Genomic DNA, 57,671 nt, shown 5'->3' with positions numbered 1-57,671 from the left:
CAGGTTCACATACTTTTAATATTTATGATGATTACCTGCTTGCTGACAAAGTAGACAAGAATGCTGTCATTAATACCGCTGTAATACATCTAAATGAGACACCAGGTGAATTAGAACAGTCCATTGTCAACCATCCAAAAATAGAGATTCCAGCAGAAAAACAATTTTCATTATTAACATTTGCCAAGGAACAGAACATAAACGACCCTAAAACGTTAAATATTTTGGCAACTGGCATCTACCAAGCCATTTTACCTTCTAATTTCACCGTCATAGAAAGAAACATAGGAAATCAACTTCCTAACTATGCGGGATTGGGATATGAAGCGAAGGTGGACCAATCTAAGCCGGCTGATCTATTGATTGCAAATCCAAATAAATTACCATATTTTTTGGAGTTAACAATTGAGGGCCAGAACCTTAAAGTTACTTTGAAAGGTCAGAAGTTCTTATACGAATATAAAATTATTACAAAAGACGAGCAGAAGCTGGAACCAAAGACAATTATTCAATATAGTCCACAACTAAGCTCAGGAAAAACAATGGTACAAAATAATGGGGCTGAAGGGAAGAGTGTAAAAGTCTACAGGGAGGTCTACCAAGGTGGACAATTAGTAAAGAGTGACTTCCTATCAGAGGATTATTATCCACCTGTTTACAAGGTCGTAGTTAAAGCATTAACGGCACCGAGTACAACAAATCCACCTGGATCAGCGGATAATTCGACTGGAACAACAGATAGCACTCAAACAATTGAATCATCTACTCAAACGCCGACTACATCTGATTACGGACAACAAGAGAGCGACATTTGGGGAAAACCAAATGAACAACCAAAATAAAAGCAGGTGTAATAAATGAGGCAAACACGTAAACGGCTTGGTGATTTGTTAATAAAAGAAGGCCTAATTACAACGGAGCAGCTTCAGAGTGTCTTAAATGATAAGGATTCAAATCAAAAACTTGGAGAAGCCCTCCTTCAAAGGGGATTCATAACAGAACAGCAATTAATAGAAGTGTTAGAATACCAGCTTGGTGTTCCACATATCAATCTGTTCCAGTATCCCTTTGATACCAATCTTTTTTCCCTGATTTCTAAAGAAACTGCCAAACGAAACTTAATTATTCCGTTAAAGCGAGAAGGAAACAAGCTTTGGGTCGCAATGGCGAATCCAATGGATTTTATTGTTATCGATGATTTGAGGTTATCCACAGGATTTCAAATCGAGCCAACTATTGCTACCAAAGAAGATATCCTTCGCACGATTAATAAATATTATGAGGTCGATGACGGTCTTGACGAACTTTTGGATGAACTTCCGCAAAATGAACGGGGACAGGCTGAGAGTATTACAGATGTGGATTCACCGATTGTTCGGCTAGTCAATCAGATTTTAACGAATGCTGTCATCCAAAAAGCCAGCGATATTCATATTGATCCACAGGAGACAAAGGTAATTGTCCGTTATCGAATAGATGGTGTCTTAAAGGTTGAGCGGGTCCTGCCGAAAAACATGCAAAGTGTGTTAACGGCGAGAATTAAAATTATGTCCAGTCTCGACATTACAGAGCACAGAGTTCCGCAAGATGGCCGTATTAAATTAAATCTTGATTTCCATCCGGTCGATCTCCGTGTTTCGACACTGCCGACTGTCTTCGGTGAAAAAATTGTTATGCGTTTATTGGACATGGGTTCGACTTTAAATGATATTAATAAACTGGGTTTTAATGCACTAAATCTTAAACGGTTTTATGAAATGATTGAAAAACCAACGGGGATTGTTTTAATTACAGGTCCCACTGGATCAGGTAAATCCTCCACCCTCTATGCCGCACTGAACAAATTAAATAGCGATGCGGTAAATATTATAACGGTCGAAGATCCGGTTGAATACCAGCTTGAAGGAATCAACCAGGTTCAGGTGAATCAGAATGTGGGGATGACTTTTGCTGCGGGTTTAAGATCCATTCTTCGCCAAGACCCAAACATCATCATGGTGGGAGAAATCCGTGATACAGAAACAGTAGAAGTCGCCATCAGGGCTTCCTTAACGGGGCATTTGGTTTTAAGCACCTTGCATACAAATGACTCGTTAGGAACGGTTACGAGACTTTTGGATATGGGTGTTGAACCATTTTTACTTGCGGCTTCATTAAGCGGAGTTGTCGCGCAGCGATTAGTCCGAAAAGTGTGCCGCGATTGTGCTGAAGTGCAAGAACCTTCTAAACGGGAAGTGGAAATATTTGCAAAACGCGGTCTGAAACTTGATAAAGTTACTCGTGGAAAAGGCTGCGCCTCCTGCAATATGACTGGCTACAAAGGCCGGATAGCCTTGCATGAAGTACTTGTTATCAACGATGAAATGCGAAGAATTATGATGAATGGTGAAACCTTTCAAAAGATAAAGGACACTGCGATTAAAAATAAAACCATTTTTTTAATAGACGATGGCCTTTTAAAAGTAAAACAAGGTTTAACCACAACCGAAGAAGTTTTACGAGTAGCTATTCCAGATTAGGAGAACGATGATATGAAGGAAAAAATCGACTCAATCTTAAGAGCCGCTGTTGAATACAAAGCCTCAGATGTTCATTTATCTGTGGGAGTTCCTCCTGTTATGAGGATTAATGGTGATTTAAGAAGATATGGAACAGATAAATTATTGCCTGCGGATACGGAAGCAATGGCAAAGGCGATTATTCCCGAGGATATGTGGGATTTATTTAAGGAAAAAGGTGAGCTTGACTTTTCCTATGGTGTACCAGGAAGCTCTCGTTTTCGTGTGAATGCCTATCATCAAAGAAAGAGTGTTTCAATTGCACTTAGGACCGTTGCTTCTAAAACTCCAACATTGGAAGAATTAGATTTACCAGAAGTAATAGCAAAATTAGTCCAGAAGCCTCAGGGGCTTATCTTAGTAACAGGACCTACAGGGAGCGGGAAATCAACAACATTGGCATCAATGATTGATTACATGAATCGCCATATGAGGAAACATATCATTACTCTTGAAGATCCAATCGAGTACCTACACCGTCATGGAAATTCGATTATTGACCAGCGGGAAGTTGGTTTTGACACGAAGAGCTATGCTAGTGGATTAAAAGGAGCACTCAGACAGGACCCTGATGTCATTCTTGTAGGAGAGATGCGTGACTTGGAAACGATTGGGATTGCGATTACTGCTGCTGAAACGGGGCACTTAGTTTTAGGCACACTTCATACATCAAGTGCACCAACTACCATAAACCGGATTATCGACGTATTTCCGCCTGCCCAGCAACCGCAAATTCGAGTTCAACTTGCTTCAGTCTTAGTAGGTGTCATTTCACAACGCCTGTTTCCAACGGCAGATAAGAAGGGACGGAAAGCAGCAACTGAAATCCTGGTAAATAATCCAGCTATAGCAAACTTGATTCGAAGTGAAAAAATCCATCAAATTCAAAGTACAATGCAAACATCCCGTGCCCAGGGAATGCACACTCTAGAGATGAGCATACGCGATTTGATTGACCGCGGCCAAATCCAGCAAGAAGCAGCAGCCCAATACTTGCAGGAAAAGATGATGCAAAATGCCTAAGTTTAAATATGCCGGCCGAGACAAGAAGGGGAAACGACAGGGCACCGTTATTGCCCCTTCCAGACGGGAAGCAATGGAAAAGCTGAAGGAACAAGGCATTCGTGTCATTGAAATGAATGAAGTTCCGGAAACATTGTTTACAAAAGATATTACAATTGGTAATCCGGTAAAATTAGAGCATTTTGTCATTTATATTCGGCAGTTTTCTACACTAATTAAAGCAGGGGTGACTGTTGTTGAGGCCACATCCATTCTTGCGCATCAAACAGAAAGTAAAGCATTAAAAAAGGCTCTTTTTGCTGTTGAACAGGAATTGAGAGAGGGAAATCCTTTATCAGATGCTATTGCTAAGCATAAGAAAATATTTAATTCTATGTTTATCAATATGGTAAAAGCGGGGGAAGTCAGCGGTAATTTAGATGGAACGTTGGATCGATTAGGCGAACACTTCGAAAAACAACACTATACGAGGCAAAAAATTAAATCTGCTTTATCATACCCAATAGTTGTTGGAATTATTGCCATTGCTGTTACGGTCTTTTTACTGGTTTCAATTGTACCAACATTTGTTTCAATGTTTGATCAAATGGGGGGAGAGCTTCCTACAATTACAAAGATTACTCTTGCAGCAAGTGGTTTTATGCAATCTTTTTGGTGGTTAATCGCAATAGTCATGGTAATTCTAGTAATTTCACTAACATTTTTAAAACAAAACAAAAAAACAAAATATTTTATGGATTATTTTTTATTGAAAATGCCAGTCTTCGGTAATTTACTGCAAAAAGCGGCACTTGCTCGAATGATGAGGACACTTAGTTCTTTATTTTCTAGTTCGGTACCAATTCTCCAGGCAATGTCTATTGTCGAAAAAGTGGTTGAGAATGATGTTCTGTCTAAGGTTATTCGGGAGTCTCGAGATGCCCTTGAAAAAGGTCGTTCTATGACCGGACCAATGGAAAGGCATTGGGCTTTTCCACCGCTAGTTACTCAAATGATTGTAATAGGTGAAGAAACAGGTGCCTTAGATGCCATGCTTTCAAAAATTGCAGAGTTCTATGAAAAAGAAGTTGAAACAGGAACAGATCAATTAAAATCCCTGATAGAGCCATTAATGATTGTTGCATTAGCTGGTCTCGTTGGGACTATTGTGACATCGATTATGGTACCAATGTTTGGTATGTTTGACCAATTCCAACAAATGAATCAATAAGTGACAAAGTTGTAAAAGAATTGCGAAAAAGCGACAAAATACAAAAAAATACTCTTTTCTTCCTATTGATTAATAATGTATAATACAAATGACAATATTACTAGGTTAATAGAACTATTAGGGAGAGTGGAAAGATGCTACAAAAATTAAAGAAAAAAATGAAAGACCAGCGAGGGATGACATTAATTGAATTATTAGCTGTTATAGTTATCTTAGCTATTATTTCTGCAATTGCTATTCCAAGTATATTAGGATTAATTGACAACAGCAAAAAGGATTCTGTTGTAGCCAATGCTCATCAAATGATTAATTCAGCAAAACTTGCTGTTGCTGGGGATGAAGATGTTCGACCAACTGACACGAATAAACCTAAGTATGTAAACTTGGCATATTTAGAGGCTGAGGGCTATTTAGAGCCAATTAAAGATGTTGATAATCCTAGCGACTTATATTCAAAAGATCAAACATCTAATAAAGGTTCAAATGCCGATGCATTATTAGTTGAACCAGATGGTTCGTATGTGAAAATCTCCTTGAATTCTGATAAAAAGACATATTCTTATTCTGTTGTATTAATTGGCTCTGAAAAATCAATTGGTACAGCATTTACTAAAGGTTCAGGTGGTACAGCAGATAAAGCTGGTACTCCAGTTCCTGAAAATGAACTAAAGAGAAGTGTAGTTAAAACAAAATAACATTATGAAAATTTCTTTACTAATCCTCTGTTTTATTTATGGTATTACGCTTGGATCGTTTTATAATGTTGTCGGTTTAAGGGTTCCCTTGAAGAAGTCTATAATTGCCCCTAGATCTACATGTCCAACCTGCGGACACCAATTAAAAGCATACGAACTAATACCAGTAATATCTTATTTAATCCAAAAAGGGAAATGCCGCGGCTGTCAGTCGCGGATTTCTCCTATATACCCGATAATGGAAATGTTAACGGGTATACTGTTTGCAGCAGCACCATATGTAGTAGGATGGTCAGGAGAGTTACTAGTTGCGTTAACACTCATTTCACTGTTTATGATTATCATAGTTTCAGATATTCATTATATGATCATCCCTGATAAAATTTTAATTTGGTTTGCAGGGATTTTTTTATTGGAACGAATTGTTTGGCCGTTGAATCCTTGGTGGGACAGCCTGCTCGGAGCAGTTACAGGATTCACGCTCCTCTTAATCATAGCCCTGGTCAGTAAAGGCGGAATGGGTTTTGGGGATGTAAAACTATATGCCTTACTTGGCTTTGTTTTAGGCTTTAAGCTAGTCCTTTTATCATTTTTTCTTTCGACGTTATACGGAGCTGTTCTGGGTGGATTGGCGATGGTTTTCAGAATCGTCAAAAGACGACAGCCTATTCCATTTGGACCGTTTATTGCAGCAGGTACATTGACTGCTTATTTTTGGGGATCGGATATAATTCAACTTTATATAAATTTTTTAAATCATGGATTCTAACCTAAGGGGTTTTCAACATGGCTTTTTCCCTTTTTACTCCTAAAAACCGAATAATTAATCTAGTACTAAATGATCATTCAATCCGTTATGTGGAATTAAAGCAATCAGATCCTCCGGTGGCCCAAAAATGGGGAGAGCGTTTTTTGACTCCGGGAATCATAACTGATGGGAAAATTGTTGATATTGATTCCTTAACGAATATTTTGGAAGAGTGTGTCGACGATTGGAAACTTCAAAGACGTCCCATTAGGTTTATTGTCCCAGACCAGCTCGTAATCATTAGGAAAGTGAATGTGCCTGCTGACATACAAGACGATGAATTAAAAGGATATTTGTATCTAGAACTTGGATCAACCATACATTTACCATTTGAGGAACCTGTCTTTGATATATACCCTCTTGGAAATAATGGAAAGACACAGGAATTACTATTGTTTGCTGCACCAGAGCAGAATGTCATGGAATACTCTCATTTATTCTCAAGTGTAAAGGTAAAACCGATTGCTGCTGATATTTCTCCATTATCCTTGTATCGGCTTTACCATCAGCTTGAATTACCAGATGAAGATGAAACGTTATTTACGATTCAATTTGATTTAACGTCTGTTAATTTGAGTATATTTGAAGGAACGGTTCCTGTTGTAATGCGACCATTCGCTTTACCTTTTGATCTAGAAAAGTGGGATATCAAAAGGGATCAGTTTGGGTTGGCTGCATGTAAATACACGGGGGATACAGATGAGTTAGCTGGACAGTTTGAGGACATTCTTAGAGAAATTAGTAAATTGATAGATTATTATCGTTATACGCTTAATCATGAAAATCATGACATTTCTAAATTTCTTTTAACAGGAGATCATCCGATGCTTCAGGCAATTGAAGATGAAATGAAAGAAAGGTTTGAACTGCCTGTTACCCGATTATCAACCGGAATGAATTCAACGGCAAAAATGGGAAACATACCGGATCAATTATTGCTTCCTTTAGGTCTTGCGTTAAAAGAGGTGAAATAATGTTAGTAGAAATCAACCTGCTCCCGCAGAAAGAACGGAAAAAATTTGCCTTTTTTATGGTATTAGCTGGTTTCCTGGCATTATTTCTTTTAACCGGTGCCTATTATTTTTATCAGATTAATTCTATGAAAAAAAATATCGAGGGTGTTGACAGGGAAATCACAATGACGCAAAAAATACGGGAGAAGGAAGAGGTGAACAGCCAGACAAGTGAATCTTCCAGTTCTGTAAGTCAGCTTAAGAGTGCAATCGACTGGGCTAATTCTTATCCCATTCAAACCATACCGGTTATGCGGCATCTTACTTCGCTATTGCCAGAACGTGGTTTTATTCAGTCATTTGGCTACACAGAAGCCGGTACTGTTACGCTAACCGTGCAATTCGACAGTCCTAGGGAAGCTGCATCATTCCTAAATAATCTCCATGAATCAAAATGGATTTCCGATGCCAAGCTTAGCGCATTAAACCCTGTTGCACAAGCTGAAGCAAGTACGACAGGTTCAACAACTGGCCAAACTGCTGCAGGCAATCAAAGCACAGGAACAGTTAATACAGGAACTGCTCCAAATGGACAGAAACAGGATGGCACAGCTGCAGACACGGGAGTTCAGCAAGATACAACTAATACTGCAGCTAGGACTAATGCTAGCTCTACGACAACAGCAGCTGCATCTACGAGTAACAATACAGCAACAGCCCAAACCGGAACCGCGTCAAGTACATTAACGAATCTATATTTACCAAGGTATACGGGACAATTTGAAATTACGTTTAATAAAGACGCGATAAAACAAGAAAGCAATGTGAGCAAGACAGATGAGAAAGGAGTGAGCGGATCATGAAGCTTCATTTCTCAAAAAGGGATAGTTTGATTTTAGCCATTTTGGCTCTACTATTGGTACTGCTCATCGTCTATGCTCAATTTTTAAAGCTTTCGCCTTTAAAGACAGATTTAGCAACCAAGCAGCAAACTTTAAAAACGGAACAGAAGCTTTTAGATACTGTTGTAAAACAAAATGCTGAAAGCAACAATAAAGTAGCTGAAAATACAAGGGAACTACAGAAGAAAGTTCCGGTTAAACCCCTGCAGGAGCAGTTGATTCTTGATCTTGAAAAAGCTGAAACTGTTTCTGGCAGCCAAATTAAGTCAATGGGATTCTCAATGGATGGAGCAGTATCCGTAGAGCCGCCGCAGCCTGCTGCTGAAAACGGGTCAAACGGTCAGACTAATACTGCACAAACTGATTCCAATCAAGCAACTGCAAACCAGGGTACTGATGCTCAAGCTGCCGCTCAGCCAGCAGCTGCTGCACCAACTCTAAAAAAGCTGACTGTTCAATTATCAGTAGAATCGCCAAACTACCAGCAATTTGAAAAATTTGTAGAAACATTGGAATCATTGAAACGGATTGTAGTGGTGGAAGCGATTAGTTATTCTGGCGGACAGGAAGTAACTGCTGTGCAAACGGAAGAGCAAAAATTAGCGTTTACATTGACCGTTTCTGCTTTTTATATGCCTGATTTAGCAGACTTACAAGCGGATGTACCTAAAATTGATGCGGAACCTCCTGCAGGAAAAACCAATCCCTTAAGTGAACTTCCTGCAACTGCCCAGACGCAACCTTAAGGAAAATCACCGAATAATTTGACGAAACTCTAAGATAACAAGACGACAAAAGTCTTGTTATTTTTTTTTGCCGGTATGTTAGGATGGAACATATTACTGTCGAAACAGAAAGGAGAACGTAAAGTGGACAAGCCTAAAAAGGGCCATACCATCACGATTAAATTAAATGGAGAACCCAAATCCTTTCGTGAAGAACCCCTAAAAATTTTACCGGAACCTACACCAGAACCTATTCCAAAAGAAATACAAATAGATTCAGAATTACAAGAACATGAACAAGAACAGTCAGGAATCAGTGAAGCGGCAGCGGCTCAGGAATCAATCGAAGAAAGCTTTGATTGGATCATTCCAGAATCTGATGAAAATGAAGTTGAGGAAATAACAATCGCCAATTCCCCCAACACTAAAAAAAGCAAATCAATAAAATCTTCCATTTCATTTGCCAGCTTTTCGAACAAAAACAATCGCCGGCCCATTGGATCTATTGTCATTACCGCCGTTTGCGCGATTCTCATTGGCTTAACGATTGGGTTTTTTATGCTTAAGCTAGTCATAACGGACTCGGGTGAAAGAGCTGTCACCGAACCAAATGTAGTTGGAGAAACTGGAAATGGAAATGAGCAGACGGAAACGACAGATAAAACGGCGGCAACTTCCATCGAACAGCTTTCTACCTATGTCGTCCAAGGCGGTGTTTTTACCTCGAAGGCAGGTGCCGAGGATACTGCTAAACAATTAAAGTCTAAAGGTATTCCTTCCGAACAGGTAGAAATCGGGGGAAAGTATTATTTATTTTTGAGTGTGGCGGATTCGCTTGAAACGGCCAAATCAATAAGTACCAAATACAAAGATAAAGGTGCCGAAGGGGCTTTCGCCAAACCGTTGATATTAGATGAAAAGAAGCTTTCAAGCCTTACAGATAAGGATAAGAATTTTATTCAATCCCTCCCGAATATTTATCAAACTCTTTCAACTACCGTTTCTGGGGCACTGGTGTCAAGCAGCGTCTCTGCAGATGCCAGTATCAGCGAAAAACTAAAGATAAACAACATTAAAAACGATAGCATTAATAAAATGAAAACAGAGTTAACCGGGGCTAATGAAAAGGTAAAGGCCTATCAAAAGTCAAAGGATACAAAAAGCCTGCTTGAAGCGGAGCAACATTTACTGAACTTCCTGTCCATTTATAATTCATTGTAGCATCTTTTGACAAACTAAACTTTCGTTCGATATTTTCCGGGAAATTATTGCAAAATAAAGCCTGCCGAATCGACGGCGGGCTTTTTATAGTCCACTAATCGGCAAATATTGATAAAGGTTGTATAATCTGACATATTTCTTCGAAATTTAATGATATAAAAATTGTTTGCACCGCTCTTTTTTGATACGATTAACTTGTATCTTCCTAATGCGTTGCAAAAAAGGTAAGGTGATGAAATGCAGAACCTCATTTTAGCCTCTTCTTCTCCACGGCGAAAAGAACTTCTAGAAAATCTCCATTTAACATTCGCAGTTTCAAGCAGTGATGTGGATGAAAGCTTTGACCCCATGCTTTCACCGGAAGAAGTCGTAATGGAATTGGCCGAACGAAAGGCCCAAGCTGTTTTTAAAGAAAACAGGGATGCCTTTGTGATTGGTTCCGACACGATTGTGGTTGCGAATAATCAAATCTTGGGAAAGCCAGCTGATGAGGCAGAAGCCGTACAGATGTTAAAGACCCTTTCAGGCAGTCAGCATGATGTATTTACAGGCGTTTCAATACTATCACCATCTAGCTCGACTAAGTTTTATGAAAAAACAGAAGTTTGGTTTTGGGAGTTAACGGATGATGAAATACGGTCATATGTGAATAGCGGTGAACCGCTTGATAAAGCAGGGGCATATGGCATTCAGCAGCTTGGAAGCATGCTTGTCAAAAAAATTCATGGGGACTATTTTGCGGTTGTCGGTCTGCCGGTCGCAAGAACCATAAGGGAATTGAAACGGTTAGGCTATCATTTGCCGTATTAGTTTTTTTCTGACATTAACTCCCGACACTAAGGGAGGGAAAAGTTATGTCAACCAACACATTAATGATACGTGATTTCCCGCAAGATGAACGGCCGCGTGAACGGTTTATCCAACATGGCCCGCAAAGTTTATCCAATCACGAGTTAATTGCAATTTTGCTGCGGACCGGAACGAAGGATGAATCAGTGCTGCAATTATCGAATCGACTCTTAACTCATTTTGAGGGTTTGAGGCTGTTAAAAGCAGCCACTCTAGAAGAAATTACCGAAATAAAAGGGATTGGATCGGCAAAAGCAATTCAACTTTTAGCGGCTGTCGAAATTGGCAGGAGAATCGCCAATTTGGAATATAATGACCGCTATGTGATCCGCTCTCCGGAAGACGGAGCCAAGTATGTAATGAACGATATGCGCTTTTTGTCGCAGGAGCATTTTGTCTGCTTGTATTTAAACACCAAGAATCAGGTCATGCATAAACAAACGGTATTTATTGGCAGCCTAAACGCTTCCATTGTACACCCGCGCGAAGTTTATCGAGAGGCACTAAAACGGTCTGCTGCATCCATCATTGCTCTTCACAATCACCCATCAGGAGACCCCGCGCCAAGCCGGGAGGACATTGAAGTGACAAAGAGACTGGTAGAATGCGGAAAGATCATAGGCATTGATCTCCTTGATCACATCATCATCGGGGAAAATAAGTTTGTCAGCTTGAAAGAAAAAGGATATTTGTAATGCTATGATTTTATTTGACGTTAGGATATAATATTGTTTATGATTTTTTAGGACTGCCTAATTATTTACGTTACAATTATTGGAAATATTTACGATAAACACCTGCCTTAGGACAGAGCATTTAGTATCAGAAAGGGAGATACAACGTTATGTTTGGAATTGGAACAAAGGATCTTGGGATAGATTTAGGAACAGCAAACACTCTTGTTTATGTAAAGGGGAAAGGAATTGTCACAAGGGAGCCATCGGTTGTGGCGATGCAAACAGATTCAAAACACATAGTTGCGGTCGGAAATGACGCGAAAAACATGATTGGCCGGACACCCGGGAATGTGGTGGCCGTTCGTCCAATGAAGGACGGCGTCATCGCTGATTTTGAAACAACAGCTGTTATGATGAAGCATTTATTCCGCGAGGCCCAAAAGACTAAAGGCTTTTTCGCCGGTAAGCCGTATGTGATGGTCTGTGTACCATCAGGGATTACAGCCGTTGAAGAAAGAGCGGTTATTGATGCAACAAGGCAAGCAGGAGCAAAGGATGCCTACACGATTGAAGAGCCATTTGCTGCCGCTATTGGTGCCAACCTCCCGGTCTGGGAACCGACAGGAAGCATGGTTGTAGACATTGGCGGCGGTACAACTGAAGTAGCCATTATTTCCTTAGGGGGAATTGTTACTTGCCAGTCAATCCGTGTTGCCGGTGATGAGATGGATGAGGCGATTATTTCCTATATTAGAAAAACATATAATTTGATGATTGGTGACCGAACTGCGGAAACAATCAAAATGGAGATTGGTTCTGCAGGTACGCCTGAAGGTATCGATAACATGGAGATTCGCGGCCGTGATCTTTTGACTGGTCTGCCAAAAACTATTGAAATTTCCGCCAAGGAAATTGCCTCCGCGTTAAGTGATACTGTTTATGCCATTGTTGAAGCGGTGAAGAATACGCTTGAAAAAACACCACCGGAATTGGCTGCCGATATTATGGACCGGGGCATCGTCCTCACAGGCGGTGGGGCCTTGCTGCGCAATATTGACCGTGTCATTAGCGAGGAAACAAAAATGCCTGTCCTGATTGCTGAAAACCCGCTTGATTGTGTGGCTATCGGCACAGGAAAAGCTTTAGATCATATCCATTTATTTAAAAATAAAGCTAAGGATTCTAGATAAAGAGAAAAGCGGAAGCGCCTTGATTAGGGGCGGCAGGCATAAGTTGAGCCGGCGAAAAGGCAGTTTTTAGCCTTCTTGAAGGATTGGCTGTAGACCTGCGAGCCCCCTAGGCGCTGGAGCCGGACAATGAAAAAATAGAGGTGTAATATCACATGCCACAGTTTTTTTTGAATAAGCGTTTGATCATTTTGCTCGTCAGCATCATTGTTCTCGTGGCATTGATTGGGTTTTCTTTAAGGGAGAGGAGTAAACTAACCTGGCCGGAACAGTTTGTCAAGGACTCGACCGGCTGGGTTCAATCCCTGGTTTCTAGGCCTGCCCAATATGTAGCAGGCTTTTTTGAAAATCTTCAGGATTTGCAAAATACATATGATGAGAATATGGAATTAAAATCACGCGTTGAGAAAATTGCCAGCCTTGAAGCAGAAGTTCAAGAACTGAAAAAAGACAACAAAGAATTACGTGACGTTCTCGATGAAAAAACGACCCTGAGAGATTTAGAACCAATGCCGGCAACTGTTATTGGCAGAAACCCTGATCGTTGGCATGAAATGATTATTATCAATAAAGGTAAGTTAGATGGAATTAAAAAAAATATGGCTGTTGTAACAGCAACAGGATTGATTGGAAAGGTGAAAAACGTCACCCAATTTAGCTCAACCGTGCAGCTATTGAGTGCGATGGATCCTAAAAACCGGATTTCCGCGGTCATTCAAGGAGAAACAGAAGTTTTCGGATTTGTCCAGGGCTTTGATGACAAACAAAAAATGCTCCTTGTCAAAGCGATTCCATCAGGAGCTAAGGTAGAAAAAGGGCAGACGGTCATTACTTCAGGAATGGGTGGTGTCTTTCCAAAGGGGCTGATGATCGGTAAGGTAGAAGAGGTAAAACCGGACCAATATGGCTTGAATCAAACCGCATTAGTAAAGCCGGGAGCGGACTTTTACAATATTGAAAATGTCTTGGTCATCAAACGGCTAATGACTAGCCCCGAGGAAAGTGCTAGAAAATCCGGGAAGGAGGAAGACTTGTGAGGAAATTCTTTCTCCCTCTCTTGTTTTTGCTCCTTTTTATTGCTGAAAGTCTGTTTGTTCAATTTATGCCCGCTGATACCTTTGGCAGCCATATTCTAGTACCAAGGTTCCTGTTTGCCACTCTGCTTTTTTTGACTATATATGTTGGGAAAAATCAAGGGATTATCTATGCGGCAATCTTTGGACTTTTATTTGATATAGTATATGTAGAAATTATTGGTATTTATTTTTTCTTGTTTCCATTTATCTGCTACCTAACAGCAAAGGTTATGCAGGTAATCCAGTCCAATATCGTTGTCACCTTCTTCGTTTCCCTTTTGGGAATTGCGCTGTTAGAAGCTGGCGTGTATGAAATTAATTATTTAATCCATGTGACAAATCTTGATTTTATGAGCTTTGTCAATTTGCGTTTTTATCCCACTCTTATATTAAATGGAGTTTTTCTTGTGTTAGCAGCCTATCCTTTAAAACGCCGCTTTGAAAAACATGCCGAGGCACTGCAGGAGGATTTATGATTCGGGGAATGGGCAGATATGTCCGTCCTCATTCACCGTTTTTTTTTGAATAACGAAGATGGGAATGTTTTTTTAAAAAAAGGAGAATGGACAGCCCGTGTCGAATTCTTTAAAGATGGATATTTTTGATTTGGATTTGGTAAATAATAGCTTAAATCCGAAATTGTTTTTGTATTTTGAGGTGAAAATTCTCCATGAAAAATCGGCAAAATGTTACAATAAAAGGAACAAAGGACGGACTTGTCCTTCATCTTGATGATACCTGTTCTTATGAGGAATTAAAGCAAGAGCTGGACCAAAAGCTCTCCGCCAATTCCAAAACGGAGGAGGAACGCCACTTAATCTCTGTAAAAGTGGATATTGGCAATCGCTATTTAACGGATGAACAAAAGGAAGAACTAAAAGAGTTAATCCGCCAAAAGAAAAACTTGATGGTGGATGATATTGAATCAAATGTGATTACGAAGGAAGAAGCCAATCGACAAAAGGAAGAAAACGAGGTCGTAACGGTTTCAAGAATCGTCCGTTCCGGACAGGTATTAAGGGTACCAGGGGATTTACTGTTAATTGGCGATGTGAATCCAGGCGGAACCGTGATTGCAGGCGGGAATATTTTTATAATGGGTGTCCTCAAAGGAGTTGCTCATGCAGGGTGTTTTGGCAATGAACAGGCAGTCATTGCTGCTTCAAGCATGAAGCCATCGCAGCTAAGAATCGGCGAATATATAAATAGATCCCCAGATTCGAATCCTGCCAATGAGCACAGAGAAATGGAATGTGCTTACATAAATGAGAACCATTATATTATTATCGATAGATTACAAGCTTTAAATCATTTAAGGCCTAATTTAACGAGATTAGAAGGGGGACATTAAAGTGGGAGAAGCAATCGTAATTACATCGGGTAAGGGCGGCGTCGGCAAAACAACAACCTCTGCCAACATCGGTACTGCGCTGGCTCTTCAGGGAAAGAAAGTATGCTTAATAGATACAGACATTGGCCTTCGAAACTTGGATGTCGTAATGGGGTTAGAAAATAGAATTATTTATGATTTAGTCGATGTGGTTGAGAAAAGATGCAAAACCCATCAGGCACTCGTTAAGGATAAGCGTTTTGACGGCCTTTTGTACTTGCTTCCGGCAGCGCAGACTGTCGATAAGTCTGCTGTTACGCCCGAGCAGATGCAAGAGTTAATTACTGAATTAAAGCAGGACTATGACTACATAATCATTGATTGCCCGGCCGGAATTGAGCAGGGCTATAAGAATGCCGTGGCCGGTGCGGATAAAGCCATTGTGGTTACTACGCCGGAGGTTTCTGCTGTCCGTGATGCTGACAGGATCATTGGACTTTTAGAAAAAGAAAAAGACATGGAGCCGCCAAGGTTAATCGTTAACCGGATTCGCAATCATATGATGAAGACCGGCGATATGCTTGATATCGATGAAGTTACCCAACATTTATCAATTGAACTGATTGGCATTGTCGCTGACGATGAAGAGGTCATTAAAGCCTCCAATCATGGTGAACCGATTGCACTAAACCCAAACAGCAAGGCATCGATTGCCTACCGAAACATCGCTAGAAGAATCCTCGGGGAATCCATCCCGCTTCAATCACTCGAAGATCAAAATAAAGGTGTGTTTTCAAAACTGAAGAAATTCTTTGGAGTCCGATAAAATAAAGGCCTGTTCACAGAGTAATAGTGAACAGGCTTTTTTAGCTAATAAGAAAGCATAAATTCAACTACGCCTCAGTCTTCGGCCTATCGGACTCGCCAATTGGGGGTTTTCATTTCATATGCTTGTCATACTCTATTAGAACTCTACATAAACTTGTACAAACTGTGTGAAAAGGGTTGATGGGTATGGCGCGGTCTACTCCGGATGAAATACGGCGGCGAATCGCAAAGAGAAAAAAAGAGATGGGCAGCAGCAAGGCAAATGCGCCAGAACGGAATTTGTTATGGCCAGGGGATGATGAAAAATATGAATTTAATTATATTCCCCCGTCTACAAGTGGCGATGGTGATGATGGACACCCCTTATTTAAAAAAGAAGTCTTCTTTTTCAAAATTCTTGCATCGATCCTCTTGTTCTTAGTGGTGGCAATTATGTTTCGTAATCAATCGGCTGCTTTTCAGCCTGCGAGGGACGTGGTCTTAAATACGATGGATCAAGATTTCAAGTTTGCCGTTGTCTCTAAATGGTATGAAGATAAGTTTGGTAAGCCGCTTGCTTTACTGCCTTTTTCTGAAAAAGACAAACAGGATACTAATGAGCAGGTTCAAAAAGGGGCTGTTCCTGTAACAGGAAAGATGCTTGAGAACTTTGAGAAGAACGGTCAGGGAATCACGATTGAGACTGGCAAGGGAGCAGCGGTCCAAGCAATCAGTGATGGGTTTGTCATGGATGCTGGAGAAAAAGAAGGCTTAGGGAAAACCGTCGTTATCCAGCATTCCGATGGGACAGAAACATGGTATGGGAATTTAAAAGATATCAAGGTTAAACTCTACGAATATATCGATAAAAGAGCAGTGGTGGGGACAGTTTCTGATTCAGCGGGGGATGACAAAACAAAAGGCCAGTATTACTTTGCTGTTAAAAAAGGCGATGAATTCATCGACCCGATACAGGTGATTCGTCTTGAATAAAGTGATTGAGTTACTCCGGCATGTTCACATCCACCCGCTGCTATGGTTAATCATTGCACTCTCAATCGCCACTGCCCATTTTGTGGAAGTCAGTTTACTCCTTGGCATCATTTTTGTTCATGAAATGGGGCATGCGGCGGCAGCTTCTTTTTTTTCCTGGAGAATCAAGAAAATTACCCTCCTGCCATTTGGCGGGGTCGCGGAGATGGATGAGCACGGGAATCGTCCGTTAAAGGAAGAGGCGATTGTCGTCCTGGCAGGTCCGCTCCAGCATGTCTGGATGGTGGCTGCGGCATTTGTTCTTCTTCATTTCAACCTGTTTCCCGAGGATTTATTTCCATTATTTATTGAATATAATTTAATGATATTAATTTTTAACCTTTTTCCAGTTTGGCCGCTCGATGGTGGAAAACTGGTATTTTTACTGTTATCATTGAAAAATTCCTTTGCAAGCGCCCATCGCCTTGCACTAATGATTTCCTTCGTTAGTTTATGCATTTTTTCATTCGTTACCTTAATTGCGGCACCTGCCCATATCAATGTTTGGGTAGTTATCGGATTCTTATTCTTCTCGCTTTATTACGAATGGAAGCAGCGGCGATTTATTTTCATGCGCTTTTTACTTGAACGTTATTACGGAAAAAAATCATCAAGCCCTGACTCCTTGAAACCCATTCAGGCAGACGAGGAGGATCTTTTGATTAACGTATTGGAAAAATTCCAGCGTGGCTGCAAACACCCTATTATTGTCGAGGCAGTCGGGAGGGAAAAGTGGACTCTTGACGAAAACGAATTGCTCCACGCCTATTTCACAGAAAAACGTTTAAATGACAAAATCAGCGACCTTCTCTTTTTGTATTAGTAATGTATAATAGAATAGAAAGCAGAGAGCGCTCGTAGTGTACGAGCGCTTTTTCCTGTAACTTTGGGTAAAATGATGGATGCGGGACATTCTGCATATTGGATCCGACAGTCTTGTCCTTTATCAGGTTGATGAAAGACATTTTCGGTGTTGGAATCGATGGGGGATGTCCAATAGGAGTCGTCTAAAGGACATTTTGAGTGTAAATCGAACCGATTTTGTCCAATAGAAGGTGTCTAAAAGACATTTCAAAAGAACGCGCCCCTGTTTTGGTCAATTATACGTGTATAGTATTCCTAATAAGTTATTTTAAAAAGGTGAGGAAATCTGATTTGGAAACATTAATTATAAATTACATAGGGCGGGAGAAGCGATTTGCTTATCTCCGTGAAAATCGTATAGAAAAGATTATTTTTGACCGGCCAGAACACCGCTCGCTGGTTGGTAATATTTATTATGGGACCGTGACAAAGGTTCTGCCCGGGATGAATGCAGTTTTTATCGATATTGGCGAAGAGAAAAATGCCTATTTACACCGTGATCAGCTTTCCGCATATGTGTTAGCGTCAGAAAAACAAGGAAATGTCTCGACTTACGTTCATCAAGGAGAAAAGTTGCTTGTTCAGGTTACCAAGGATGCAACAGGCACCAAGGGTCCGAAAGTAACGGGTATTATTGAAATACAAGGCACAAACATGATTTACATGCCAAAAGGGCGCTATGTAGCGGTATCGAAAAAAATCGCCGATGAAAAGCATAAAACAAAGCTCCGCCGGATTGGCAATCACATAAAAACCGAAGAAGAAGGAATGATTTTTCGTACTTCAAGCATTACCGCAACCGAAGATGAGCTCCGCGAAGAATTAAGCAGCCTAAGTGAACAATATCAGGAATTTACCAAAAAAGCAGCGACATTAAAAAAGCCGGGACTTATTTTTCAAAATGATACCTTTCTGGAAATGGTTCAAAATCTAGCCGAAAAAATGTCGGCGGGGGAAATCATCGTAGATGACCTGGAACTAAAAAAACTACTTGGAGAAAGGTATTCCTGCACCTATTATAATGGAAAGGAAAATATCTTTTCCGCCCACCAAATTGAGCATGAAATCGATAAAGCCCTAAAGCGGGTTGTCTGGCTTGACCGTGGTGCCTATCTCATCTTTGATGAAACAGAGGCACTCACCATTATTGATGTTAATACCGGGAAATTTTCTGGTAAGGCGGACTACCAGGAAACCGTGCTAAAAACCAACCAGCTGGCAGCGAAAGAAATCGTCAGACAGCTGCGCCTTCGTGATATTGGCGGAATTGTGCTTATTGATTTTATTGACATGAATCGTGATTCAGACAAGCAATCAATACTTGATCTTTTTGAAAAAGAACTATTCAAGGATGAAAAAAGAACGAAAGTGATTGGTTTTACGCCGCTAGGGATTCTGCAGCTGACTAGAAAAAAAACGAAGGTAACCTTGTCGGAAGCGTTGCAGGAAAAGTGTCCGGTATGTGAGGGGACCGGGAAAATCTTAAGTGCGGAAACGATTGCGTTCCGATTGGAAAGAGAGCTTTTGGAGCATCGCTATTCTGAATTTGAAGCAGTATTGGTAGAAACTACAAAAGAGGTTAAAGAGCATCTCCTTCCCCATTTGGAAATTCTGGAGGAAATGCTTCATTTTAAGGTGTTTTTTACAGCCATTGCAGCATCTGCGCATCATTATTTATTAAAGCAATTCGGGTCGGTGGATGAGATATCCCAAAAAGCTGTTGACACTTCTGTCTAAATTATGTATGATTTTAATGTTATGTTTGTAGCGCACCTGTGCTACAACCGCACATGACAGGTAGTAAGTCTTACGCCCTAGCATAAGCGCCTGTTTTTGGCGAGTCTGAGTTTATAAGGAGGTGCAGTTCATGTACGCAATTATCGAAACTGGCGGAAAGCAAGTGAAAGTTGAAGAAGGTCAAGCTATCTACATTGAAAAGTTAAATGCAGAAGCTGGCGAAACAGTTACTTTTGACAAGGTTCTTTTTGTTGGCGGTGAAAATGTAAAAGTAGGAAGCCCTGTTGTTGCAGGCGCTACTGTTACAGCTAAAGTTGAAAAACAAGGCCGTCAAAAGAAAATCATTGTTTTCAAGTACAAGGCGAAGAAAAACAACCGTAAGAAGCAAGGTCATCGTCAACCTTATACTAAAGTAGTCATCGAAAAAATCAACGCGTAAGGTGTTGAGCAGTAGATGATTAACATTACGATTAATCGTACTGAATCCGGACTCATTCATTCCTTTACGATGAGTGGACATGCTGACTTTGCAAAACATGGCCAAGACATTGTTTGTGCTGGTGCATCGGCGGTTTCATTTGGAACTGTGAATGCCATTGAGGCTCTTACGGGAGTCGAAGCACAGGTTAAACAAGGGAATGGCGGCTTTCTCCAATGTATGTTTCCAGAGAATATTTCAAACGAAACACAAGAGAAAGTACAGTTGCTGCTTGAGGCGATGGTTATCTCACTTCAAGGGATTGAACAGGAGTACGGAAAGCACATAAAATTAACCTTCAAACAGTAGGAGGTGGAACAAATGTTAAGATTAGATCTTCAGTTTTTCGCTTCTAAAAAGGGAGTAGGTTCTACAAAGAACGGTCGTGACTCTATCGCAAAGCGCCTTGGTGCTAAGCGTGCAGACGGTCAATTTGTTACTGGTGGTTCAATCCTTTACCGTCAACGTGGTACTAAGATTTACCCAGGTGAAAACGTTGGCCGTGGTGGAGACGACACTCTATTCGCAAAAATCGACGGCGTTGTAAAATTTGAGCGCTTAGGTCGTGACCGCAAAAAAGTGAGCGTATATCCAGTAGCTCAAGAAGCTTAAAGTCACTAGAAACTCTAACCATAACGGTTAGAGTTTTCTTTTTATCTTAACAACCTCACCTGTTTATTCATCATCATTGCACTAATACTCCCCAAATCGTATCATTCAACATAAAAATTGCTTACTCATGGTTGTTTTTTTGATATACTAACAGAAAATAGTTTCCGATAAAGGATTGGGAGAGTATGTATGGAGAAAGAATGGGACATTATCGAAGTGCTGCGGCATTCACGGCATGATTGGTTAAATAAGCTGCAGCTCATCAAGGGAAACCTCGACTTAAATCGAATTGACCGGGTTAAAGAGGTCATTACGGAAATTGTAGTGGAAACACAGCATGAGACAAAACTGTCTAATCTGGGACTTCCGCAATTTGCCTCATTATTATTTACAGCTAATTGGGAAAGTCATGCCTTTCAGCTAGAATATGAGGTTTTTGAGGATTCTGAGTACATAAAGATTAATGACTTCAAATTGACTGAATGGACAAAATCCCTTTTTGCCCATTTAAATCAGGCGATTGAAGCATTTCAAGAAAACCATTTATCCATAACAATTGAACCGCAGTCAAATGGAATTCGTTTCTTTTTTGATTTTCGCGGAATAATAAATAATAAAGAACTGATTGAGCAATTCCTGGCTGGTTCACAAGAGGTGACCGTAAAGGAATTTACTGAAAGCGAATTCGCGTTAGAGGTGTTTTATGCCTGCTGTTAAATAGCGGTTAAACACTTGCGATCTCGTCGCATTCATCAGTTATTTCAAAGTACGACGGGAGGATCAACATGTTTGTCGATCAAGTAAAAGTTTATGTAAAAGGCGGCGATGGCGGTAACGGAATGGTTGCGTTTCGCCGTGAGAAATATGTACCTAATGGCGGTCCCGCTGGGGGTGACGGTGGTAAGGGTGCAAATGTAGTTTTTGAAGTAGAAGAAGGCTTGCGGACGCTGATGGATTTCCGCTATCAGCGCCATTTTAAGGCACCACGCGGCGAGCATGGCATGTCCAAGGGACAGCACGGAAGAGGCGCCAAGGATATGATTGTTAAAGTGCCGCCGGGAACGGTTGTCATGGATGCGGCTACAAATGAGGTTATAGCCGATTTAGTTGAGCACGGTCAGCGTGCGGTTATTGCCAAAGGCGGACGTGGCGGACGCGGTAATACAAGATTCGCGACTCCAGCAAACCCTGCACCTGAGATAGCCGAGAATGGTGAACCGGGCCAGGAGCGCGATGTAATTTTGGAATTAAAGCTGTTAGCCGATGTGGGTCTGGTTGGCTTCCCAAGTGTTGGAAAGTCGACATTGTTGTCAGTTGTATCTTCGGCCAAGCCAAAAATTGCGGAATATCATTTTACGACCATCGTTCCTAATCTTGGTATGGTTGAAACTGAGGATGGCCGCAGCTTTGTCATGGCTGACCTTCCTGGACTCATTGAAGGCGCACATGCCGGAGTAGGCCTAGGCCACCAATTCTTGCGCCACATTGAACGGACAAGGGTCATCGTCCATGTGATTGACATGGCGGCAACTGAGGGCAGGGACCCATATGAGGACTATCTAACCATTAACCGGGAATTGCAAGAATACAATCTCCGTTTAACTGAACGGCCGCAGATTATCGTGGCAAACAAAATGGATATGCCTGATGCGGAAGAGAATTTGCAAATATTTAAAGAGAAGCTGCAGGAGGATTATCCGATTTTTCCGATTTCGGCGGTATCTCGAAAAGGTCTCCGCGAGCTGTTGTTTGCGATAGCTGATAAAATTGAGGAAACACCGGAATTCCCGCTTCAACATGAAGAAGAAGAGGAAACCGGTGTTCACCGAGTTGTCTATAAACATGAAGCCGATGCTGATGCGTTTAACATTACAAGAGACCCGGATGGAGCATTTGTTCTTTCTGGTGAGAAAATTGAAAGACTGTTCAAGATGACTGATTTTTCAAGGGACGAATCTGTCCGCCGTTTCTCACGCCAGCTCCGCGGCTTTGGGGTGGACGATGCCTTAAGAAAAAGAGGGGCAAAAGATGGGGATATCGTGAGGCTGCTGGAATTTGAATTTGAGTTTTTAGAATAAGTTGAGGTCCCTAAGAGGGAGAGATGAGCATGGCGAACTTTGATAAAAAATTTTATTTGGTCCGTGAGGATGTTCTGTCAGATGCGATGAAGAAAACCATCGAAGCGAAGGATATGCTGGAAAGAGGGAAGGCAGAATCCATTGGGGATGCAGTTCAAAAGGTGGATTTAAGTAGAAGTGCTTTTTATAAATATCGAGATACCGTCTTTCCTTTTTCTTCCGTTTCAAAGGACCGAATTATTTCGTTATTTTTCCATTTGGAGGACCGTTCCGGAACCCTGTCCAAACTGTTAAGAGTTGTTGCGGGTTCAGGCTGCAATGTTCTAACCATCCACCAAACGATTCCGCTTATGGGGCGAGCTAATGTTACGCTTTCATTGAACACTGCCGGTATGGTTCATGATATAGATTCTTTGCTGGCCGAACTGAGAAAGCTTGAATTTGTAGAAAAGGTTGAAGTGCTGGGAACAGGTGCATAGTGAACAAAAGTTCACTGGCCCGGCTCTCAGCTTTCTTTTTAGAAAGGGAGTAGAGAAAAGTGAAGGTAGGATACTTAGGTCCAAAGGCAACATTCACAGAGATAGCCGTAAGAAGAGTTTTTTCGGGATTTGAACATACTCCGTTTCAGACGATTCCGGGATGCATGGATGCTGTTGTTGAACAGGAAGTGGATTTCGCTGTTGTTCCGCTTGAAAATGCGCTCGAAGGGTCTGTCAATATTACTCTTGATTATTTAACCCAGGAAGTCGAACTTCCGATTATTGGCGAAATTACGCTTCCCATTAAACAGCATTTAATGGTTCATCCTTCAAATGCTTCGGACTGGCACCAGGTCTCAAAAGTCTACAGCCATTCGCATGCGATTGCTCAGTGCCATAAATTTTTACATACTCAATTAAAAGGTGTCCCGTTTGAAAGTGTGTCATCCACCGCGGCAGCTGCAAAAATGGTGATGGAAGCACCGGAGGTTAATATTGCGGCTATTGCTAATGAACTTGCGGCGGAGGAATATGGCCTTTCAATTGTTCGGAGGAATATCCATGATTTTGATTATAACCATACTCGGTTTGTTGTTTTGGCAAAGGAACAAACTGAATTAAAGGGCTTGAGCGGGTCAGCTCACCACCATAAAACTACCTTAATGGTTACTCTTCCCTCAGACCAGGCAGGTGCGCTGCATCAGGTGCTGTCTGCATTTGCGTGGAGACGGATTAACCTCTCGAAAATAGAGTCCAGGCCAATGAAAACCGGTATCGGCAATTACTTTTTCATCATTGATTTAGAAATGAAGCTTGATGAAGTGTTAATTCCAGGGGCTATGGCTGAGCTGGAAGCATTGGGCTGCGGCGTTAAGCTGTTAGGGAGCTATCCTTCTATGATGGTGGAAATGAAATAGGTCTTTATTATACCGAACTTAGTTAATAATGATAGTTCAGGTCGTCACAAAGAGAGTTATAACGACCAACTGGTGAAGAAAAGAAAGCCTAGGTCGTTATGAGAGGTTGATAACGCCCGAACTGGTGAAGAAAGGAAAGCCCCAGTCGTTATGAATGGTTGATAACGCCCGAACTAATGAAAAAAAGGAGTCCCCGGTCGTTATAAAGAGGCTTATAACGCCCGAACCGTTATAAAAAAGAAAGCCTTGGTAGTTATGAGAGGTTGATAACGCCCGAACTGGTGAAGAAAAGAAAGCCTTGGTAGTTATGAGAGGTTGATAACACCCGAACTGGTGAAGAAAGGAAAGCCCCAGTCGTTATGAATGGTTGATAACGCCCGAACCGGTGAAGAAAAGAAAGCCTTGGTCGTTTTGAAAGATTGATAACGCCCGAACGAATGAAATAAATAGCTACCCGGTAATTATGAAAGGTTAAAATCAGGACCCGTCAACCGACGAGTCCTTTTAAAATTCCATCAAAAATCCTGCTTCTTTCATGGCTGCTTCCGTACGTGTTAATGCTTCCTCACTAGAGGCAGATATTGTATGCAGATGGATGCCATCTGTCAGCTCCGACAAAAAAGCTGCCTTATTGTTGCGAATTCTTTCGATAAACTGCTTCACTTCCTGCCGGTTCGAAACCATAATCGAAGCTGTTAAGTCCCCGTAAACAGCATGCTCAATTCTAACATCCTTTACGGTCACGCCATGATCAACAAAAATATACAGCTCTTTTTCCGTATCCTCTGGCTTATGGCGGCAGGCAATTGTTTTTTCGTAAACATGGGCGCCGGGAGCTTGGCTAAAATACAAGTACCCCTGACTTGTCGCAATTATCGGTTCATTTTTCGCTTTAAGGAGAGTGATGTCGCCTACGATGACCTGCCTGCTTACATTAGTTCTGGCAGCAAGGTCGCTTCCAGTTAGAGGCGAAGCACTTTCTTTTAGCAGTTTTAATATCAGAGTCCTCCTTTCCTCCCCTAAGATTTTCTTTTGCTCAGTCATAAAAACCCTCCAATTTGATATCTGTAACCTATTCTAACATAATATCAGCGAATTAAATAACAGACGAGACCGCAAACTCCTTAGCAATCTTCACAATCCCTTCACCCAATGCTCTAACCTCTTCCATCTTGGTGGGGTGGCCGAATGAGATACGGATAAATTCCTTCGCTTCATTCATTGTCAGCCCCAAAGCTTGTGTGACCTTAGCAGGGGTCTGCATGCCAATCTGACATGCGCTTCCGGTTGATATTGCAAAGCCCAACCGGTTGCATTCGAGCATCATCCATTGGCCCTCGATACCGGAAATCCCAATGCCGATGATATTCGGCAGTTGTGAATCGCCCAAGCCCTCATAGACTCTGACTCGTTCTTTGATAGGCTGAAGTGCATTAAGGAAAGCACTGCGAAGCTCAAAAAATCTTTTAGAATCCTCATCAATTCTGCCCGTAATTTTTTGGGCTGCTGTAGTCATCGCTGCAACTGCTGGCACGTTAACCGTTCCGGGCCTAAATCCTTTTTCATGAGAAGTCCCTGGAAAAAACGGATCCCATCTGATTTTTGGATTAACATACGCCCCTCCAATTCCTTTAGGACCGTAAATTTTATGGCCGGAAAAGGAAAAGCTGCTAACCAACGAGGTAATATTTCGTACATCAATTTTTCCAAAGGACTGGACCATATCGGTATGAAAATGGATATCGTGCTCAGAGCAGATTTTTGCAAGCTGTTCAATGGGCTGGATGGTGCCTATTTCAGAATTTACATGCTGAATGGTGAGAAGAATGGTATCCGGCTTGATGGCATTTAATAGATTTTCAGGATCAATCACCCCGGATGAATTGAACGGTAAATAGGTAATAGAATAACCATCTTTTTCAAGCCGGTTAAAGATCCCGTGGACGGATGAGTGCTCCGCCATTCCAGCAATGATATGTTTACCTGTTTTTTGGGGAGCAGATAATAATGCCTCTATAGCCAAGAAATTTCCTTCAGAACCCCCGCTAGTAAAAAACACTCCCTGTTTATCGACATTCAAAAGCTGGGCCATTTCTTCCCGGCAATGCTCAAGCAATAGGTTAGATTGTCCCCCGATATCATGGAGACTGCTGGAATTACCAAAGAACTCGGTAGATGCCTTTACAAAAATCTCCGCTGCTTCCGGATCCAACGGGGTAGTGGCAGCATAATCGAAATACTTCATTTTTGCACTCCCTTAGTTTAGTAGAAAAATATGTTTATGTTCACACGTGCCCAACTTGGTGAAAAAACCGGAGCCCCAGTCACATAGAGTTGTCTACACGCCTGACCGCGTGGAAAAACCGGAACCCCGGTCACGTAGAGAGGTTCTACGTACCCGACCTTGTTAAAAAACCAGCAATAGGTCATCTAGACTAAATGCCTGCCCGGTTCCAGAAAAAATATCTTGTGTTTAGTGTAATTCTGTGTAAATATATATGTCAAGACACCTGTTAATCCAGGAGGTTCAAACAATGACAAAATCAGATGTTGTAATTATTGGAAGCGGGATAGCGGCTTTACAGCTGGCTACCCACTTAAGTGAACATAAAAATGTGAGAGTTCTCACAAAGTCGAAATTACGAACAGCAAACTCCTACCTTGCCCAAGGCGGAATAGCCGCAGCTATCGGACAAGCAGACCATCCGGAAAAACATGTAAAGGACACTTTGGAGGCTGGGGCATTTCATAATGACCCGGCAGCTGTACGGGACATCATTTATGAAGCACCTAACCTAATACAAGAAATAGCCCGTGTATTTGACCGAGATTCAGAGGGGAAATTGCTGCTCGGCATGGAGGGTGCCCATAGTGAACACCGAATTGTCCATGCCGGGGGTGATGCGACGGGTAAGAACGTCGTGGAATACCTTATTAGCTTACTTAAAGCACGTATCAGGGTTGAAGAGGACGCCTTTGCATATGAATTGGTCACAAACTCTGAAAACAACCGCTGTATTGGAGTAAAAGTTAAAGACTCAAAAGGTAACCTTAAAGTGCATTTTGCAAGCCACATCATTCTTGCAACTGGCGGCTGCGGGCAGTTATACCGGTATACCTCCAACGCCACAACGGTAAACGGGGATGGTATTGCTTTAGCTTACCGGGCGGGTGCTGACATTATTGATATGGAATTTATTCAATTTCATCCGACACTTTTATATGTCAATGGTGAAACCAAAGGCCTTATTTCTGAGGCAGTAAGAGGGGAAGGCGCAAGGCTTTTAACAGAGGAAGGCACTCCGATCATGGAAGGTGTCCACCCCTTCAAAGACCTTGCCCCAAGACATATTGTTTCGCAAACCATATATGACTATTTGAAAAATGGCCATAAGGTATTTTTAGATATAACGAATGTAAGAGATTTTGAGAAAAGATTCCCTTCTATCACTGAGCTTTGTGAAAACAATGGAATCAACTTATCTGACGGGAAAATTCCGGTTGTGCCCGGAAGCCATTTCTTAATGGGGGGTATAAAAACGGACCTTATCGGCCGCACATCAATCCAAGGATTGTATGCCATTGGGGAATCGGCGTGTACAGGCCTGCACGGAGCCAACCGGCTGGCCAGCAATTCCCTGCTGGAAGGACTGTATCAAGGAAAAAAATTGGCTGAATGGATTAATAAAACGCCGACCGAGATCATTCCAGCAATCTCAATGACAACCAAAAGCAGGCACACTCATAAAAAACTAAAACTGCCATCCATCAATCAAATAAAGAATTCCATGATGGAGCAAGTAGGAATCGTCCGCAATGAGCTTGCCTTAACAAATCAAAAAAAGTGGCTTGAGCAATTTAAAATGGATGGATTCCAATCAATGGATTCTTTTTCAAAACAAGAATTAACAAAAATCTTTATGCTTATTACTGCTAAATTGATAACAGAATCAGCCCTGAAAAGGACAGAAAGCCGCGGCGGACACTACAGGAGCGATTACCCAGCCGAGGATAATGAAAATTGGCTTCAGAAATCTATCATTCATACAAAAAAAGAAGTGGAGAGAAATCATGAACAAATTAAAACTGCGCTCACTACTTGAAGGTTTTTTTATTGAAGATATCGGCGAACAGGATATCACAACCGATTTAATATTTGCTGACAACACAGATGGGGAGATCGTTTTTCTTGCCAAGGAAGACGGAATTTTTTGCGGCGAAGAAATTATTAAAACTGGATTTGAATTATTAAATCAGGACCTTAAAACCCGGGTTCTTGTAAAGGATGGGGAACCGTTCGAAAAGGGACAGCAGCTGGCAATCGTCACCGGAAAAATTTCCGACTTGTTAAAAGGGGAACGGGTTGTGTTGAACCTGGTGCAGCGGATGAGCGGGATTGCAACGCTTACCAACAAAGCCGTGACAACTCTTAATAGCGATTTTACAAGGATTTGCGACACAAGGAAAACGACGCCGGGGCTTCGCATGCTTGAGAAATACGCAGTCCGCACCGGTGGCGGCTATAATCACCGCTTTGGGTTGTATGATGCCGTGATGATTAAAGATAACCATATTTCCTTTGCGGGCTCCATCATTCGTGCAGTCGAGGCAGTCAGAAAACAAGCTGGTCATATGGTCAAGGTAGAAGTAGAGGTTGAAGCCGAGGAGCAGGTAAGAGAAGCAGTCCAAGCCGGAGCAGATGTTATCATGTTTGACAACCGCACACCGGATGAAATAAATGAGCTGATTAAATTGGTACCTCCTGGTATCATCACCGAAGCTTCAGGCGGAATTCAATTAAGCAATCTGGCTTCCTATCGGCACACCGGAGTACAATACATTTCCCTTGGGTTTTTAACGCATTCCTATAAGGCTTTAGATATTAGCGTAAAAGTGCTATGGAGCAAAGGAGAGGAATAAGATGAGTATTTTAGCGGCATTACAGGCAAAGAAGATGATTCCGGAAAAATACAAGCAAATGTCCCGTGAGGATCTCGCGGCCCGAGTAAAGGAAGTAAAAGAAAAATATGGCTCCCGTCTGTTTATACCTGGGCACCATTATCAAAAAGATGAAGTCATAAAATTTGCCGATGCAACTGGGGATTCCCTGAAATTAGCGCAGTTATCCGCAGAAAATACTGAAGCGGAGTTCATTGTTTTTTGCGGTGTCCATTTTATGGCGGAAACGGCGGATATTTTGACAAGCGATACACAAAAGGTATTCCTGCCTGACATGAGGGCAGGCTGCTCAATGGCCGACATGGCCGACCTAAACCAAACTGAAAGAGCATGGGATAAACTCCAAAGTTTATTTGGAGATTCCATTCTGCCATTAACCTATGTCAATTCCACTGCAGCCATTAAATCCTTTGTTGGTGCAAATGGAGGAGCAACCGTTACCTCTTCCAATGCTGAAACGATGGTCAAATGGGCCTTTGAACAGAAGGAGCGGATTCTCTTCCTTCCGGATCAGCATCTCGGTCGAAACACAGCAGTTGAGCTAGGGGTGGGCTTGGATGAAATGGCGATTTGGAATCCAATTAATGACAGTCTCGAATACGATGGTGATTTTTCAAAAATTAAAGTCATTCTATGGAAGGGGCATTGCTCGGTCCATGAAAACTTTACAGTGCAAAATGTGCTCGATACTCGTGAACAATATCCAGATATGAAAATCATCGTCCATCCGGAATGCCGCCGCGAGGTTGTAGAAATTTCCGATATGGCCGGTTCAACAAGCTTTATCATCAATACGATTGAAAAGGCGGAACCAGGCTCTACATGGGCCATTGGTACGGAAATGAACCTTGTCAACCGCCTAATCCAAAATCACCCGGATAAGCAGATCATTTCTTTAAATCCTCATATGTGCCCATGCCTGACGATGAACCGGATTGATCTGCCGCATCTTGTGTGGAGCCTCGATACCATTGAGGACGAAAATAACAATAATATTATTAAAGTGAGTTCAGAGATCGCGGAAAACGCTAAATTGGCTTTAAAGAGAATGCTAAACCATTCATGAAATAGATGCAGGGACTGCATCTATTTTTTTTTGCCCTCCAATGGTCCTATTCATAATTTTTCAATAAATAGCATAAGTTTTTGTGAAGAATATTAGCATTTTGCCTATTTCCACATACACTATATGGACTTATGCCATAGGAGGGAAATCAGAGTGAAGATCCATATCGTACAGAAAGGGGATACTCTTTGGAAGATCGCCAAGAAGTACGGCGTGAATTTTGAAGAGCTGAAGAAGTTGAATTCGCAGCTCAGCAACCCTGATATGATTATGCCCGGTATGAAAATAAAGGTTCCGACAGCTGGCGGATCCATAAAAAAAGAAGGCGCAATCAATTTAGGAGCGAAAAAAGAGGTTCCGCTGAAAGAACACCCATTTGCCAAGGAGAAACCAATACCGATCAAAGAAATGCCTGTAAAGGAAGTACCAGTAAAGGAAATGCCGGTAAAGGAAGTGCCGATTAAAGAGCAGCCGATCGTTAAAGAAGTACCAAAGGTACCATATACTCCAAAAATGCCTCTACAAGTCGTCCCAGAAATTGACATCAATAAATACTACCAAGTAAACATGCAAAAAATGACGGTTAAAGAACCGAATCTCCCGCCAAAATCAGTAAATATTCTTCCAGAAGTTAAAGAAGTTCCAAAGAAAGAAATTCCTATTCAAGCACCTGTTGCTCCTGTACAAGAAATGCCGCAGGATTATTGTGTACCGATGACTCCAGTTATGCCTGGATCGGGATTCTGTCCGCCTTACGGTGGTTTCCCTGCAGGGCCGAATATGCCTATGCCGTACGCAGGCGGTCCAGGAATGCCAATGGCCCCGGGAATGGCAGGCGGTCCAGGAATGCCAATGGCCCCGGGAATGGCAGGCGGTCCAGGAATGCCAATGGCCCCGGGAATGGCAGGCGGTCCAGGAATGCCAATGGTCCCGGGAATGGCAGGCGGTCCAGGAATGCCGATGGATCCGGGAATGGCAGGTGTCGCAGGAATGCCAATGGCCCCTGGCATGGCAGGCGTACCGGGTGCTGTGGGACCAGCCGGATATCCTGCAGCTGCAGGCACGGGCTATATGCCATATCATTTTGATGATGAATCGTCAGCCTTCATGCCTTCTGTGCCGGCTGTAAATCAGGGCTATAACCCAGGTGCTGTTATGGGCGCTCAAAACCCAGGATTCAGTCCGGGAATGCAAACAAATTACATGGACCCTGCAGCCTTTGGACAGATGCCTCCGGGATACAGTCAGGCCCCGGTTGGCTACGGTCAATTCCCTGCGGGATACGGTCAGTCGCCAGTTGGTTATGGCCAAATGCCTGGAGGGTATGGTCAAATGCCAATGGAATACGGCCAAATGCCTGCTGGATATGGACAGATGCCCGGTGGATACGGCCCTGCAGCGGGAGTTCCCCAACAAGGTGGATATCCGGTAGGAATGGAATTTGGTCCAACTATGCCAGGTGGTCCTGAAGCATCATTTGGCGGACCGGCAGCAGGCGTTCCTTACGGAGCGGGAGCACCTTATGGCCAATTGCCCTACGGTTATCCGCAAATGTCTGGGTCGGCCCCTCAGGTCGATATGACTCAAGAAGCTGCAGCACCATTCTTGCAGAATCCTGCACAGGGCCTGCCGGTTGGAACCGGAGCTTCGGCTGACTGCGGCTGCGGAGCGCCGGCTGAAGCACCAGCTCCACAAGCTTTTGTTCCACCGACCCCGCCAATTTACAGTGCGCCATATACAGCACCATTAAATGTTGCCCAGCCTCCATTTATGAACCCTTATGGAATGGGGCCGGCAGGCTACGGCATGACGGGTTTTCCTGATGAAAGCAGTTAATATAAGCGGTAACGGAGACGATGCAAATTTTGATCGTCTCTTCTCTTATTTTCAGTCACAGTTTCAGGAGGAAATAAGCGAATTTGTTCCGATTCGCGGGAATGTTTTTTTACTCAAGACGAAAAAACAAAGCTATATCCTTAAAGGGTATTCGAGCCATCGAAAGCTGAAATTGCAGGAGGCTTTTACTGCAACGCTGAGAAAAGAAGGATTCAAGAAAACCTATCGTTTTTTAGAACCTCCATCAAAGGAACAGCTATATTTTGAAGGAACCCATTATGGCTGTCTCGAATATCTTTCCGCAAATAAATCCGCTTTTTCCTTTCATACCCACAGTAACCGCCAAGCAGGATTGGACTTAATCGAACAATTTCACGATACGACAAAGTCCTTTGAAACAAGGTACCGAACTTTGCTGTCCCGTGGAGATATTCTGGGAAAATGGACGGAAAGGTATCATTTATTTTTAAATAATCTTCCCTTCCTTCGTTATTTTATAAAGGAGCCTGTTGTCTCAGAAATAGTGTCATGGGCGTATTGGTCGCTTTCAGGAATGGAACAGCAGCAAACTTTTTTTCATAAAGAAGCTAATGTGATATTGCATGGTGATGTTGCGCATCATAATTTTTTACGTGACAAAACAGGCAAACTGCATTTAATTGATTTTGATTTGATTAATATTGGCCCGCCGGTGTTTGATTATTTACAATATGCAAACCGAATTCTTCCTTTTATTGATTGGTCTTACGACAATTTGCTAACCTATACTCAAATGAGGAAATACAAAAGAGAACCGGCTTTTTTATATGCTTTAGCTTATCCAGCAGATATTTTTCGGGAATGGAACCGGATTATCAGGGAAAAATCTTATTCTGATGATACGAAATTAAAGCAGGTTATTGATTTGTCCATTGGCCAGTTTTCCGACAGAAAAAACTTTGTGGAGGAATTGAAGGATCTTTTGGAATAATCATGTAGCTGTTCTCCGAGAATGAAACTCCCTTAAAATTAACACCCTAATAAAGAGCATGCTTTATATGCTCAGGATGTTTAGAAGGGGGTTTTTCGCTTGAACAAGAAACAGTGGATGATTCCTTTTTCTGCCCTAATGCTAATGGGTGCAGCTGGCTGTGCAAACGACAACAAAAGCTCTGAGCAAAATAATAATCTGATGAGGCCGGTTGGTTATTATTCCAATGAAAACCATTCTGATAATAATTATGGGTACTTAAGGGATAATGATGGTGCCTTGCCGGAAGTATTGGATCACACAATTGGCGACGAGGACAACGTGATCAATGAAAACAGACGTAATGCACTGCAAACAAAGGATGAAAATGGGAATCCGAAAAATCCTACAACACCTTTAGCCAAAACCGACAGGAATTTTTTCCAGCGGGATAACCGTTTCAGTACTGCGGATATGAATTACCACGGCCACTTGAATAAATCTATAGGGTCGGGAACAGTAACTGATCCAAGGTTTCAAGAGCAGGTGACAGATCAAATTAGAGACAGGGTAGCCGATATCGATAATGTTCGCAGCATAAGGTCGGTTTCTTTCGGTGATCAGGTGATTATTTCAGTAAAACTAAACAACCAAGACCGTGCGGCTGAAACAAAGCGTGCAATCAAGAATGCGGTCAAGAAATATGCTGAAGGAAGAAGCATAAACGTTATTACGGATGACGGTGCCCTTGGACGGGACCGCAATCATAACAATGAACTTCCGCAGCCTGAGCCTGATGGCCGATAGAAAAAAGGGGCAAAGCGAATATGCTTTGCCCTTTTGTATTGGTTGTGTTCGGATAAAAAAGGAAAAAAAGGATAAACTAGAATTATAAACATGTTCAATTCTTAACATTTAAGAGGTGATTAGCATGAGGTTCAAACAAAAAATGCTGTCGTGGTCATGGTTAGCTATTCTCTTAATCGGAGGAGAAGTCTTTGGAGGAATAAGCACTGTCACAGCGGCCCAGCTAAATGACCAAAGAAATACCGAACCTCTGCAAATGACAGTGACTTTAGAAAGAGTCTACCTTGATGGTGAAATCAGTCAAGAAACATTCCAGGAGTCAGTCTGGTCTATGGAGAACTTTTGGGCAAAGTATGACCAATGGCAGGTTTTGAGTATTGATGAATCTACTGTAGTGTTTAAACAGCAGGTCGATGATATTTCTCCGTTATTAAAGGGAAATGGCTATTTTGGAATCACTGATGACGGCGTCTTAACTATTTTTAATGGAAGACCTGACCGCTCGCGAATAATTCAATCGTTTTTTCAAATAGACATTAAAAAACTCGAAAGCAGGGCGCAAAAAGAACTCCTTCAAGGAATTCCTATTAAAAACAAAGATCGATATGTCGAGGTTTTGGAGACATTTAAGCCTTATTCGATAAAAAAAGAATAAAAAGGATCAAATCAGTCTGAGATTTAGTTATCAGTCTGATTTTTTTCGTTAATTTAGAAATATTTATCTGTTTTTTAAAAAGAAAAACCTTCTATTGGCGAATATTAAGGTTCTATCAGCGAATTTACTCATTCTATTGGCGAATGTAAGCCTTCTATCAGCGAATTTCACAATTCTATTGGCGAATCAAATAAACACAGCGATTTTCTTCAACTCACTCAAAATTGTATGATAGAATGGAGTACAGTGTGTAAGCACAGCAGGAAACTGGGGGAGAGAATCAAATTGTTTGAATTTATAAAAGGTACCGTTGAGTTTGTCGGGCCAGAATATATTGTTATCGAAAACAATGACATCGGCTACCAGATTGCCACACCAAATCCGTTCGTTTATTCACGAAAAATGGAAACCAAAGTGACGGTCTATACGTATCATTATGTGCGGGAAGATGTCATGGCGTTGTACGGTTTTGAATCGCGCGAGGAAAAAAGACTGTTTACAAAGCTGTTAAATGTAACAGGTATCGGGCCGAAAGGGGCACTCGCCATCCTGGCATCAGGCGAGGTCCAGCAGGTTGTTAATGCTATTGAAAACGAAGATGAAGGCTTTTTAATCAAATTCCCGGGGGTCGGCAAAAAAACCGCTCGGCAAATGATCCTTGATTTAAAAGGAAAATTACAGGATATCGTTCCGGATTATTTTCCGAATCTTTTCAATGCAGATACACTTCCATTACATACACAGGACGGTGGCGAGGCATTTGAGGAAGCAGTGCTTGCTTTAAAAGCCTTAGGTTACTCCGATAAAGAAATTAAGAAGATTTCCCCTGAATTAAGAAAGGAACAGCTGACAACTGACCAATATATCAAAAAGGCCCTTCAACGGCTTTTGAAATAGGTGATGGTTTATGGAAGAACGGATTATTTCCGGTGAAGTAAACGAGCAGGAGATAAGCTTGGAACAAAGTCTTAGGCCGCAGACATTAAAGCAATATATCGGGCAGAATCAGGTGAAAGGGAATCTGGAGGTTTTTATAAAAGCTGCAAAGCTCCGGAGCGAAACCTTGGATCATGTCCTCCTTTACGGACCGCCCGGACTCGGTAAGACAACACTTGCTGTCATCATCGCAAATGAAATGGGCGTTAATATCCGGACCACGTCCGGGCCGGCAATTGAACGTCCGGGTGACCTGGCTGCGATATTGACTGCTCTTGAACCGGGAGATGTATTGTTTATTGATGAAATTCATCGGCTTCCAAGGTCCATTGAAGAAGTATTATATCCGGCGATGGAGGATTTTTGCCTGGATATTGTAATTGGGAAGGGGCCGACCGCCCGTTCGGTGCGCCTCGACCTTCCGCCGTTTACCCTCGTCGGTGCCACTACTAGGGCTGGGGCGCTTTCCGCCCCGCTTCGCGACCGATTTGGAGTTTTGGGCCGGCTTGAGTATTATAAAGAGGACGAATTAAAAAATATTGTCAAACGAACAGCAGAATTGTTTGATACGGAAATTGATGACCAGTCGGCAGCAGAAATTGCCAGACGGGCGCGGGGGACCCCAAGGATTGCCAACCGTCTTCTAAGAAGAGTCCGGGATTTTGCTCAGGTAAAAGGGGATGGATTCATTAACCTTAATCTGGCAAAGGAAGCACTTGAGCTCTTGCAGGTTGACAGGCTTGGCCTTGACCATATTGACCATAAGCTCTTAAAGGGGATAATCGAAAAATTCCGCGGCGGCCCAGTAGGATTGGACACTATTGCCGCTTCCATCGGCGAAGAGGCAGAAACCATCGAAGATGTATATGAGCCTTATTTGCTGCAAATCGGTTTTCTTCAGAGAACTCCGAGGGGCAGGATGGTCACCCCAAAAGTTTATCATCATTTTGGCATGGAGGTGCCATCGCCGTGACGGGCCTTTCCAAGACGCTTATGATTATAGGCGGAATCGTATTTCTAATCGGTTTTTTAATGCAGTTTATGCATCTCGGGAAGCTACCGGGGGATATTGTTTTTAAAAAGGGGAATACTACCTTTTATTTCCCTGTGGTTACCTCCATTTTGCTTAGTATTGTATTATCCCTGATTTTTTACATCATGGGAAGATTTCGTTAAGAGTAGGGATGTTTAATATGAAAGTAGATATCTTTGATTTCCATTTGCCTGAGGAATTAATCGCACAGGTACCGCTTAAAAACCGAACTGATAGCCGGTTAATGGTTCTAAATAAAGAAACGGGCGACATAAAGCATGAAGTGTTTAAAAATATTACTGAATACTTGCGTGAGGGTGACTGCCTTGTCCTAAATGATACCAAGGTTCTTCCTGCACGCCTTTTTGGCGTCAAGAATGATACTGGCGCTAAAATTGAAGTGCTGCTTCTAAAACAGACCGAAGGTGACCGTTGGGAGACCCTAGTAAAGCCTGCAAAACGAGTGAAGGAAGGGACCGAAATCGAATTCGGCGATGGTCTCCTAAAAGCTGTTTGCACTGGGACCTCTGACCATGGCGGACGTATTTTGGAATTTAGCTATGATGGAATTTTTTACGAGGTACTCGACCAGCTAGGTGAAATGCCGCTTCCACCATACATAAAAGAACAGCTGGAAGACCGAGATCGCTATCAGACAGTGTATGCCCGCGAACCGGGGTCTGCAGCGGCGCCCACGGCCGGCCTCCATTTCACGGAAGAACTGCTGGAACAGATTAAAGCAAAAGGGGTACATGTTACCTTTATCACCTTACATGTTGGTCTCGGTACCTTTAGGCCGGTAAGTGTGGATGATGTTGAAGGGCATGACATGCATTCTGAGTTTTATATTATGACCGAAGGAACGGCGGAGCTTCTTAATGAGGTAAGAAAGAATGGCGGCAGGATCATTACTGTCGGAACCACTTCAACACGGACGTTGGAAACAATTGCTTCCGCAAACGATGGTCATTTTAACGCAGGCAGCGGCTGGACCAGTATTTTCATTTACCCGGGTTACGAATTTAAAGCCATCGATGGCATGATTACTAATTTTCATTTGCCAAAATCTACACTAATTATGCTGGTCAGTGCCTTGGCTGGCCGGGAAAATATTTTACGAGCTTATCATACAGCCGTTGAGGAACGTTACCGCTTCTTCAGCTTTGGCGATGCGATGTTTATCATTTAGTGGAAAAGGGGCGGAGCGAAGCATAAATGAATCACTTTAGCAAAGCTTGGTATAAAAAATACAATCTTCACTTTATTAAGTTTTTGCTTAGCTCTGCTCACACCGCCTTTTGGAAGGAGAAAAGAATTTGACTGCAATTCGCTATGAACTAATCAAAACGTGTAAGCAGACGGGCGCCCGCCTCGGCCGGGTTCACACCCCGCACGGTTCTTTCGACACCCCGGCCTTTATGCCGGTCGGAACGCTGGCAACCGTTAAGACAATGTCACCGGAAGACCTTAAAGAAATGGGTGCCGGCATTATTTTAAGTAATACCTATCATTTATGGCTCCGTCCCGGCCATGACATCATTAAAGAGGCAGGCGGACTGCATAAATTTATGAACTGGGATCGCGCGATTTTGACCGATTCCGGCGGCTTCCAGGTGTTCAGTTTAAGTGAATTCCGAAAAATTGAAGAAGAAGGAGTTCATTTCCGCAACCATCTCAGCGGCGAGAGACTATTTTTGTCTCCAGAAAAAGCAATGGAAATTCAAAATGCCCTTGGATCGGATATCATGATGGCTTTTGACGAATGCCCGCCCTTTCCGGCAACCTTTGAATATATGAAAAAATCGGTGGAGCGGACTTCAAGATGGGCCGAACGCTGTTTAAATGCCCACCAGCGCCCTGAAGATCAAGGATTATTTGGAATTGTTCAAGGCGGGGAATATGAGGAGCTGCGCAAGCTGAGTGCCCAGGATCTCGTGTCCCTGGATTTCCCAGGTTATGCGGTTGGCGGTTTGTCTGTCGGCGAACCTAAGGATGTTATGAATCGTGTGCTGGAATTTACCACGCCGCTGTTGCCAACCAATAAGCCTCGTTATTTAATGGGGGTTGGTTCACCAGACTCACTTATTGACGGGGCTATTCGCGGGATTGACATGTTTGACTGCGTTCTGCCGACTAGAATTGCCCGGAACGGGACTCTGATGACAAGCTCTGGCAGACTTGTCGTAAAAAATGCCCAATATGCAAGAGATTTTGGCCCGCTTGATCCAGAGTGTGACTGCTATACATGCCGAAATTACAGCAGGGCGTATATCCGCCACTTAATTCGCTGTAATGAAACGTTTGGAATTCGTCTAACGTCTTACCATAATCTATATTTTCTGTTAAGATTAATGGAGAAGGTCAGACAAGCCATCATGGAAGACCGGCTTGGTGATTTCCGCGAAGAATTTTTTGAGCGTTATGGGTTTAATCAGCCGAACGCGAAAAATTTCTAATAGATGTTGTTCGAAAGGAGGGAAAAAGGATGTCAGGTGGATTAGGTACAATCGTTCCATTAATTTTAATGTTTGTCTTGTTTTATTTCTTGTTAATTCGCCCGCAGCAGAAGCGTCAAAAGGCGGTTCAGAACATGCAAAATGAATTGAAAAAGGGTGACAAGATTGTCACGATTGGCGGCTTGCATGGTTTTATCGATTCAATCGATGAAAATAAAGTTGTCATCAAATGTGGCGATGGAAGCCGTCTTACATATGACCGCAACGCCATTCGCGAAGTGACTGAGTCAAGTAAGGAAGCACAAGTATAAAACAGGAAAGGAAGCTGGATCAACAGCTTCCTTTTTTCATGTTTTAGGCTTTATGCTGTTCTTGAATTATTAGTAGCAATATTAACTCCTAAAATTCCGCCCATCATTGAAATTAATGTATAGCAGGTATGATAGATTACTTGCTCAACAGAAAACAGCCGGTCATAGCCGAGGTATTGAAATAAAAAGACGATTATTGAGTAAATCAGACCAGTAACGCCGCCGATCAGCCAGCCCTTTTCTTTCCGCTTGCCGCCGGACAGAAAACCGCCCCCAAACAAGCCAATAAATGATAGGGCCGTAACCACATATTGAAGCGTTGACTCCTGGGCGGATGTGAATCTTAAAACTACCGAAAAAATAAGACTGGCAATGCTTGCAAATGAGAAAATAAAAATCAATCCGTACAGTATGGCTGTACCAAAGCTCTTTGATTCGATGGCTCTCTCCCCCTTTTGTTCCTGCCGGGCTAAATTTAATCTATCTTGGAAATTTTTTTATGAAGCCCCGGAATACAGTTTTGTTCCTAGTACAAGCGTATTCAGAAGGGCAACAAAGTAGAATGAAATTTTCGTTTATACTTAAAAATAAATTTGGGATATTATTCCTTTCATGATTTTTTCTTAAGGGCAAACAATATAATGGAATGCAATTAAAGGAGCGACAATAGGGTGGAAGATTTTCTAACGATACTTTTTAGAACGCTTTTTTTATATGCTGTTATTCTTGTCATTTTTCGCTTAATGGGAAAACGGGAAATTGGGGAACTTAGTATTCTTGATCTTGTTGTTTTTATCATGATTGGTGAGTTGGCCGTTGTCGCGATCGAAAGACCAAATGTTAAATTATTTCATGCTGTTTTTCCGATGTTCTTGCTCATGATTATACAAATTTCAATGGCGCTTCTTTCCCTAAAAAGTAAAAGGTTTCGCGATATGGTCGATGGAAAGCCGACTGTTATCATTAACAGGGGGAAGGTAGACGAAGATGCAATGCGGAAACAGCGCTATAATTTTGATGATTTATTGACCCAATTAAGAGAGAAGGACATTCGCAGCATTGCAGATGTTGAGTTTGCTATTTTAGAGTCCTCTGGAAGCCTATCCGTAATTGAAAGACAGAAGGGAAGTCAAAACGAGCCGAAAAATGGCGATATCACCATTCCATTAATCATGGACGGGACGATCGATGAGGAAAATTTAAAAAAAATAAACAAAACAAACCTTTGGCTTCGTCAGGAATTAAAGAAAAGGGGGTACCGTGACATCAAAAAAATTTCTTTCTGCAGTTATGAAAACGGAAAATTTTTTATTGATTTATTAGATGAAGAATAAAAGACGCGCTAAGAAATGAGTGTGTCTTCATTGCTAATAAGAAAGGATAAATTTTTCCGGATTTATCCTTTCTTAACGCATAAATTCAACTACGCCTAATAAACCGTCTATCCGACTCGCCAATCGGCGAGTTTTCATTTATTTTGCTATAAAAAATTTTTTAATCCATGGGATTCTTTGCAGTTCATCTTTCTTAATTAGGCCAAATAATAAAAGCATCAAACAATAAGATATACTCATCGCACATAAAGCGGCCAGAACTCTCACAGCTAAAGGTTCTGATAAAATCATGTTATCAAATAGCCAGAATCCCAGCCATCCTGATGCCCCCATAACGAAAAATCCTTTTAAGTAATCGCGGATATAAAAAGGAAAGGAAATCCTTTTTAAGACGGTTGCAAAGTGAAGGAGGGTAACAGCCACAAAGCCCACGATAATCCCTAGTGCAGCACCGGTAATTCCGAAGGCAGGCTGGGCGGCGAGGATAAAGATCACGGCCGTTTTCACAATTGCCCCGATTAAACTATTAATCATCGCCGCTCTTGCTAAGTTCAATGCTTGAAGGACGGCCTGAAGCGGTCCTTGATAATAATAAAACAAAAAGAATGGCGCCATCAGCCGGATAAAATAAGCCCCTTTTGTGGAACCATACATCAACTGCATTAGAGGATCCGCTAACACATAAAGCACGATGACTGCAAGTCCACCTGTCAAAAAAGTCAATCTTAATGCCTGTTGGAGCCTGTATTCTATTAATTTATAGTTTTTCTGCGAATTTGCTTCGCTGATGGCAGGCACAAGGGAAGTAGCCAACGAGAAAGTCACAAAAGAAGGAAGCATCAACAACGGCATTGCATAACCTGTCAGGGCGCCGTATTGTTTTGTCGCATCAACCGCCATCACACCAGCAATTGCCAAGCTGTGAACGACCACAATTGGCTCAAAAAACCACGAAACGGACCCAATCATTCGGCTTCCCAATGTCGGAATCGCGATTTCCATCAGATCTTTAAAGGTTTGTTTCCCCTTATGGACAAACTGGAAAAAGTTCTTGCGCAGCCTGAAGCGTTTTTTAAATTTAAAGGTTGTCATTAAGTAAATAAGAGAAACTACTTCTCCTAATACGGAAGCTGCCATCGCCGCTGCAGCCGCATATTCGACTCCATAAGGGAGAAAAGCTTTGGTCATGACGGCAATTAAGGTAATCCGGACAAGCTGTTCTAATATTTGCGATATAGCTGAAGGCCGCATGTTCTGTCTTCCTTGGAAGTATCCTCTTAACACAGAAGAAATTGCGATAATGGGAATCGCCGGTGCAATTGCCATCAAAGGATAATAGGTTCTTGGGTCGGTAAAAAGTGTTGTTGACAAAACTGGTGCCAGTAATAATAATGCAGGCGTTATAATGATGGAAAGTGTAATCGTTGTGGCAAGGGAGACGACAAGAATTTTTTTAATCTCGGCGCGATCTCCTTTTGCCTCTGCTTCAGCGATATTTTTCGATATAGCCACCGGTAACCCAAGCTGTACAATCGTCACCACAAGGATAAATGTGGGATAAGCCATCATATATAAGCCGACGCCTTCTTCACCAATGCTGCGCGCCAGGACAATCCGATAAATGAAACCAAGGACTCTGGTAATTAAGCCGGCTACTAATAGGATGAAAGTCCCCTTTAAAAACTTTGACATACTACTTCCCACCTTCTCAAAATAGGCGATATCATATACAATTATCTATATGCGATATGGTGGACAAAGCATGACAAGCATTTGTACGGCAGTTTAATTTATGGATACTTCTTTCGGGGGGAAATGAAGATGGATTATGGACAATTTCGTACTCAAGTAAAACCTGCTATGGTGAGCAAGCTGGAAGAATTTCGTTTGCTGGGTTATGATTCAATCAGCGAAACAGAGCTTTGGGAATACCTGACCAAGAAAAAGTGGAGAAAGGTAACGGACGAAAAGAAACTTTATGAAATCATCCAGGATATTTTCTCCATTAAGGTAAGTGATTACATCAGTTTTGCAACGATTGAAACATATAAAACTGCCGAATTCTCTCTTGAAGATGAAGAGGAATGGAAAGAACTTTTAAAATAATATTAACTATCTTTTTCTAAATTGACAGTGCGGGTTGACATATTCCATAATGAAGGAAGTGATTTTGGACAGTATTGGACTAAGAAAAAGCAAACGGTGTTTTTGGTTTATTTAAGGAGGAACAATACATAATGGTGAAACGCAGTCGAATTTTGGCCTTCCTATTAATACTTGTATTAATAGGAAGTATGATGGGAATTACAACAAAAGGAATTACGAAAAACATCAAGCTTGGTTTGGACCTTCAAGGGGGATTTGAAGTTTTATATGAGGTGCAGCCGGCGAAAAAAGGTCAGAAAATTGACAAAGATGTCTTGGCCAGCACGGCTAAAGCGCTCGATAAGCGGATTAATGTGCTCGGTGTCAGTGAGCCGAATATTCAAATTGAAGGAACCAACCGGATTCGCGTCCAGCTCGCCGGGGTCGAAGATCAAAACCAAGCGCGGGAAATTTTGTCTACCCAAGCGAATCTTACCTTCCGTGATGCCAATGATCAACTTAAGATGGATGGGACTGATTTAAAGGAAGGCGGCGCGAAGCAAACCTTTGACGAAAATGGAAAACCCAGTGTTTCTTTAACGTTAAAAAGTGCTGACACGTTCAAAAAGGTAACCCAAGAAATAGTCAATACGTCACCGAATGTTCTCGTTATTTGGATGGATTTTGAAGAAGGAAAAGACTCCTTTAAAAATGAAGTAACGAAAAAAGATCCCAAATACATTTCTGCTCCAACAGTAAATCAAGTCTTTAACCAGAATACAGTTTCTATCGTCGGTAACTTTACTGCTGAGGAAGCACAAACATTAGCCTCGCTTTTAAATGCCGGTGCTCTGCCAGTTAAACTGAAGGAAGTTTATTCTACATCTGTCGGGGCTAGTTTTGGTGAACAGGCATTAAACGAAACAATTCTAGCCGGTATTATCGGTATCGCCATTATTTATCTTTTCATGCTTGTTTATTATCGCTTCCCTGGATTTATTGCAACAATTACATTATCGATTTATATTTATCTCGTTTTACTCATTTTTGACTGGATGAACGGAGTGCTGACGCTGCCGGGTATTGCCGCCTTAATCCTCGGGGTGGGGATGGCCGTTGACGCTAACATCATCACCTATGAGAGGATACGGGAAGAAATTAAGGTTGGTAAATCCATTAAGTCCGCATTCCAAGCTGGAAGCAAGAACTCCTTTTCATCGATTCTTGATGCCAACCTGACAACGATTTTGGCTGCCGGCGTGCTGTTCTTCTATGGTACAAGCTCGGTTAAAGGTTTTGCAACGATGTTGTTGGTAAGTATCTTGCTAAGCTTTGTGACAGCCGTCTTTGCTTCCCGATTATTATTAGGACTCTGGGTAAACAGTGGCTTTTTGAATAAAAAACCAGGCTGGTTTGCGGTTAAGAAGTCTGCCATTAAGGATATAAACGAAAACTTTGATACATTGGATTTACCAACCCGATTTGATAAGCTGGATTTTGTGAAAGGCCGAAGGGTGTTCTTCATTATTTCCGGAGTGCTGCTTGCCATTGGCTTAGTGCTGCTCCTTGTGTTCCGCTTGAATTTGTCAATTGACTTTTCAAAGGGAACGAGGATTGAAGTCTTATCTAATACGCCTTTAACAACCCAAACAGTCGAAACGGCCTTAAACAAGCACCATATTACGCCGGATGATATTGTAATTTCCGGTGATAAAAAGGAAATAGCCTCTGCACGGACAAAGGATGTTTTATCAAAGGATGAGATTGCTAAGTTAAAATCAGACTTTAAGAAGGAATTTGGGTCAGAGCCTAACGTCAGCACCGTCTCGCCAACGGTCGGTAAAGAACTGGCAAAAAATGCGTTTATTGCCCTGATCATCGCATCTATTGGGATTATTCTTTATGTTACGATTCGCTTTGAATGGGCGATGGCCGTTTCCGCCATTGTTTCCTTATTGCATGATGCCTTCTTCATGGTTGCCTTCTTCAGTATCACAAGGCTCGAGGTTGACTTAACGTTCATTGCCGCCGTGTTAACAATTGTCGGTTATTCGATTAACGATACAATTGTTACGTTCGACCGGATGCGTGAAAACATGCATAAGAAGAAGCGTCTTAAAACGAATGCAGATATTGCCGATGTACTTAACGTAAGTATCAGACAGACATTGACGCGCTCTATTAATACAGTCTTTACGGTATTAGTAACCGTTGTTGCAATGATAATCTTTGGCAGTCCGTCCATTCAGAACTTTTCAATTGCCTTGTTTGTCGGCTTAATCACTGGTGTGTATTCATCCATTTGTGTTGCCGGTCCATTATGGTACGTCTTTAAGACACGTGAGCTTAAAAAGAAAGGCGTCATTAAAACCGTAAAAGAAAAAAGAAAGTATTCGGATCAGCCGCAAGTATAATAAAAAACAAAACCGCAGCCCATGCTGCGGTTTTATTTTGGCTAATATATCCATCATTGAAAGGGACCTCGTGCTCCTGTATAATAAGAAGGTCTAAAGGGGTGAACTTCTACATGTTAAAGTCTAAAACAAGATGGATTGTTCGTGAATCAGATCCGACCCTAGTAAAAAAACTGGAAAACGAGTTGAAAATTACACCTCTAGTCGCTTCGCTGCTTGTCAACCGCGGATTAGATACCGTTGATTCTGCACGGTATTTTTTATTTGGAAAAGATGACTTCCACGACCCCTATTTGTTAAAAGGGATGGATATTGCCGTTAAAAGAATTCGTGAAGCAATCGAACGGAAGGAACCAATTCTAATATTTGGCGATTATGATGCGGATGGTGTCAGTAGTACATCCGTGTTAATGATTACACTCAGAGATTTAGGGGCAGACGTCCAATTCTATATTCCAAACCGTTTTACAGAGGGCTATGGCCCTAATGAGCCTGCATTTCGCCGTGCGGCGGAAGCGGGAATAAAATTAATTATTACCGTAGATACCGGAATTGCTGCTATTCATGAGGCAACGGTTGCAAAGGAATTGGGTGTGGATTTAATCATTACGGACCACCACGAACCTGGTCCTGTTTTGCCGGAAGCTATGGCGATTATTCATCCGAAGCTGCCTGACAGTATTTACCCGTTTCGCGAACTTGCCGGTGTGGGGGTTGCCTTTAAAGTAGCCCATGCTTTATATGGAAAAGTGCCTGAGCATTTGTTTGAAATTGCGGTGATTGGTACAATTGCCGATTTAGTCTCATTAAAAGATGAAAATCGGCTGATTGCCAAAAAAGGCTTAGAGAAATTGAAGGTCACCGAGAACATTGGATTAAAAGCCATTTTTAAAATCGCTGGTGTGGATTTGCAATCAATAAATGAAGAAACCATAGGATTTACACTTGCACCTCGTATCAATGCCGTGGGAAGGCTGGAGGATGCCGATTTGGCGGTCCATCTCCTCCTTACCAATGACCCTGCGGAGGCAGAGGAATTAGCGGCTGAGATGGATGCCCTCAATAAAACAAGGCAAACCATTGTAAACACAATAACTGAAGAGGCAATTGAGGAAGTTGAAAAGAATTTCCCAATTGAGGCGAATAAGGTTTTGGTGATTGGCAAGGAAGGCTGGAATGCCGGTGTCATTGGCATCGTCGCCTCGAGACTGGTTGAAAAATATTACCGCCCGACGATCGTGCTAAGTTTTGACCATGAAAAAGGGCTGGCAAAGGGCTCGGCACGAAGTATTCCCGGTTTTGACCTTTTTCATAATCTATCAACCTGTAGAGAAATCTTGCCTCATTTTGGCGGACATCCAATGGCTGCAGGAATGACACTGAAAATTGATGACGTATCTCTCCTAAGGGCACGCTTAAATAAGTTAGCCGATGACCTCCTGACAGATGATGATTTTATTCCAGTCACCTATCTTGATGAAATGGTTCATCTAGAGGATATACATCTAACCTCCTTAGAAGAAATGAACCTGCTGTCGCCATTCGGAATGGATAACTCCAAACCAAAGGTGTTAATCGATCAGGTGGATGTGGCCAGTATTAGAAAAATTGGCAGCGAACAAAATCATATGAAACTAACGCTTAGTGAAAATGACGCCAATCTTGATGGAGTAGGCTTCGGTTTGGGTTCCATTGTTGATGAGATTTCGCCATCGGCTAAAATTTCGCTAATTGGTGAATTATCGATTAATGAATGGAATAATATACGTAAACCGCAAATCATGGTTCAGGATATTGCAGTAGAGTCGTGGCAGCTGTTTGATTTTCGCGGCCAAAAGCGGCTGAATAGTATTTCTGCTACGGTGCCTATAGAAGATAGGAAGATTATCTTTTTTAATCAATCCCATCTTGATAAACTTGCTCCAAGCCTTCATCATGAAAGCATTATTATCCGGGACACAATTGAAGCGAGTGCTTTTAATGGCTTTGAAGGTAACATTGTACTAGCAGATTTCCCCGCTTCAAAAGAGCTTTTAACAGAATTGTTAAAGGGGAATAAGCCGGGAAGGATTTACGCTTATTTTTATAAAGAATCCAGCGATTTTTTCAGCACCTTACCGACAAGAGAACATTTTAAATGGTATTATGCTTTTCTTTTAAAAAATGGACCTATTGATCTGAAAAGGTATGGCGACGATATCGCCAAGTACCGCGGTTGGTCAAAAGAAACGATTAATTTTATGTCAAAGGTGTTTTATGAATTGGATTTTGTTACAATAAATAATGGTTTTATTACTTTAAATCGGTCAGCGCAAAAGCGTGATTTAACTTATTCGCCAACTTATCAATTGAAAAAGAAGCAATATGATCTTGAAAAGGAATTATTGTTTTCATCCTATCAAGAATTGAAAGGCTGGTTTGATGGGATTATTGGTGAGTCAGTTGTAATTGAGGAGGCAGTAAAGGAATGGATTTAACAAAGTTTGTGGCTATTGTACCGGATTACCCAAAACAAGGTATTGTCTTTAAAGATATTACTCCATTAATGGGTGATGGCGAAGCCTATAAATATGCGACAGACCAAATCGTCGCCTATGCCAAGGATAAGGACATTGATATTATAGTTGGACCCGAAGCACGCGGCTTCATCATTGGCTGCCCGGTTGCGTATTCTCTTGGATTGGGCTTTGCTCCAGTTCGTAAAGAGGGAAAGCTTCCTCGCGAAACAGTTAAAGTAAGTTATGGACTGGAATATGGGTCTGACGTCTTAACCATTCATAAAGATGCCATTAAACCTGGTCAGCGTGTCTTGATTACGGACGATTTGCTGGCAACTGGCGGAACAATTGATGCAACGATTAAGCTGGTTGAGCAGCTTGGCGGTGTAGTGGCTGGAATCGCATTTATCATCGAATTGACATACTTGAATGGCAGAAGTAAGCTTGATGGTTATGACATACTAACATTAATGCAGTATTAACGTTTCATGGGGGCACTCGAAAGCATGAGTGCTCTCTTTATATAATCAAAAAAGAATAAACTCTTTACATCTTGGTTATTTTTTTCGATAATAGTACCAATCATTCTAATTTAGGAACAATTTTTCCTAGATTGAATTTATATAAAAATACAAATTCCGTTTTTTGACATATAGAGAAACAACAAGTTCGTCAGATTCTATAAAAAGAATGCTGATTGGCTCATAAAACGAGATGGAAAATAAAAAAGGTGATTTCATGGCGAATGATCAAGTGTTAACATCCGACCAAGTCATCGACAAGACAAGAAAATATTTAAACGAAGAGCATGTAGAGTTAGTCAAGAAAGCATATGATTTTGCTAAGCATGCTCATCGTGATCAATATCGTAAATCAGGTGAGCCATATATTATCCATCCAATTCAGGTCGCCGGCATTTTGGCTGATTTGGAAATGGATCCATCAACGGTGGCGGCAGGTTTTCTTCACGATGTCGTTGAGGATACGAATGTTTCCTTGAAGGATATTGAACATATTTTTAACGCCGAAGTGGCTATGCTTGTCGATGGGGTTACGAAACTGGGGAAAATTAAATATAAATCTCATGAGGAACAGCAGGCGGAAAACCATCGGAAAATGTTTGTGGCCATGGCACAGGACATTAGGGTTATCCTTATTAAGCTTGCCGACCGTTTGCATAATATGCGGACGTTAAAGCATCTTCCGTTGGAAAAGCAGCGTCGGATTGCCAATGAGACACTTGAAATATTTGCCCCTTTAGCCCATCGTCTTGGTATTTCAACAATTAAGTGGGAGCTTGAGGACACTGCATTACGATATTTAAATCCGCAGCAATATTACCGGATCGTCAACTTAATGAAGAAGAAGCGGGCGGAGCGGGAGCAATATCTTGACGATGTTATTGACGAAGTGAAGGCTCGCCTTTCTGATGTCTCCATTAAAGCAGATCTTTCTGGACGTCCCAAACATATTTACAGCATTTATCGGAAAATGGCCTTGCAAAATAAGCAATTCAGTGAAATTTATGACTTGCTCGCTGTTCGTATTGTCGTCAACAGCATAAAGGATTGCTACGCCGTTTTAGGTATTATCCATACATGCTGGAAGCCGATGCCGGGACGTTTCAAGGATTATATCGCGATGCCGAAGCCGAATATGTATCAATCCCTTCATACCACGGTTATCGGTCCAAAGGGCGATCCGCTTGAGGTGCAGATTCGTACGTCTGAAATGCACCGCATCGCCGAGTTCGGGGTGGCTGCCCACTGGGCCTATAAAGAGGGGAAATCTCTCAACGATAGTTCTTCCTTTGAACAAAAGTTAACCTGGTTTAGGGAAATTCTTGAGTTCCAGAACGATACAGCCAATGCTGAAGAGTTTATGGAATCCTTAAAAATTGACCTTTTCTCGGATATGGTGTTTGTGTTTACACCTAAAGGCGATGTGATTGAATTGCCGTCTGGTTCTGTTCCGATTGACTTCGCTTACCGGATTCACTCAGAAATCGGCAATAAGACGATTGGAGCCAAAGTGAACGGCAAAATGGTTACGCTTGATTACAGGCTGAAAACAGGCGACATTATTGAAATTCTAACCTCCAAGCATTCCTATGGACCAAGTCAGGACTGGTTGAAGCTGGCGCAAACCTCTCAGGCGAAAAATAAGATTCGCGCATTCTTTAAGAAGCAGCGCCGCGATGAAAATGTCATCAAGGGCAGAGAGCTGGTTGAAAAAGAAATCCGGAATATGGAGTTTGATATTAAAGAAATATTAACGCCAGACAATCTTAAAAAAGTAGCAGAAAAATTTAATTTTACCAACGAAGAGGATATGTATGCGGCTGTCGGCTATAATGGGGTTACGGCCCTTCAGGTAGCCAACCGCTTAACGGAAAAATGGCGCAAAAAACGTGATCAGGAGCAATCAGCAAGCATCGCCAATGCGATCACTGATTTAAAGGCTTTCCCGCAGTCTAAAAAGCGCGAATCCGGTGTCCGTGTCCAAGGTATCGATAATCTGCTAATCCGGCTGTCCAGGTGTTGTAATCCTGTTCCAGGGGACGAAATTGTCGGCTATATTACGAAAGGACGCGGCGTTTCCGTTCACCGTTCTGATTGCACAAATATTGACACTGGTGATGCTCAATCGAGACTTATTCAGGTAGAATGGGAATCTGCCTTAAATGACCGGAAGGAATACAATGTCGATATCGAAATCAGCGGCTATGACCGGAGAGGCCTGTTAAACGAGGTTCTGCAGGCTGTTAACGAAACGAAAACTAATATTTCCGCCGTATCCGGAAAAACGGACCGCAATAAGATGGCGATGATTAACATGTCTATTGCGATTCATAATGTTGCACATTTACAAAAGGTCGTTGATCGTATTAAACAGATTTCCGATATTTACTCGGTTCGCCGGATGATGAATTAAGGAGTTTTTTTTAAAATGAGAGTAGTAGTTCAACGAAGCAAGGCAGCCAAAGTAACAGTGGGCGGCGAGGTGACGGGGCAAATTACCAAAGGTCTTGTCCTGCTTGTCGGAGTCACACATGACGATACGGAAAAAGATGCTGCTTATCTTGCCGACAAAATTGTCAATTTGCGGATTTTTGAGGATGCAAATGAGAAGATGAACCTGTCTTTGCTTGATGCGGGAGGGGAAATTTTATCTGTGTCCCAATTTACCCTATATGGGGATTGCCGAAATGGGAGAAGGCCAAGTTTTATTGAAGCAGCAAGACCCGAGTATGCTATTAAAATCTACGAAACCTTTAACCGCTTAATGCGCGAGAAAGGCGTTCATGTTGAAACCGGCGTATTTGGCGCCATGATGGATGTGCAATTAACTAACGACGGGCCGGTAACGTTAATTGTCGAAAGTAAATAATTGCTTTAAAGCATTAAAAAGAGACTGACCTGGTCAGTCTCTTTTTAATACGCTTTGAAATATCTTGCAAGTCCCTCATATAACCCAGATGCTGCATTTTCTTGGTAAGTACGGGATTTCAAAGTCATTTCTTCCTCTGGATTGCTTAAATAACCTAACTCCAATAGTGCAGCTTTTTGGTTGTTTTCTCGAATGACATGATAATCGCCAATGCGAACTCCGCGATTTCTCAGTTTAGCTTGTCCTACCGCAGAATTGTATAAGGTGTCGGCCAGATTTTTTTGATAGACATGATAATAATAGCCTGTCATTCCCCGGACACTTCGATCTAGGTTACTATCATAATGAAGACTGACAAAAGCATCGGCATTATAGGAATGGGCCATTCCAACCCGTGACTGCAAAGAAATAAAGGAATCATTGTTTCTTGTAAGATAGACATTCGCTCCGGCTGCCTTCAATTTATCGTATAAAAGACGTGCAGTCCGAAGTGTTAACTCCTTTTCTAATGTCCCGCCCGCTCCCGTTGTTCCGTTGTCTCCGCCGCCGTGGCCTGGGTCAAGGACAATCGTTTTATTTTTTAAATAACCTTCTGCTCCGGCTTTCTCAATCTGCGGTGCAGAACCGTTAGCCGAGACCACCCAGCCGGCTACATAAGCAGTATTTCCATTTTTTAGTTTAATTTCATACCAATCATTTTGCACACTGCTGACAGAATATGTTTCTCCTTCATTTGCCCGCACCACTACATCTGATTGTACGCTTGGCGATTTACGGATGTTAGTACCATTTTGAAGAATGGTGATGGCATTTTCCTTTACAGTTTTTCCAGTATCCGAAGAAGTCTTTGTTCCTGTCTTATCCAGATAAAAACCGGATACCCAGCCAAGGCTTCCGGATTTTAACTCTATTTTGACCCAGTTATTGTTTTCCTCAACGATGGTAAAACGCTGCCCTCTTGTAACAGTTCCAATGACTGAGGAATTTAGAGTAGCCCCGGAGCGAACTCTTAAACTATCTGCTGTTACCGAACCGGACATACCTGTCGTTTGCTTACTTTTAGCTGTATCTTTTGAGGCCTCTGAATCAAGGTTAATAAATTCAGCGCTGACCCAGCCCTTCACATTTAAATAGTTAACCTGTACCCATTTATTTCGCTGTGATAAAATCGCCACACTTGTCCCTTTTGTCAGTTTCCCGATAATCGGACTTGCTGCATCTGGTGACTGCCTTACATTCAACGTGTCACCAATCACACTGCCCGTATCGGTATGTGTACTTGTTTTATTACCCGCATTAGTAGTTGAACTATTTTCCTTCTGGCCCGTCACTTTAAAATCAATAAACTCTTTCGCAACCCAGCCCTCCCCATACATTGAGGAGATTTTGTACCAATTTTCATTTTGGTCAATTACCTTAACCTCTTGCCCTTTTGTTAAAGAGCCGACGACGCGGAAGCTTGTCCCTGGGCCGCTTCGGATTCTTAATTGACTAGAATTGGCAGTTGCAGCAGATTGACCAGAAGAGGAGACGGCCTTGGCTGTTTGTTCACTATCTTTTGTTACGAGCCAGTTGACTACCCAGCCAGTTTTGGCAAAGGAAACTTGAATTTGTATCCATTCGCCTTGTTCTTTTACGATTGGGAATGTTTCGCCGCGTTCCACTTGTTTCAATAATGGATAGCTTAAACCGGGTCCGGTGCGGACATTAAGCGAATCCACAGCGATCGTTACGCTGCCGCTTGCAGCGCTGCTTTTTCCTTCAGGAAGGAAGGCCCCCAAAAAAAGAATGATAGATAATAATAGCAGACTAAACTTTTTGTGCATATCTTCCTCCTTTACCATTTTATTTTAACGTAAAATATTCTGAAAATCATTTCTTAAATGTTCATTTTTGGACTAGCATTATAAAAAAATAATAAGGATGAAATTTTTCCTCATGAGATGGAAATAATAAGCACAAAAGGAAGTTTAAACAGGGGGGATTTGCGATGCGGTCAAGTGACAAGGGTATGAACATCCAATCGATGAATGGTCGGCTGTTCGGAATGGATTTCCATGATTTTATCGAAAAAGAACAGCATTCTGGTTCCTATGAGCTTGCATCTGAATTTGGATTAACGATGAGGGATGTTAGAAAGCTAAAAAAACGTTTGGAGCGATCTTAAAACTTGCTTGACAAAAGTTGCTATTGCTCCGTATTATTATTAAATAATCAAAATATTATTTGCTAAATCCAATGATGGAGCATAGTAGTTAAGACAATCCATGAAAAGAGAGAAAATGCCCTGGGCTGAAAGCATTTTTGCATGAATCTTAATGAATGAACACTCCGTAGGTTTCTCTCTGAAAAAGGGTATTCCTCTATTAGGAGAAGAACGTGGCAGGCGTTAACTGTTTGAGAGGAAGCCGCTGAATTTCAGTGTGCTTCAACTAGGGTGGCACCGCGGAATAAACTTCCGTCCCTTGTTTTTATACAAGGGATGGGAGTTTTTTATTTTGGCTTATAAGTGCAACAACGCCTCAAAAACCGCCATTTTGGGCTCGACAAACGGTGAGTTTCTTTATCTAAAAACATCCCTACATAAAAAAATCATTACAAAGGAGGTCTTCGACTATGTCGATTAGCATACCAAGAGGAACACAAGATATTCTGCCTGGCGAAGTGGAGCTTTGGCAAAGGATTGAGAAAAAGGCAAGAGAACTTTGTGAAAAGTATCAATACCAGGAAATCCGTACCCCTATTTTTGAACACACTGACCTTTTTTCTAGAGGTGTCGGTGACACCACCGATATCGTTCAAAAGGAGATGTATACATTTGAAGACAAGGGCGGCCGCAGCATTACCCTAAGACCGGAAGGAACTGCATCCACTGTACGGGCATTTGTGGAGAAAAAGATGTTTGGGCTTCCAGGTCAGCCGGTCAAGCTTTATTATATGGGGCCGATGTTCCGATACGAACGTCCCCAATCTGGCCGTTTCCGCCAATTCGTCCAATTTGGCGTTGAAGCATTAGGAAGCAACGACCCGGCGATTGATGCGGAAGTCATTTCGCTGGCAATGAATTTATATAAAGAAATGGGCTTATCAAAACTGAAGCTGATTATTAACAGCCTTGGTGATAAGGAAAGCCGAAATGCGCACCGTGAAGCGTTAATAAATCACTTCAAACCAAGAATTGGTGAGTTTTGTTCGGACTGTCAAAACCGTCTGGAAAAAAATCCGCTTCGAATTTTGGATTGCAAGCAGGATCGCGATCATGAGCTAATGAAGACGGCACCGTCCATCATTGATTATCTAAATGAAGAATCCAAAGCTTATTTTGGAAAAGTCCAGCAGTATTTAACCCAGCTTGATATTGAATTTGAGGTAGATCCAAACCTTGTCCGTGGTCTGGATTATTACAACCACACCGCCTTTGAAATTATGAGTAATGCCGAGGGCTTTGGCGCCATTACGACTCTCTGCGGGGGCGGACGCTATAACGGGCTGGTTGAGGAAATCGGCGGTCCGGAAACGCCGGGCATCGGTTTTGCTTTAAGTATTGAGCGTTTCATTGCCGCACTTAAAGCCGAGGGCATTGAAATGGAAATTAATCAAGGAATTGACTGCTACCTTGCCGCCCTTGGAGAGGAAGCAAAGGATTACACTGTCGGCCTCCTGCAGCAGCTTCGTTTGGCTGGTTTTTCCGCAGAACGGGATTATTTAAATCGAAAAATTAAAGCCCAATTCAAGGCTGCCGACCGTTTACAGGCTCGTTATGTAGCTGTTCTTGGCGATGATGAATTAAAAAATAACAAAATTAATGTAAAAAATATGGAGACAGGCGAACAGGTGGAGATTGAACTGAATTCCCTCGTCAACTATTTTCAAGGTTTACAAGCATAAAGGAGGATATATAGCATGTTTGGGAGATCGTATTTTTGCGGCGAAGTTCCAGAGACCGCAGTTGGGGAAAAAGTAACGTTAAAGGGTTGGGTTCAAAGAAGACGCGACCTGGGTGGATTAATTTTTATTGATTTGCGGGACAGATCCGGCATAGTTCAGATTGTTTTCAATCCGGATGTTTCAAAAGAAGCTTTAGAAACAGCGGAAAAAATCCGTAATGAATATGTTCTCGATGTAGTCGGCACGGTCATTGCCCGCGAACCTGGAACAATTAATGAAAATCTTAAAACCGGAAAAATTGAAGTTCAAGCAGAAAAGGTAACGATCATTAATGAGGCAAAAACACCTCCATTTACCATTTCTGACAGGACTGACGCATCTGAGGATGTCCGCCTGAAATACCGTTATTTAGACTTCCGCCGTCCGGTCATTTTTGAAACATTAAAAATGCGTCATCAAGTGACAAAAGAAATCAGGAATTTCCTTGATACGGAAGGGTTTTTGGATATTGAAACACCGATTTTGACAAAAAGTACACCAGAAGGAGCCCGTGACTATTTAGTGCCTAGCCGCGTGCATCCTGGTGAATTCTACGCACTGCCGCAATCACCGCAGCTGTTTAAGCAATTACTGATGGTCGGCGGCGTGGAACGCTACTATCAAATTGCCCGCTGCTTCCGCGACGAAGACCTGCGTGCAGACCGCCAGCCAGAATTCACACAAATCGATATTGAAACAAGCTTTTTAAGTCAAGAGGACATAATGGCCTTAATGGAGAGAATGATGTCCAAGCTGGTGAAGGAAGTAAAAGGTGTAGAGGTGGCAACGCCATTCCCGCGCATGGGCTATGATGAAGCAATGAGCCGGTACGGTTCAGATAAGCCTGACACCCGCTTTGGGTTGGAGTTAGTCGATGTTTCTGAAATTGTAAAGGAGTCTGGCTTTAAGGTATTTGCTTCTGCAGTTTCAAGCGGCGGCCAAGTGAAGGCTATTAATGTAAAAGGATCGGCCGATCAATACTCCCGAAAAGATATCGATGCGTTGACTGATTTTGTGGCTGTTTATGGTGCGAAAGGTCTGGCTTGGTTAAAAGCAGAAGCAGATGGTCTAAAGGGGCCGATTGCAAAGTTCTTCTCTGACGAGGATGCTGCAGCCCTAAAAGCAACACTGGAGGCTTCCGTAGGTGACCTGCTGTTGTTTGTTGCCGATAAAAAGAATGTGGTAGCTGACTCGCTGGGAGCTTTACGGTTAAAGCTTGGAAAGGAATTGGAGTTAATTGACCAAAGCCGTTTCAATTTCTTATGGGTGACAGACTGGCCGCTGCTTGAATATTCAGAAGAAGACGGCCGCTATTATGCAGCCCATCATCCATTCACGATGCCTGTCAGAGAAGACCTCGAGTACTTGGATACGGATCCATCCAAGGTTCGCGCCCAAGCTTATGACCTTGTGCTAAACGGCTATGAGCTAGGCGGCGGGTCGTTAAGAATATTTGAACGGGATATTCAGGAGAAAATGTTCAGTGTTCTTGGTTTTACGCCTGAACAGGCTAAAGAACAATTTGGCTTCCTGCTGAATGCCTTTGAATTCGGTACACCACCGCATGGCGGTATTGCCCTTGGGCTCGACAGATTGGTTATGCTGTTAGCAGGCAGCACCAACCTCCGCGATACGATTGCTTTCCCTAAGACAGCGAGTGCAAGCGACCTGTTAATGGCTGCTCCAAGCGAGGTTTCCGAGGCCCAATTACAGGAACTCAATTTGTCACTAAAAATTAATAAATAGCAGGCATTAGCTTACGTGGTCACCTTGAAGGTGCTTTGAAAATATGCTATGATTAAATCAATCAAGAAGAGTCCTGAAATGTACGTTGTGTTACCTGAAGTTTTGACCGAACATTGTTTATTTGGGAGTCCGGAGTTTTCTGAGTGCGTAAATGCCCCACTCCTTGCGAGTAAGGGGACTTACAATAACAGGAATAGGACACCCCCCTGCTAAGTGCGGGATCAAAACGAAGGATCAAAAAGCGACGGCACCATTGGGACTCTTCGTTTTTTATCACAAACAAACCTTCTGTCACTGATGGCAGAAGGTTTTTATTTTAAAAAATGGTATATTGCTGTTTGTAATTGACCAATCCAATGGGAATTTCGACTCCCCGGATGCAAAAAAGGGTTATATGAGCCCGAACACATGGAAAATGCGCTAGTTCGGTAGCATAGAGAGGTTATATGAGCCCGAACACATGGATAATGCAGCAGTTCGGTAGCATAGAGGGTTTATATGAGCCCGAACACATGGAGAATGCGCCAGCTCGGTAGCATAGAGAGGTTATATGAGCCCGAACAAATGGAAAATGCGCTAGTTCGGTAGCATAGAGAGGTTATATGAGCCCGAACAAATGGAAAATGCGCCAGTTCGGTAGCATAGAGAGGGTATATGAGCCCGAACACATGGAAAATGCGCTAGTTCGGTAGCATAGAGAGGTTATATGAGCCCGAACACATGGAAAATGCGCCAGTTCGGTAGCATAGAGGGTGTATATGAGCCCGAACAAATGGAAAATGCGCCAGTTCGGTAGCATAGAGGGTTTATATGAGCCCCAACACATAGAAAATGCGCTAGTTCGGTAGCATAGAGAGGTTATATGAGCCCGAACAAATGGAAAATGCGCTAGTTCGGTAGCATAGAGAGGTTATATGAGCCCGAACAAATGGAAAATGCGCCAGTTCGGTAGCATAGAGGGTTTATATGAGCCCGAACAAATGGATAATGCAGCAGTTCGGTAGCATAGAGGGTTTATATGAGCCCGAACACATGGAAAATGCGCCAGTTC

General features: G+C 42.2%; 54 protein-coding genes, 1 other RNA gene, 2 pseudogenes and 2 other annotated features (1 of these 59 only partly in view). Of the genes and pseudogenes, 51 read left to right on the top strand and 6 right to left on the bottom strand.

Going from position 1 to position 57,671, the window contains the following annotated elements; genetic code table 11:
* The 27 genes from ACZ5AE_RS22475 to pheA form a co-directional block, all read left to right on the top strand.
* Nucleotides 1–842: the 3' portion of a G5 domain-containing protein gene (locus ACZ5AE_RS22475; protein WP_464566755.1), read on the top strand. Its footprint begins 466 nt before the window's first position; 842 of the gene's 1,308 nt are visible here — the last part of the coding sequence; its start codon lies off the left edge, out of view; the stop codon is at nt 840–842.
* Nucleotides 843–857: 15 nt separating this feature from the next.
* The gene (locus tag ACZ5AE_RS22470) at nt 858–2,519 is read left to right on the top strand and encodes a GspE/PulE family protein (RefSeq protein ID WP_464566754.1); all 1,662 of its coding nucleotides are present in this window, start codon (nt 858–860) and stop codon (nt 2,517–2,519) included.
* 12 nt (nt 2,520–2,531) lie between these two features.
* The gene (locus ACZ5AE_RS22465; protein ID WP_464566753.1) at nt 2,532–3,581 is read left to right on the top strand and encodes a type IV pilus twitching motility protein PilT; all 1,050 of its coding nucleotides are present in this window, start codon (nt 2,532–2,534) and stop codon (nt 3,579–3,581) included.
* A complete protein-coding gene (locus tag ACZ5AE_RS22460; protein ID WP_464566752.1) occupies nt 3,574–4,791 on the top strand; it encodes a type II secretion system F family protein in 1,218 nt (405 codons plus the stop codon). Before ACZ5AE_RS22465 ends, ACZ5AE_RS22460 begins: the two co-directional genes overlap by 8 nt.
* A gap of 134 nt (nt 4,792–4,925) precedes the next feature.
* Entirely contained in the window at nt 4,926–5,486 is a 561-nt protein-coding gene (locus tag ACZ5AE_RS22455) for a prepilin-type N-terminal cleavage/methylation domain-containing protein (RefSeq protein ID WP_464566751.1), read from the top strand.
* 4 nt (nt 5,487–5,490) lie between these two features.
* Complete coding sequence (locus tag ACZ5AE_RS22450; protein WP_464566750.1) at nt 5,491–6,255, top strand: prepilin peptidase; 765 nt, start codon at nt 5,491–5,493, stop codon at nt 6,253–6,255.
* Nucleotides 6,256–6,272: 17 nt separating this feature from the next.
* Nucleotides 6,273–7,268: a type IV pilus biogenesis protein PilM gene (gene pilM, locus ACZ5AE_RS22445; protein WP_464566749.1), complete on the top strand. Its 996-nt coding sequence runs from the start codon at nt 6,273–6,275 to the stop codon at nt 7,266–7,268.
* On the top strand, nt 7,268–8,110 hold the full coding sequence (locus ACZ5AE_RS22440; protein ID WP_464566748.1) for a PilN domain-containing protein: 843 nt from the start codon (nt 7,268–7,270) through the stop codon (nt 8,108–8,110). Before pilM ends, ACZ5AE_RS22440 begins: the two co-directional genes overlap by 1 nt.
* Entirely contained in the window at nt 8,107–8,895 is a 789-nt protein-coding gene (locus ACZ5AE_RS22435) for a pilus assembly protein PilO (RefSeq protein WP_464566747.1), read from the top strand. The genes ACZ5AE_RS22440 and ACZ5AE_RS22435 overlap by 4 nt, the downstream gene beginning before the upstream one ends.
* 123 nt (nt 8,896–9,018) lie before the next feature.
* A complete protein-coding gene (locus ACZ5AE_RS22430) occupies nt 9,019–10,095 on the top strand; it encodes an SPOR domain-containing protein (RefSeq protein WP_464566746.1) in 1,077 nt (358 codons plus the stop codon).
* A 237-nt stretch (nt 10,096–10,332) separates the two neighbouring features.
* Entirely contained in the window at nt 10,333–10,905 is a 573-nt protein-coding gene (locus tag ACZ5AE_RS22425; RefSeq protein ID WP_464566745.1) for a Maf family protein, read from the top strand.
* Between the two features lie 44 nt (nt 10,906–10,949).
* Nucleotides 10,950–11,639 (top strand): RadC family protein, encoded by a 690-nt coding sequence (gene radC / locus ACZ5AE_RS22420; protein WP_464566744.1) that lies wholly within the window; start codon nt 10,950–10,952, stop codon nt 11,637–11,639.
* 149 nt (nt 11,640–11,788) lie between these two features.
* Nucleotides 11,789–12,811: a rod shape-determining protein gene (locus ACZ5AE_RS22415; protein ID WP_464566743.1), complete on the top strand. Its 1,023-nt coding sequence runs from the start codon at nt 11,789–11,791 to the stop codon at nt 12,809–12,811.
* A 152-nt stretch (nt 12,812–12,963) separates the two neighbouring features.
* The gene (mreC, locus tag ACZ5AE_RS22410; RefSeq protein WP_464566742.1) at nt 12,964–13,845 is read left to right on the top strand and encodes a rod shape-determining protein MreC; all 882 of its coding nucleotides are present in this window, start codon (nt 12,964–12,966) and stop codon (nt 13,843–13,845) included.
* Nucleotides 13,842–14,360 carry a rod shape-determining protein MreD gene (mreD, locus tag ACZ5AE_RS22405; RefSeq protein ID WP_464566741.1) on the top strand — a complete coding sequence of 173 codons (519 nt, stop codon included), beginning with the start codon at nt 13,842–13,844 and terminating at the stop codon, nt 14,358–14,360. Before mreC ends, mreD begins: the two co-directional genes overlap by 4 nt.
* A 194-nt stretch (nt 14,361–14,554) precedes the next feature.
* A complete protein-coding gene (minC, locus tag ACZ5AE_RS22400; RefSeq protein WP_464566740.1) occupies nt 14,555–15,235 on the top strand; it encodes a septum site-determining protein MinC in 681 nt (226 codons plus the stop codon).
* Nucleotide 15,236: 1 nt separating this feature from the next.
* Complete coding sequence (gene minD / locus ACZ5AE_RS22395) at nt 15,237–16,040, top strand: septum site-determining protein MinD (RefSeq protein ID WP_464566739.1); 804 nt, start codon at nt 15,237–15,239, stop codon at nt 16,038–16,040.
* Between the two features lie 188 nt (nt 16,041–16,228).
* Nucleotides 16,229–17,014, top strand: coding sequence for a peptidoglycan DD-metalloendopeptidase family protein (locus ACZ5AE_RS22390; RefSeq protein WP_464566738.1), 786 nt, complete (start codon nt 16,229–16,231; stop codon nt 17,012–17,014).
* Entirely contained in the window at nt 17,007–17,876 is an 870-nt protein-coding gene (locus ACZ5AE_RS22385; RefSeq protein ID WP_464566737.1) for a M50 family metallopeptidase, read from the top strand. The genes ACZ5AE_RS22390 and ACZ5AE_RS22385 overlap by 8 nt, the downstream gene beginning before the upstream one ends.
* A 332-nt stretch (nt 17,877–18,208) precedes the next feature.
* Complete coding sequence (locus ACZ5AE_RS22380) at nt 18,209–19,654, top strand: Rne/Rng family ribonuclease (RefSeq protein WP_464566736.1); 1,446 nt, start codon at nt 18,209–18,211, stop codon at nt 19,652–19,654.
* Between the two features lie 35 nt (nt 19,655–19,689).
* Nucleotides 19,690–19,771 (top strand) — a sequence feature (ribosomal protein L21 leader region).
* Between the two features lie 13 nt (nt 19,772–19,784).
* Nucleotides 19,785–20,093 carry a 50S ribosomal protein L21 gene (gene rplU, locus ACZ5AE_RS22375; RefSeq protein WP_213120024.1) on the top strand — a complete coding sequence of 103 codons (309 nt, stop codon included), beginning with the start codon at nt 19,785–19,787 and terminating at the stop codon, nt 20,091–20,093.
* A 15-nt stretch (nt 20,094–20,108) separates the two neighbouring features.
* Nucleotides 20,109–20,441 carry a ribosomal-processing cysteine protease Prp gene (locus ACZ5AE_RS22370; protein ID WP_464566735.1) on the top strand — a complete coding sequence of 111 codons (333 nt, stop codon included), beginning with the start codon at nt 20,109–20,111 and terminating at the stop codon, nt 20,439–20,441.
* 12 nt (nt 20,442–20,453) lie between these two features.
* Complete coding sequence (gene rpmA, locus ACZ5AE_RS22365; protein ID WP_213120026.1) at nt 20,454–20,744, top strand: 50S ribosomal protein L27; 291 nt, start codon at nt 20,454–20,456, stop codon at nt 20,742–20,744.
* 189 nt (nt 20,745–20,933) lie between these two features.
* Nucleotides 20,934–21,461, top strand: a complete 528-nt coding sequence (locus tag ACZ5AE_RS22360; RefSeq protein WP_464566734.1) for a Spo0B C-terminal domain-containing protein — start codon at nt 20,934–20,936, stop codon at nt 21,459–21,461.
* A gap of 68 nt (nt 21,462–21,529) precedes the next feature.
* Entirely contained in the window at nt 21,530–22,822 is a 1,293-nt protein-coding gene (gene obgE, locus ACZ5AE_RS22355) for a GTPase ObgE (RefSeq protein ID WP_464566733.1), read from the top strand.
* A gap of 23 nt (nt 22,823–22,845) precedes the next feature.
* A complete protein-coding gene (locus ACZ5AE_RS22350) occupies nt 22,846–23,301 on the top strand; it encodes an ACT domain-containing protein (RefSeq protein ID WP_464566732.1) in 456 nt (151 codons plus the stop codon).
* Between the two features lie 59 nt (nt 23,302–23,360).
* Nucleotides 23,361–24,218, top strand: coding sequence for a prephenate dehydratase (gene pheA / locus ACZ5AE_RS22345; RefSeq protein WP_464566731.1), 858 nt, complete (start codon nt 23,361–23,363; stop codon nt 24,216–24,218).
* Between the two features lie 504 nt (nt 24,219–24,722).
* Here pheA and ACZ5AE_RS22340 read toward each other — a convergent pair.
* Nucleotides 24,723–25,262 carry a 3H domain-containing protein gene (locus ACZ5AE_RS22340; RefSeq protein ID WP_464566730.1) on the bottom strand — a complete coding sequence of 180 codons (540 nt, stop codon included), beginning with the start codon at nt 25,260–25,262 and terminating at the stop codon, nt 24,723–24,725.
* A gap of 52 nt (nt 25,263–25,314) precedes the next feature.
* Entirely contained in the window at nt 25,315–26,463 is a 1,149-nt protein-coding gene (locus ACZ5AE_RS22335) for an IscS subfamily cysteine desulfurase (RefSeq protein WP_464566729.1), read from the bottom strand.
* A 289-nt stretch (nt 26,464–26,752) separates the two neighbouring features.
* On the opposite strand from ACZ5AE_RS22335, the gene nadB reads away from it, so the two are divergent.
* The 4 genes and pseudogenes from nadB to ACZ5AE_RS22315 all read left to right on the top strand — a co-directional run.
* Nucleotides 26,753–28,321: an L-aspartate oxidase gene (gene nadB, locus ACZ5AE_RS22330; RefSeq protein WP_464566728.1), complete on the top strand. Its 1,569-nt coding sequence runs from the start codon at nt 26,753–26,755 to the stop codon at nt 28,319–28,321.
* Entirely contained in the window at nt 28,290–29,138 is an 849-nt protein-coding gene (gene nadC / locus ACZ5AE_RS22325) for a carboxylating nicotinate-nucleotide diphosphorylase (protein WP_464566727.1), read from the top strand. The genes nadB and nadC overlap by 32 nt, the downstream gene beginning before the upstream one ends.
* A 1-nt stretch (nt 29,139) precedes the next feature.
* Nucleotides 29,140–30,243 carry a quinolinate synthase NadA gene (nadA, locus tag ACZ5AE_RS22320; protein WP_464566726.1) on the top strand — a complete coding sequence of 368 codons (1,104 nt, stop codon included), beginning with the start codon at nt 29,140–29,142 and terminating at the stop codon, nt 30,241–30,243.
* Between the two features lie 123 nt (nt 30,244–30,366).
* Nucleotides 30,367–30,483: pseudogene (locus tag ACZ5AE_RS22315) on the top strand (LysM peptidoglycan-binding domain-containing protein); the annotation flags it as partial.
* Between the two features lie 194 nt (nt 30,484–30,677).
* On the opposite strand, the pseudogene ACZ5AE_RS22310 reads toward ACZ5AE_RS22315, so the two are convergent.
* Nucleotides 30,678–30,788, bottom strand: a pseudogene (locus ACZ5AE_RS22310) (hypothetical protein); the annotation flags it as partial.
* A 1,277-nt stretch (nt 30,789–32,065) separates the two neighbouring features.
* Here ACZ5AE_RS22310 and ACZ5AE_RS22305 point away from each other — a divergent pair.
* From ACZ5AE_RS22305 to yajC, 9 genes are all read left to right on the top strand, one after another.
* The gene (locus ACZ5AE_RS22305) at nt 32,066–33,049 is read left to right on the top strand and encodes a phosphotransferase (protein WP_464566725.1); all 984 of its coding nucleotides are present in this window, start codon (nt 32,066–32,068) and stop codon (nt 33,047–33,049) included.
* Nucleotides 33,050–33,148: 99 nt separating this feature from the next.
* Nucleotides 33,149–33,835: a YhcN/YlaJ family sporulation lipoprotein gene (locus tag ACZ5AE_RS22300; RefSeq protein ID WP_464566724.1), complete on the top strand. Its 687-nt coding sequence runs from the start codon at nt 33,149–33,151 to the stop codon at nt 33,833–33,835.
* A gap of 124 nt (nt 33,836–33,959) precedes the next feature.
* Nucleotides 33,960–34,490, top strand: a complete 531-nt coding sequence (locus ACZ5AE_RS22295; protein WP_464566723.1) for a BofC C-terminal domain-containing protein — start codon at nt 33,960–33,962, stop codon at nt 34,488–34,490.
* A 285-nt stretch (nt 34,491–34,775) separates the two neighbouring features.
* On the top strand, nt 34,776–35,387 hold the full coding sequence (ruvA, locus tag ACZ5AE_RS22290; RefSeq protein WP_464566722.1) for a Holliday junction branch migration protein RuvA: 612 nt from the start codon (nt 34,776–34,778) through the stop codon (nt 35,385–35,387).
* 10 nt (nt 35,388–35,397) lie between these two features.
* Entirely contained in the window at nt 35,398–36,399 is a 1,002-nt protein-coding gene (ruvB, locus tag ACZ5AE_RS22285) for a Holliday junction branch migration DNA helicase RuvB (RefSeq protein WP_464566721.1), read from the top strand.
* Between the two features lie 20 nt (nt 36,400–36,419).
* Entirely contained in the window at nt 36,420–36,602 is a 183-nt protein-coding gene (locus ACZ5AE_RS22280) for a DUF2905 domain-containing protein (RefSeq protein WP_464566720.1), read from the top strand.
* A 17-nt stretch (nt 36,603–36,619) separates the two neighbouring features.
* The gene (queA, locus tag ACZ5AE_RS22275; protein ID WP_464573710.1) at nt 36,620–37,648 is read left to right on the top strand and encodes a tRNA preQ1(34) S-adenosylmethionine ribosyltransferase-isomerase QueA; all 1,029 of its coding nucleotides are present in this window, start codon (nt 36,620–36,622) and stop codon (nt 37,646–37,648) included.
* Nucleotides 37,649–37,775: 127 nt separating this feature from the next.
* On the top strand, nt 37,776–38,915 hold the full coding sequence (gene tgt, locus ACZ5AE_RS22270; RefSeq protein WP_464566719.1) for a tRNA guanosine(34) transglycosylase Tgt: 1,140 nt from the start codon (nt 37,776–37,778) through the stop codon (nt 38,913–38,915).
* A 29-nt stretch (nt 38,916–38,944) separates the two neighbouring features.
* Complete coding sequence (gene yajC, locus ACZ5AE_RS22265) at nt 38,945–39,226, top strand: preprotein translocase subunit YajC (protein ID WP_464566718.1); 282 nt, start codon at nt 38,945–38,947, stop codon at nt 39,224–39,226.
* Nucleotides 39,227–39,276: 50 nt separating this feature from the next.
* Here the strand turns inward: yajC and ACZ5AE_RS22260 are convergent, their stop codons facing one another.
* Nucleotides 39,277–39,666: a TIGR04086 family membrane protein gene (locus ACZ5AE_RS22260; RefSeq protein ID WP_464573709.1), complete on the bottom strand. Its 390-nt coding sequence runs from the start codon at nt 39,664–39,666 to the stop codon at nt 39,277–39,279.
* Nucleotides 39,667–39,897: 231 nt separating this feature from the next.
* On the opposite strand from ACZ5AE_RS22260, the gene ACZ5AE_RS22255 reads away from it, so the two are divergent.
* Nucleotides 39,898–40,560, top strand: a complete 663-nt coding sequence (locus tag ACZ5AE_RS22255; RefSeq protein WP_464566717.1) for a DUF421 domain-containing protein — start codon at nt 39,898–39,900, stop codon at nt 40,558–40,560.
* Nucleotides 40,561–40,698: 138 nt separating this feature from the next.
* Here the strand turns inward: ACZ5AE_RS22255 and spoVB are convergent, their stop codons facing one another.
* Nucleotides 40,699–42,252, bottom strand: coding sequence for a stage V sporulation protein B (gene spoVB, locus ACZ5AE_RS22250; RefSeq protein WP_464566716.1), 1,554 nt, complete (start codon nt 42,250–42,252; stop codon nt 40,699–40,701).
* 129 nt (nt 42,253–42,381) lie between these two features.
* On the opposite strand from spoVB, the gene ACZ5AE_RS22245 reads away from it, so the two are divergent.
* The 6 genes from ACZ5AE_RS22245 (at nt 42,382) to dtd (ending at nt 50,947) form a co-directional block, all read left to right on the top strand.
* Nucleotides 42,382–42,666 (top strand): post-transcriptional regulator, encoded by a 285-nt coding sequence (locus ACZ5AE_RS22245; protein ID WP_464566715.1) that lies wholly within the window; start codon nt 42,382–42,384, stop codon nt 42,664–42,666.
* 131 nt (nt 42,667–42,797) lie between these two features.
* Complete coding sequence (gene secDF / locus ACZ5AE_RS22240; protein ID WP_464566714.1) at nt 42,798–45,059, top strand: protein translocase subunit SecDF; 2,262 nt, start codon at nt 42,798–42,800, stop codon at nt 45,057–45,059.
* 113 nt (nt 45,060–45,172) lie between these two features.
* Nucleotides 45,173–47,536 (top strand): single-stranded-DNA-specific exonuclease RecJ, encoded by a 2,364-nt coding sequence (gene recJ / locus ACZ5AE_RS22235; RefSeq protein WP_464566713.1) that lies wholly within the window; start codon nt 45,173–45,175, stop codon nt 47,534–47,536.
* A complete protein-coding gene (locus ACZ5AE_RS22230; protein WP_464566712.1) occupies nt 47,527–48,039 on the top strand; it encodes an adenine phosphoribosyltransferase in 513 nt (170 codons plus the stop codon). The genes recJ and ACZ5AE_RS22230 overlap by 10 nt, the downstream gene beginning before the upstream one ends.
* 256 nt (nt 48,040–48,295) lie before the next feature.
* Nucleotides 48,296–50,491, top strand: a complete 2,196-nt coding sequence (locus ACZ5AE_RS22225) for a RelA/SpoT family protein (RefSeq protein ID WP_464573708.1) — start codon at nt 48,296–48,298, stop codon at nt 50,489–50,491.
* A 15-nt stretch (nt 50,492–50,506) separates the two neighbouring features.
* Nucleotides 50,507–50,947, top strand: coding sequence for a D-aminoacyl-tRNA deacylase (dtd, locus tag ACZ5AE_RS22220; RefSeq protein WP_464566711.1), 441 nt, complete (start codon nt 50,507–50,509; stop codon nt 50,945–50,947).
* A gap of 44 nt (nt 50,948–50,991) precedes the next feature.
* On the opposite strand, the gene ACZ5AE_RS22215 is transcribed toward dtd, so the two are convergent.
* The gene (locus ACZ5AE_RS22215; RefSeq protein WP_464566710.1) at nt 50,992–52,773 is read right to left on the bottom strand and encodes an SH3 domain-containing protein; all 1,782 of its coding nucleotides are present in this window, start codon (nt 52,771–52,773) and stop codon (nt 50,992–50,994) included.
* A gap of 164 nt (nt 52,774–52,937) precedes the next feature.
* On the opposite strand from ACZ5AE_RS22215, the gene ACZ5AE_RS22210 reads away from it, so the two are divergent.
* The 4 genes from ACZ5AE_RS22210 (at nt 52,938) to ssrS (ending at nt 56,884) form a co-directional block, all read left to right on the top strand.
* Complete coding sequence (locus ACZ5AE_RS22210; protein ID WP_213120054.1) at nt 52,938–53,114, top strand: hypothetical protein; 177 nt, start codon at nt 52,938–52,940, stop codon at nt 53,112–53,114.
* Nucleotides 53,115–53,176: 62 nt separating this feature from the next.
* Nucleotides 53,177–53,416, top strand: a binding site (T-box leader).
* 147 nt (nt 53,417–53,563) lie between these two features.
* On the top strand, nt 53,564–54,835 hold the full coding sequence (hisS, locus tag ACZ5AE_RS22205; protein ID WP_464566709.1) for a histidine--tRNA ligase: 1,272 nt from the start codon (nt 53,564–53,566) through the stop codon (nt 54,833–54,835).
* Nucleotides 54,836–54,850: 15 nt separating this feature from the next.
* Entirely contained in the window at nt 54,851–56,620 is a 1,770-nt protein-coding gene (aspS, locus tag ACZ5AE_RS22200) for an aspartate--tRNA ligase (RefSeq protein ID WP_464566708.1), read from the top strand.
* Nucleotides 56,621–56,687: 67 nt separating this feature from the next.
* A non-coding RNA gene (gene ssrS / locus ACZ5AE_RS22195) (6S RNA) lies at nt 56,688–56,884 on the top strand.
* Nucleotides 56,885–57,671 lie beyond the last annotated feature (787 nt).

The sequence above is a fragment of the Neobacillus sp. S1227 genome (genome assembly GCF_055385255.1).
This window is presented reverse-complemented; position numbering and strand designations above follow the sequence as displayed.

Coding starts and splice junctions, on each gene's coding strand:
- queA (WP_464573710.1), top strand. CDS start 36,620: ATGAAAGTAGATATCTTTGATTTCCATTTGCCTGAGGAATTAATCGCA.
- obgE (WP_464566733.1), top strand. CDS start 21,530: ATGTTTGTCGATCAAGTAAAAGTTTATGTAAAAGGCGGCGATGGCGGT.
- aspS (WP_464566708.1), top strand. CDS start 54,851: ATGTTTGGGAGATCGTATTTTTGCGGCGAAGTTCCAGAGACCGCAGTT.
- ACZ5AE_RS22350 (WP_464566732.1), top strand. CDS start 22,846: ATGAGCATGGCGAACTTTGATAAAAAATTTTATTTGGTCCGTGAGGAT.
- ACZ5AE_RS22340 (WP_464566730.1), bottom strand. CDS start 25,262: ATGACTGAGCAAAAGAAAATCTTAGGGGAGGAAAGGAGGACTCTGATA.
- nadB (WP_464566728.1), top strand. CDS start 26,753: ATGACAAAATCAGATGTTGTAATTATTGGAAGCGGGATAGCGGCTTTA.
- ACZ5AE_RS22210 (WP_213120054.1), top strand. CDS start 52,938: ATGCGGTCAAGTGACAAGGGTATGAACATCCAATCGATGAATGGTCGG.
- pilM (WP_464566749.1), top strand. CDS start 6,273: ATGGCTTTTTCCCTTTTTACTCCTAAAAACCGAATAATTAATCTAGTA.
- ACZ5AE_RS22415 (WP_464566743.1), top strand. CDS start 11,789: ATGTTTGGAATTGGAACAAAGGATCTTGGGATAGATTTAGGAACAGCA.
- ACZ5AE_RS22435 (WP_464566747.1), top strand. CDS start 8,107: ATGAAGCTTCATTTCTCAAAAAGGGATAGTTTGATTTTAGCCATTTTG.
- dtd (WP_464566711.1), top strand. CDS start 50,507: ATGAGAGTAGTAGTTCAACGAAGCAAGGCAGCCAAAGTAACAGTGGGC.
- nadA (WP_464566726.1), top strand. CDS start 29,140: ATGAGTATTTTAGCGGCATTACAGGCAAAGAAGATGATTCCGGAAAAA.
- ACZ5AE_RS22460 (WP_464566752.1), top strand. CDS start 3,574: ATGCCTAAGTTTAAATATGCCGGCCGAGACAAGAAGGGGAAACGACAG.
- ACZ5AE_RS22455 (WP_464566751.1), top strand. CDS start 4,926: ATGCTACAAAAATTAAAGAAAAAAATGAAAGACCAGCGAGGGATGACA.
- ACZ5AE_RS22225 (WP_464573708.1), top strand. CDS start 48,296: ATGGCGAATGATCAAGTGTTAACATCCGACCAAGTCATCGACAAGACA.
- ACZ5AE_RS22440 (WP_464566748.1), top strand. CDS start 7,268: ATGTTAGTAGAAATCAACCTGCTCCCGCAGAAAGAACGGAAAAAATTT.
- ACZ5AE_RS22425 (WP_464566745.1), top strand. CDS start 10,333: ATGCAGAACCTCATTTTAGCCTCTTCTTCTCCACGGCGAAAAGAACTT.
- rpmA (WP_213120026.1), top strand. CDS start 20,454: ATGTTAAGATTAGATCTTCAGTTTTTCGCTTCTAAAAAGGGAGTAGGT.
- secDF (WP_464566714.1), top strand. CDS start 42,798: ATGGTGAAACGCAGTCGAATTTTGGCCTTCCTATTAATACTTGTATTA.
- ACZ5AE_RS22215 (WP_464566710.1), bottom strand. CDS start 52,773: ATGCACAAAAAGTTTAGTCTGCTATTATTATCTATCATTCTTTTTTTG.
- ACZ5AE_RS22245 (WP_464566715.1), top strand. CDS start 42,382: ATGGATTATGGACAATTTCGTACTCAAGTAAAACCTGCTATGGTGAGC.
- mreC (WP_464566742.1), top strand. CDS start 12,964: ATGCCACAGTTTTTTTTGAATAAGCGTTTGATCATTTTGCTCGTCAGC.
- hisS (WP_464566709.1), top strand. CDS start 53,564: ATGTCGATTAGCATACCAAGAGGAACACAAGATATTCTGCCTGGCGAA.
- ACZ5AE_RS22370 (WP_464566735.1), top strand. CDS start 20,109: ATGATTAACATTACGATTAATCGTACTGAATCCGGACTCATTCATTCC.
- ACZ5AE_RS22470 (WP_464566754.1), top strand. CDS start 858: ATGAGGCAAACACGTAAACGGCTTGGTGATTTGTTAATAAAAGAAGGC.
- radC (WP_464566744.1), top strand. CDS start 10,950: ATGTCAACCAACACATTAATGATACGTGATTTCCCGCAAGATGAACGG.
- yajC (WP_464566718.1), top strand. CDS start 38,945: ATGTCAGGTGGATTAGGTACAATCGTTCCATTAATTTTAATGTTTGTC.
- ACZ5AE_RS22450 (WP_464566750.1), top strand. CDS start 5,491: ATGAAAATTTCTTTACTAATCCTCTGTTTTATTTATGGTATTACGCTT.
- ACZ5AE_RS22390 (WP_464566738.1), top strand. CDS start 16,229: ATGGCGCGGTCTACTCCGGATGAAATACGGCGGCGAATCGCAAAGAGA.
- ACZ5AE_RS22295 (WP_464566723.1), top strand. CDS start 33,960: ATGAGGTTCAAACAAAAAATGCTGTCGTGGTCATGGTTAGCTATTCTC.
- ACZ5AE_RS22335 (WP_464566729.1), bottom strand. CDS start 26,463: ATGAAGTATTTCGATTATGCTGCCACTACCCCGTTGGATCCGGAAGCA.
- ACZ5AE_RS22280 (WP_464566720.1), top strand. CDS start 36,420: ATGATTATAGGCGGAATCGTATTTCTAATCGGTTTTTTAATGCAGTTT.
- ACZ5AE_RS22465 (WP_464566753.1), top strand. CDS start 2,532: ATGAAGGAAAAAATCGACTCAATCTTAAGAGCCGCTGTTGAATACAAA.
- recJ (WP_464566713.1), top strand. CDS start 45,173: ATGTTAAAGTCTAAAACAAGATGGATTGTTCGTGAATCAGATCCGACC.
- ruvB (WP_464566721.1), top strand. CDS start 35,398: ATGGAAGAACGGATTATTTCCGGTGAAGTAAACGAGCAGGAGATAAGC.
- ACZ5AE_RS22230 (WP_464566712.1), top strand. CDS start 47,527: ATGGATTTAACAAAGTTTGTGGCTATTGTACCGGATTACCCAAAACAA.
- ACZ5AE_RS22360 (WP_464566734.1), top strand. CDS start 20,934: ATGGAGAAAGAATGGGACATTATCGAAGTGCTGCGGCATTCACGGCAT.
- minC (WP_464566740.1), top strand. CDS start 14,555: ATGAAAAATCGGCAAAATGTTACAATAAAAGGAACAAAGGACGGACTT.
- nadC (WP_464566727.1), top strand. CDS start 28,290: ATGAACAAATTAAAACTGCGCTCACTACTTGAAGGTTTTTTTATTGAA.
- ACZ5AE_RS22305 (WP_464566725.1), top strand. CDS start 32,066: ATGAAAGCAGTTAATATAAGCGGTAACGGAGACGATGCAAATTTTGAT.
- rplU (WP_213120024.1), top strand. CDS start 19,785: ATGTACGCAATTATCGAAACTGGCGGAAAGCAAGTGAAAGTTGAAGAA.
- spoVB (WP_464566716.1), bottom strand. CDS start 42,252: ATGTCAAAGTTTTTAAAGGGGACTTTCATCCTATTAGTAGCCGGCTTA.